At 68.7% G+C, this 57,523-nt stretch carries 55 protein-coding genes (2 of these 55 cut by a window edge); 30 read left to right on the forward strand and 25 right to left on the reverse strand.

Features of this window, described 5'->3' with window-relative positions; all coding sequences use genetic code 11:
- From ACZ63D_RS15895 to ACZ63D_RS15905, 3 genes are all read right to left on the reverse strand, one after another.
- Nucleotides 1–2,069 carry the 5' portion of a transglycosylase domain-containing protein gene (locus ACZ63D_RS15895; RefSeq protein ID WP_465355038.1) on the reverse strand. Its footprint begins 487 nt before the window's first position, so the window shows 2,069 of its 2,556 coding nt (coding positions 1–2,069); its start codon is at nt 2,067–2,069; the stop codon falls past the left edge of the window.
- A 218-nt stretch (nt 2,070–2,287) separates the two neighbouring features.
- Nucleotides 2,288–5,185, reverse strand: coding sequence for a transglycosylase domain-containing protein (locus tag ACZ63D_RS15900; protein ID WP_465355039.1), 2,898 nt, complete (start codon nt 5,183–5,185; stop codon nt 2,288–2,290).
- A gap of 91 nt (nt 5,186–5,276) precedes the next feature.
- On the reverse strand, nt 5,277–5,678 hold the full coding sequence (locus ACZ63D_RS15905; RefSeq protein ID WP_465355040.1) for a DUF5318 domain-containing protein: 402 nt from the start codon (nt 5,676–5,678) through the stop codon (nt 5,277–5,279).
- 245 nt (nt 5,679–5,923) lie between these two features.
- On the opposite strand from ACZ63D_RS15905, the gene ACZ63D_RS15910 reads away from it, so the two are divergent.
- Complete coding sequence (locus tag ACZ63D_RS15910; RefSeq protein WP_037716279.1) at nt 5,924–6,481, forward strand: PadR family transcriptional regulator; 558 nt, start codon at nt 5,924–5,926, stop codon at nt 6,479–6,481.
- 65 nt (nt 6,482–6,546) lie between these two features.
- On the forward strand, nt 6,547–7,635 hold the full coding sequence (locus ACZ63D_RS15915; protein WP_465355041.1) for an inositol-3-phosphate synthase: 1,089 nt from the start codon (nt 6,547–6,549) through the stop codon (nt 7,633–7,635).
- 60 nt (nt 7,636–7,695) lie between these two features.
- On the opposite strand, the gene ACZ63D_RS15920 is transcribed toward ACZ63D_RS15915, so the two are convergent.
- Entirely contained in the window at nt 7,696–8,553 is an 858-nt protein-coding gene (locus ACZ63D_RS15920; RefSeq protein ID WP_465355042.1) for an SAM-dependent methyltransferase, read from the reverse strand.
- Nucleotides 8,554–8,660: 107 nt separating this feature from the next.
- Nucleotides 8,661–9,299 (reverse strand): HAD family hydrolase, encoded by a 639-nt coding sequence (locus ACZ63D_RS15925; RefSeq protein WP_465355043.1) that lies wholly within the window; start codon nt 9,297–9,299, stop codon nt 8,661–8,663.
- A gap of 85 nt (nt 9,300–9,384) precedes the next feature.
- Here ACZ63D_RS15925 and ACZ63D_RS15930 point away from each other — a divergent pair, with 85 nt between their 5' ends.
- The 6 genes from ACZ63D_RS15930 (at nt 9,385) to ACZ63D_RS15955 (ending at nt 17,267) form a co-directional block, all read left to right on the forward strand.
- Entirely contained in the window at nt 9,385–9,870 is a 486-nt protein-coding gene (locus ACZ63D_RS15930) for a MarR family winged helix-turn-helix transcriptional regulator (protein ID WP_465355044.1), read from the forward strand.
- A complete protein-coding gene (locus tag ACZ63D_RS15935; RefSeq protein ID WP_465355045.1) occupies nt 9,867–11,087 on the forward strand; it encodes an MFS transporter in 1,221 nt (406 codons plus the stop codon). The genes ACZ63D_RS15930 and ACZ63D_RS15935 overlap by 4 nt, the downstream gene beginning before the upstream one ends.
- A gap of 160 nt (nt 11,088–11,247) precedes the next feature.
- Entirely contained in the window at nt 11,248–13,329 is a 2,082-nt protein-coding gene (locus ACZ63D_RS15940) for a PhoX family protein (RefSeq protein ID WP_465355046.1), read from the forward strand.
- Between the two features lie 54 nt (nt 13,330–13,383).
- Nucleotides 13,384–14,778: a DUF7850 domain-containing protein gene (locus ACZ63D_RS15945; protein WP_465355047.1), complete on the forward strand. Its 1,395-nt coding sequence runs from the start codon at nt 13,384–13,386 to the stop codon at nt 14,776–14,778.
- Nucleotides 14,779–14,862: 84 nt separating this feature from the next.
- Entirely contained in the window at nt 14,863–16,542 is a 1,680-nt protein-coding gene (locus tag ACZ63D_RS15950; protein ID WP_465355048.1) for an arabinofuranosyltransferase AftB family protein, read from the forward strand.
- A gap of 47 nt (nt 16,543–16,589) precedes the next feature.
- On the forward strand, nt 16,590–17,267 hold the full coding sequence (locus tag ACZ63D_RS15955; RefSeq protein WP_465355049.1) for an SDR family oxidoreductase: 678 nt from the start codon (nt 16,590–16,592) through the stop codon (nt 17,265–17,267).
- A 2-nt stretch (nt 17,268–17,269) separates the two neighbouring features.
- Here ACZ63D_RS15955 and ACZ63D_RS15960 read toward each other — a convergent pair whose 3' ends face one another.
- From ACZ63D_RS15960 to ACZ63D_RS15970, 3 genes are read right to left on the reverse strand one after another with little or no spacing between them, the layout of a single operon-like run.
- Nucleotides 17,270–18,577: an amidohydrolase family protein gene (locus tag ACZ63D_RS15960; protein WP_465355050.1), complete on the reverse strand. Its 1,308-nt coding sequence runs from the start codon at nt 18,575–18,577 to the stop codon at nt 17,270–17,272.
- 30 nt (nt 18,578–18,607) lie between these two features.
- Complete coding sequence (locus tag ACZ63D_RS15965) at nt 18,608–19,261, reverse strand: response regulator (protein WP_465355051.1); 654 nt, start codon at nt 19,259–19,261, stop codon at nt 18,608–18,610.
- Nucleotides 19,258–21,060, reverse strand: coding sequence for a sensor histidine kinase (locus tag ACZ63D_RS15970; RefSeq protein WP_465355052.1), 1,803 nt, complete (start codon nt 21,058–21,060; stop codon nt 19,258–19,260). Before ACZ63D_RS15970 ends, ACZ63D_RS15965 begins: the two co-directional genes overlap by 4 nt.
- Nucleotides 21,061–21,247: 187 nt before the next feature.
- Between ACZ63D_RS15970 and ACZ63D_RS15975 the strand changes: the two genes are divergently transcribed.
- Nucleotides 21,248–21,943 carry an ABC transporter ATP-binding protein gene (locus ACZ63D_RS15975; RefSeq protein ID WP_465355053.1) on the forward strand — a complete coding sequence of 232 codons (696 nt, stop codon included), beginning with the start codon at nt 21,248–21,250 and terminating at the stop codon, nt 21,941–21,943.
- On the forward strand, nt 21,940–24,210 hold the full coding sequence (locus ACZ63D_RS15980) for an FtsX-like permease family protein (protein ID WP_465355054.1): 2,271 nt from the start codon (nt 21,940–21,942) through the stop codon (nt 24,208–24,210). The genes ACZ63D_RS15975 and ACZ63D_RS15980 overlap by 4 nt, the downstream gene beginning before the upstream one ends.
- A 105-nt stretch (nt 24,211–24,315) precedes the next feature.
- On the opposite strand, the gene trmB is transcribed toward ACZ63D_RS15980, so the two are convergent.
- From trmB to ACZ63D_RS16020, 8 genes are all read right to left on the reverse strand, one after another.
- Nucleotides 24,316–25,023, reverse strand: coding sequence for a tRNA (guanosine(46)-N7)-methyltransferase TrmB (gene trmB / locus ACZ63D_RS15985; protein WP_465355055.1), 708 nt, complete (start codon nt 25,021–25,023; stop codon nt 24,316–24,318).
- A 20-nt stretch (nt 25,024–25,043) separates the two neighbouring features.
- Complete coding sequence (locus ACZ63D_RS15990) at nt 25,044–25,538, reverse strand: hypothetical protein (protein WP_465355555.1); 495 nt, start codon at nt 25,536–25,538, stop codon at nt 25,044–25,046.
- 219 nt (nt 25,539–25,757) lie between these two features.
- Nucleotides 25,758–26,501 carry a hypothetical protein gene (locus ACZ63D_RS15995; RefSeq protein ID WP_465355056.1) on the reverse strand — a complete coding sequence of 248 codons (744 nt, stop codon included), beginning with the start codon at nt 26,499–26,501 and terminating at the stop codon, nt 25,758–25,760.
- A complete protein-coding gene (locus ACZ63D_RS16000; protein ID WP_465355057.1) occupies nt 26,498–27,406 on the reverse strand; it encodes an ABC transporter ATP-binding protein in 909 nt (302 codons plus the stop codon). The genes ACZ63D_RS15995 and ACZ63D_RS16000 overlap by 4 nt, the downstream gene beginning before the upstream one ends.
- Nucleotides 27,407–27,559: 153 nt before the next feature.
- Nucleotides 27,560–28,300: an ABC transporter permease gene (locus ACZ63D_RS16005; RefSeq protein WP_465355058.1), complete on the reverse strand. Its 741-nt coding sequence runs from the start codon at nt 28,298–28,300 to the stop codon at nt 27,560–27,562.
- 28 nt (nt 28,301–28,328) lie between these two features.
- Nucleotides 28,329–29,264 carry an ABC transporter ATP-binding protein gene (locus ACZ63D_RS16010; protein WP_465355059.1) on the reverse strand — a complete coding sequence of 312 codons (936 nt, stop codon included), beginning with the start codon at nt 29,262–29,264 and terminating at the stop codon, nt 28,329–28,331.
- 247 nt (nt 29,265–29,511) lie between these two features.
- Nucleotides 29,512–30,168: a response regulator gene (locus tag ACZ63D_RS16015; protein ID WP_009085178.1), complete on the reverse strand. Its 657-nt coding sequence runs from the start codon at nt 30,166–30,168 to the stop codon at nt 29,512–29,514.
- Complete coding sequence (locus ACZ63D_RS16020) at nt 30,165–31,385, reverse strand: sensor histidine kinase (protein WP_465355556.1); 1,221 nt, start codon at nt 31,383–31,385, stop codon at nt 30,165–30,167. The genes ACZ63D_RS16015 and ACZ63D_RS16020 overlap by 4 nt, the downstream gene beginning before the upstream one ends.
- Nucleotides 31,386–31,551: 166 nt before the next feature.
- Between ACZ63D_RS16020 and ACZ63D_RS16025 the strand changes: the two genes are divergently transcribed.
- From ACZ63D_RS16025 to ACZ63D_RS16085, 13 genes are all read left to right on the forward strand, one after another.
- On the forward strand, nt 31,552–33,096 hold the full coding sequence (locus tag ACZ63D_RS16025; RefSeq protein WP_465355060.1) for a dynamin family protein: 1,545 nt from the start codon (nt 31,552–31,554) through the stop codon (nt 33,094–33,096).
- A 32-nt stretch (nt 33,097–33,128) separates the two neighbouring features.
- Nucleotides 33,129–33,722, forward strand: a complete 594-nt coding sequence (locus ACZ63D_RS16030; RefSeq protein WP_465355061.1) for a hypothetical protein — start codon at nt 33,129–33,131, stop codon at nt 33,720–33,722.
- An 82-nt stretch (nt 33,723–33,804) separates the two neighbouring features.
- The gene (locus tag ACZ63D_RS16035; RefSeq protein ID WP_465355062.1) at nt 33,805–34,284 is read left to right on the forward strand and encodes a YqeB family protein; all 480 of its coding nucleotides are present in this window, start codon (nt 33,805–33,807) and stop codon (nt 34,282–34,284) included.
- Nucleotides 34,285–34,291: 7 nt separating this feature from the next.
- Nucleotides 34,292–34,894: a TetR/AcrR family transcriptional regulator gene (locus ACZ63D_RS16040; RefSeq protein ID WP_465355063.1), complete on the forward strand. Its 603-nt coding sequence runs from the start codon at nt 34,292–34,294 to the stop codon at nt 34,892–34,894.
- Between the two features lie 69 nt (nt 34,895–34,963).
- The gene (gene grpE / locus ACZ63D_RS16045) at nt 34,964–35,428 is read left to right on the forward strand and encodes a nucleotide exchange factor GrpE (protein ID WP_465355064.1); all 465 of its coding nucleotides are present in this window, start codon (nt 34,964–34,966) and stop codon (nt 35,426–35,428) included.
- Nucleotides 35,425–37,251, forward strand: a complete 1,827-nt coding sequence (locus tag ACZ63D_RS16050) for a dynamin family protein (protein ID WP_465355065.1) — start codon at nt 35,425–35,427, stop codon at nt 37,249–37,251. Before grpE ends, ACZ63D_RS16050 begins: the two co-directional genes overlap by 4 nt.
- A gap of 7 nt (nt 37,252–37,258) precedes the next feature.
- Nucleotides 37,259–37,813 carry a hypothetical protein gene (locus tag ACZ63D_RS16055; RefSeq protein WP_465355066.1) on the forward strand — a complete coding sequence of 185 codons (555 nt, stop codon included), beginning with the start codon at nt 37,259–37,261 and terminating at the stop codon, nt 37,811–37,813.
- 100 nt (nt 37,814–37,913) lie between these two features.
- A complete protein-coding gene (locus ACZ63D_RS16060) occupies nt 37,914–38,609 on the forward strand; it encodes a hypothetical protein (RefSeq protein WP_465355067.1) in 696 nt (231 codons plus the stop codon).
- 401 nt (nt 38,610–39,010) lie between these two features.
- Nucleotides 39,011–40,831: a phosphoenolpyruvate carboxykinase (GTP) gene (locus ACZ63D_RS16065; protein ID WP_465355068.1), complete on the forward strand. Its 1,821-nt coding sequence runs from the start codon at nt 39,011–39,013 to the stop codon at nt 40,829–40,831.
- Nucleotides 40,832–40,918: 87 nt separating this feature from the next.
- Nucleotides 40,919–41,812 (forward strand): TIGR03621 family F420-dependent LLM class oxidoreductase, encoded by an 894-nt coding sequence (locus ACZ63D_RS16070; protein ID WP_465355069.1) that lies wholly within the window; start codon nt 40,919–40,921, stop codon nt 41,810–41,812.
- Nucleotides 41,809–42,414, forward strand: coding sequence for an ABC transporter ATP-binding protein (locus ACZ63D_RS16075; RefSeq protein WP_465355557.1), 606 nt, complete (start codon nt 41,809–41,811; stop codon nt 42,412–42,414). Before ACZ63D_RS16070 ends, ACZ63D_RS16075 begins: the two co-directional genes overlap by 4 nt.
- Nucleotides 42,408–43,676 carry a DUF6297 family protein gene (locus tag ACZ63D_RS16080; protein WP_465355070.1) on the forward strand — a complete coding sequence of 423 codons (1,269 nt, stop codon included), beginning with the start codon at nt 42,408–42,410 and terminating at the stop codon, nt 43,674–43,676. Before ACZ63D_RS16075 ends, ACZ63D_RS16080 begins: the two co-directional genes overlap by 7 nt.
- A gap of 46 nt (nt 43,677–43,722) precedes the next feature.
- Nucleotides 43,723–44,298 (forward strand): EndoU domain-containing protein, encoded by a 576-nt coding sequence (locus ACZ63D_RS16085; protein WP_465355071.1) that lies wholly within the window; start codon nt 43,723–43,725, stop codon nt 44,296–44,298.
- A gap of 4 nt (nt 44,299–44,302) precedes the next feature.
- On the opposite strand, the gene ACZ63D_RS16090 is transcribed toward ACZ63D_RS16085, so the two are convergent.
- Complete coding sequence (locus ACZ63D_RS16090; RefSeq protein WP_465355072.1) at nt 44,303–44,515, reverse strand: hypothetical protein; 213 nt, start codon at nt 44,513–44,515, stop codon at nt 44,303–44,305.
- A 180-nt stretch (nt 44,516–44,695) separates the two neighbouring features.
- On the opposite strand from ACZ63D_RS16090, the gene ACZ63D_RS16095 reads away from it, so the two are divergent.
- On the forward strand, nt 44,696–45,175 hold the full coding sequence (locus tag ACZ63D_RS16095; protein ID WP_465355073.1) for a hypothetical protein: 480 nt from the start codon (nt 44,696–44,698) through the stop codon (nt 45,173–45,175).
- A gap of 741 nt (nt 45,176–45,916) precedes the next feature.
- On the opposite strand, the gene ACZ63D_RS16100 is transcribed toward ACZ63D_RS16095, so the two are convergent.
- Nucleotides 45,917–46,186 (reverse strand): helix-turn-helix domain-containing protein, encoded by a 270-nt coding sequence (locus tag ACZ63D_RS16100; RefSeq protein ID WP_465355074.1) that lies wholly within the window; start codon nt 46,184–46,186, stop codon nt 45,917–45,919.
- 304 nt (nt 46,187–46,490) lie between these two features.
- On the opposite strand from ACZ63D_RS16100, the gene ACZ63D_RS16105 reads away from it, so the two are divergent.
- Both ACZ63D_RS16105 and mctP read left to right on the forward strand, forming a co-directional pair.
- Nucleotides 46,491–46,769: a DUF3311 domain-containing protein gene (locus ACZ63D_RS16105; protein WP_465355075.1), complete on the forward strand. Its 279-nt coding sequence runs from the start codon at nt 46,491–46,493 to the stop codon at nt 46,767–46,769.
- Nucleotides 46,766–48,430 (forward strand): monocarboxylate uptake permease MctP, encoded by a 1,665-nt coding sequence (mctP, locus tag ACZ63D_RS16110; protein WP_465355076.1) that lies wholly within the window; start codon nt 46,766–46,768, stop codon nt 48,428–48,430. The genes ACZ63D_RS16105 and mctP overlap by 4 nt, the downstream gene beginning before the upstream one ends.
- A 4-nt stretch (nt 48,431–48,434) precedes the next feature.
- Here mctP and ACZ63D_RS16115 read toward each other — a convergent pair whose 3' ends face one another.
- Entirely contained in the window at nt 48,435–49,088 is a 654-nt protein-coding gene (locus tag ACZ63D_RS16115; RefSeq protein WP_465355077.1) for a hypothetical protein, read from the reverse strand.
- A gap of 82 nt (nt 49,089–49,170) precedes the next feature.
- Here ACZ63D_RS16115 and ACZ63D_RS16120 point away from each other — a divergent pair, with 82 nt between their 5' ends.
- Complete coding sequence (locus ACZ63D_RS16120; protein WP_465355078.1) at nt 49,171–49,746, forward strand: peroxidase-related enzyme; 576 nt, start codon at nt 49,171–49,173, stop codon at nt 49,744–49,746.
- Here the strand turns inward: ACZ63D_RS16120 and ACZ63D_RS16125 are convergent.
- From ACZ63D_RS16125 to ACZ63D_RS16145, 5 genes are all read right to left on the reverse strand, one after another.
- Nucleotides 49,734–50,021 (reverse strand): hypothetical protein, encoded by a 288-nt coding sequence (locus ACZ63D_RS16125; protein WP_465355079.1) that lies wholly within the window; start codon nt 50,019–50,021, stop codon nt 49,734–49,736. The genes ACZ63D_RS16120 and ACZ63D_RS16125 overlap by 13 nt on opposite strands.
- The gene (locus ACZ63D_RS16130) at nt 50,022–50,951 is read right to left on the reverse strand and encodes a bifunctional helix-turn-helix transcriptional regulator/GNAT family N-acetyltransferase (RefSeq protein ID WP_465355080.1); all 930 of its coding nucleotides are present in this window, start codon (nt 50,949–50,951) and stop codon (nt 50,022–50,024) included. It abuts the gene before it with no gap.
- A gap of 262 nt (nt 50,952–51,213) precedes the next feature.
- The gene (locus tag ACZ63D_RS16135) at nt 51,214–51,363 is read right to left on the reverse strand and encodes a hypothetical protein (RefSeq protein WP_162836041.1); all 150 of its coding nucleotides are present in this window, start codon (nt 51,361–51,363) and stop codon (nt 51,214–51,216) included.
- Between the two features lie 255 nt (nt 51,364–51,618).
- Nucleotides 51,619–52,809: an AAA family ATPase gene (locus ACZ63D_RS16140; RefSeq protein WP_465355081.1), complete on the reverse strand. Its 1,191-nt coding sequence runs from the start codon at nt 52,807–52,809 to the stop codon at nt 51,619–51,621.
- A 154-nt stretch (nt 52,810–52,963) separates the two neighbouring features.
- Nucleotides 52,964–53,722 (reverse strand): MerR family transcriptional regulator, encoded by a 759-nt coding sequence (locus ACZ63D_RS16145; protein ID WP_465355082.1) that lies wholly within the window; start codon nt 53,720–53,722, stop codon nt 52,964–52,966.
- A gap of 186 nt (nt 53,723–53,908) precedes the next feature.
- On the opposite strand from ACZ63D_RS16145, the gene ACZ63D_RS16150 reads away from it, so the two are divergent.
- On the forward strand, nt 53,909–54,415 hold the full coding sequence (locus ACZ63D_RS16150) for a DoxX family protein (RefSeq protein WP_465355083.1): 507 nt from the start codon (nt 53,909–53,911) through the stop codon (nt 54,413–54,415).
- Nucleotides 54,416–54,467: 52 nt separating this feature from the next.
- Here ACZ63D_RS16150 and ACZ63D_RS16155 read toward each other — a convergent pair whose 3' ends face one another.
- Nucleotides 54,468–55,757 (reverse strand): acetyl-CoA C-acetyltransferase, encoded by a 1,290-nt coding sequence (locus ACZ63D_RS16155; protein ID WP_465355084.1) that lies wholly within the window; start codon nt 55,755–55,757, stop codon nt 54,468–54,470.
- A 95-nt stretch (nt 55,758–55,852) separates the two neighbouring features.
- Between ACZ63D_RS16155 and ACZ63D_RS16160 the strand changes: the two genes are divergently transcribed.
- Complete coding sequence (locus ACZ63D_RS16160) at nt 55,853–57,187, forward strand: 3-oxoacyl-ACP reductase (RefSeq protein ID WP_465355085.1); 1,335 nt, start codon at nt 55,853–55,855, stop codon at nt 57,185–57,187.
- A 3-nt stretch (nt 57,188–57,190) separates the two neighbouring features.
- On the forward strand, nt 57,191–57,523 hold the beginning of the coding sequence (locus ACZ63D_RS16165) for a MaoC/PaaZ C-terminal domain-containing protein (protein WP_465355086.1). 504 nt of this gene lie beyond the right edge of the window; only the first 333 of its 837 coding nucleotides appear in the window; its start codon is at nt 57,191–57,193; its stop codon lies off the right edge, out of view.

A 57,523-nucleotide genomic window follows, 5' to 3' on the forward strand; every position in this document is an offset into this window, starting at 1 on the left:
GTGTGCTGCTGGGTGCCGGTCTTGCCGGCGCATTCGTGGCCGGACGGGCATTTCAGGTGCGAGAAGTCGACCACCGGACCCAGCGCCATGGTCACGTTGCCCGCGATCTGCTTGCTCTTGTCCGCGCTGCTGTCGAACGCTGGCTTGCCCGGGCTCGGCTGCGCCTCGTAGGCGACCTCGTTCTGCGAGTTGGTCACCTTGAGCACGAAGTGCCGGTCGCGCTGGACGCCGTTGGCGGCGAAAGTGGCATACGCGCTGGCCATGTCCGCAGGCGTGATCTGGGTGTTTCCACCGCCGAGTGCGATGTTCGCGTCCGCGGTGGAGATCAGCGACTGGCCGCCCTTGTCCTTGATCTTCACGCCCGCTTCCTGAGCGGCCTGCCCGACCGGGCCTGGATGCGTCTGGTTCAGCACCATGTCGTAGAACACCGTGTTCGCCGACCGCTTCATCGCCTCGGCGACCGTGCACTGCCCGGAGCAGCTGGAGCTGGGACCCGCGTTGCGCACCTTGCGGCCGTCGAAGACCCGGTTGTTGCTGCCGTCGAAGGTCTCGTTGATCCCCTTGCCCATTTTGAGGAACGCGGTGAGGTCGAACGCCTTCATCGACGAACCGGGGTTCTGCGGCGTGTTCGCCCAGTCGCGAGCGCCCTGCTTCTTCCCGTTGACGTCGATGGTCGCCGGTCCGCCGTAATAGGCGAGCACTCCGCCGGTCTTCGGATCGATCGCCACCAGCGAATCGAGCAGCCGGTCGTCCGACTGGTCTTTCAGCGCGTCGGTCGCCGCCTGGGTCGCGAGCTCCTGGGCGCGCTTGTCGATGGTGGTCTGGATCGTGTAGCCGCCCGAGTAGTACTTGTCGTCCCCGATGCCGTGCTGACCAAGCTCGTCGCGCACCTGTTTGGAAATGAACTTGTACGGGGCGTTCGTTTCGTCCTTCGAATCCGCCAGCGGGATGACGTCCGGGAACTTCGCCGATTGCCGCTGCTGCGCGGTGATGTATTTGTTCTCGAGCATCCGGTCGAGCGCGGTGGTCCAGCGGCCCTGGGCCACCTTCGGGTTCTCCGAACGGCCCGGCTGCTGGATCAGCCCGGCCAGCAGCGCGGCCTCCGAATAGTCGAGCTTCGAGACGTCCTTGTGGAAGAAGGCCTGCGACGCCGCGCCGACGCCGTACGCCCCGCGCCCGAAGTAAATGATGTTCAGGTACGCGGTGATGATGTCCTGCTTCTCGTACGTCTGGTTCATCTTGAAGGACTTCGCCAGCTCGGTCCATTTACGGGTGAGCGTCGGGGCGTCGTTGTCGGTGGCCTTCTTGATGTACTGCTGCGAGATCGTGGACCCGCCGCCGGTACCGCCGGTGAGGTTGTTGAAGACCGCGCGCAGCAGGCCGGTGACGTCGAAGCCGGAGTTGGTCTCGAACGTCGAGTCCTCGGTCGCGATCACCGCGTGCTTCACCACGTCTGGGATCTGCTGCGCGGTGAGGATCTGCCGGTTGCCGCCCGAGGGCACGTCCTTGCCCATGGGGCTGCCGTCGGCGTACAGGTAGGTGACGGCCTGGTTCTGACCCTGCGCGACGCTCTGCGGCGAGGGCACGTCGACCATGAAGTAGGTGATCACGAACGCGATCGCTGGGAGGACGATGAAGAGCCCGACGAACGCGTACGCGCAGCGCCGGATGATCTTCCAGCGTCTTTTCTTGCGCTGGGCGGGCGTGCGGCCCTTCTTGTCCAGGTCCTCCGACGGATAGACCTCGTCCGGATCGAGCGGACCCTCGTCGCGGTAGCCGGCGTCCCGGTAACCGGCGTTGCGATAGCCCGGATCGCGGTAGTCGTCCTCGACCATCCGGTGGGTCATCAGGTCCGGCTCTCGCTGCGGCGGCGGGATCGGGCGGCGGCCGGGCGGCGGCGGACGGCGGCCCGGCGGCGGAGAACCGGCCGGACCCGCCGGACTGCCCGGCCCGGCGGCCGGACGCTGCGGACCGCGCGCCCACGGCGGCGGCCCGGACTGGGACGGAGGTGGTTGACGCCGCGGGTCGGGATCCCGGTCGGGCCAGGAGCGGCTGCGGTCGTCGTTCACTGCGGATCCTCTTCTCGGACGCGGGCAAGCTGCGGACGCAGGAGGCCCTCTGTTCACCAGACGCGCCAACCCCGGTCGAGGTTCACTCGCCTGGCCGATCCCCTCCGCTGGGGAGGGAGACCGTCGGTGAACCTACCGCACCCCCAGTCGGTCGGTACCGGCAAAAAGAGGCTCCTCTCCGGGGTGGAGAGGAGCCTCTTTCCTGGGTCGAGCGCGGATCAGCCAGTGCGTCGCGGCGGTTCGCCGTTCACCACGGGACCGCCGCCGCTGCCGGGGTTGCCGCCTTCGGTGCCGCCGCCGAAGATGCCGCTCGGACGGGTCGGGCTGGTCGTCGAGGACGGCGGATGCGACGAGCTGGTCGGCGGAGCCGACGACGAGGACGTCGTGGACGGCGGGGGCGCTTCTTCGCTCGAGGTCTGGCGCGGCGGCGGGGCCGTGCGGCTCGGCGTGATGACCTCGTCGGCGTCCTTGCCGATCGCGGTGACCTTGTCGAACTTCTCGCCCGGCTTGTCCTGCAGGTAGTTCGTGAGGAAGTCCTGCCAGGCCGGGCCCGCGATCGTCTTACCGAAGATCGGCTTGCCGTTCTTGTCGTGCAGCGGCTTGTTGCCGTCGCCGCCGATCCAGACCGCGGCCGACACCGACGGCGTGTACCCGACCATCCAGGTCTGGGCGTTGCGGTCCTTGTACGCGCTCGGGTCGCCGTCCTGCGGGTCGTACTGCTGCGTACCGGTCTTGCCCGCGCACTCGTGGCCGCTCGGGCATTTCAGGTGCGATTCGGCGATGACCGGGCCGAGCGCCTCGGTCACGTTCCCGGCGATCTGCTTGCTCTTGTCCGCGTTGTCGTCGAACGCGGGCTTTCCCTGCCCGTTGGTGTCGTCGAAGATGACCTCGTCCTGGGAATTCGTGAGCTTCGCGACGAAGTGCTGGTCGCGCCGGACGCCGCCGGAGGCGAACGACGCGTACCCGGCGGCCATGTCCTCCGGGGTGACCACGGTGGCACCACCGCCGAGGGCGATGTTGGCGTCGCTCGTGCCGAGCTTGGCCTTGCCCTTCGGAGCGGCCTGCACGCCCGCTTCCTTCGCGGCCTCCGCGACCCTGGCCGGTTTCGTCCAGTTCAGCACCATGTCGTAGAACACGGTGTTCGCCGAGACCTCCATGGCCTTCTTGACCGTGCACTGCGGACCGCAACTGGAGCTTTCGCCCGCGTTGCGGACCACGCGGCCGCCGAGTTCCCGCCGGTCGGTGCCGTCGAAGGTTTCGCCGAGGCCCTTGCCCATTTTGAGCCAGGCGGTGAGGTCGAAGGCCTTCATGGACGAGCCGGGGTTCTGCGGCACGTTCGCCCAGTCCGTGGCGAGCTTGTCCTTGCCCGCGTCGTCCTTCACCGTGGTCGGCCCGCCGTAGTAGGCGAGCACGCCCCCGGTTCTCGGGTCGACGGCGACCAGCGCTCCCCGGATGTTCTCGTCGGTCTGGCCTTCCATGTTGTCCTGGATGGACTGGACCGCGATCTTCTGCGCGTTCGGGTCGATCGTCGTGTAGATCTTCGCGCCGGTGGAGTACAGCTTGTCCTCGTCGTAGCCCTTTGCCTCCAGTTCCTGCACGACGCGCTGCCGGATGAAGTAGTCCAGCGTTCCGGCGTCCTGCTTCTTCTGCGAGTCGCGCGGGATCATCGTGGGAAGCTGCGCGGCCTGGCGGTCGGCGGGCGAGAGCCAGTGGTTGGCCACCATCTGGTCCATCACGTAGGTCCAGCGCTTCTGGACGTACGCGGTGTCGCGGTCGCGGCTCGGACCCTGGATCATCCCGGCGAGCAGTGCCGCCTCGGACGCGTTGAGCTGCCCGACGTCCTTGCCGAAGTAGGCCTTCGACGCGGCGGCGATGCCGTTCGCGCCGCGGCCGAAGAAGACGATGTTCAGATAGCCGGTGATGATGTCCGATTTGGACGTCTCGTTGTTCAGCTTGAACGACTTCGCCAGCTCGGTCCATTTACGTGTCAGCGTGGGGGCGTCGTTCTTGGTCGCCTGCTTGATGTACTGCTGCGAAATGGTCGAACCGCCGCCGGTGCCGCCGGTCGCCTGGTTGAAGACCGACCGCAGGATCGCCATCACGTTGAAGCCGGAGTTGGTCTCGAAGGTCGCGTCCTCGGCCGCGTACACGGCGTGCTTGACGACCTCGGGCACCTGGTTGGGCTGCAGCAGCTGGCGGTCGCCGCCCTGCGGGACCACCCGGCCCATCACCGATTTGTCGCCGTAGTAGAAGGTGATCGGCTGGCTCTGCTGCGCGAGCACTTCCTGCGGCGAGGGCACGTCGACGGTGAAGTAGGTGATCACGAACGCGATCGCGGGCACCACGAAGAACAGGCCGAACATCGCGTACAGCACCCGCCGGATGATCTTCCACCGGCGTTTGCGGCGCTGCTTCGGCGTGAGGTCGGCCTTGCTCTTCTTCTTGCCGTCCTCTTCGTCTTCCGGGTCGTCCTCGAAGTCCGCGTCGTCCGAGTACTGGGCGAGTCGGGTTTCCTCGTCGTACGGGTCGTAGCGGTCGTCGTCGTACCGGTCGTCGTACGGGGCGTAGCCGTTGTGCTCGGCGTGCGTGATCAGGTCCGGCTCGCGGTCGGACTCCGGAAAGGACGGCGGCGGCGGGACCGGGCGGCGCTGCGGAGGCCGTCCGTTCGGCGGCGGCTGCCGGAAGCCCTGGGTGCCGTTGCCGTTCGGGCCGCCGTTGGGGACGGGACGTCCGCCCGGCGGCTGACGGCGCGGCGGCGGTGCGCCCTGTCCGTCGAGGATCTGCGACGCACGGGTGTTCGCGCCTCGGTCCTGCGGGCCTTGGGGGGGACGGCCTTGCGGAGCACGGTTCTGTGGCGGGCGCTGCGGACGGCGCGGCTCGTCAGCCGCGGGCCACTGCGGGCCGCCTTCGTCGCCGCTCGGCCACTCAGGACCGGCTTCGGCGCGCGGGGCGCGCGGCGGACGCGGGCCGCCCGCGGGAGGACGGCGGGGCGGCGCGGGGCGCCGGGGGGCGTCATCGGCTGGCCAGGCGGGACCGGGGTCCTCCTGCGGTCGCCGGGCACGGCGAGGTGCATCTGGCTCCTGGCTCGGCCAGGAGCGGTTGCGGTCGTCGTTCACGAATGGGCCTCCGAGGGCTGCACTGCCGGCACCGCCGTCCGGGATGAACGGCGGCGCGCCGCCCCGCGTTCTGCAGCGGTTGTGGTACTCGTCACTGCCCGGCAGTCCTTCGCGGCCGGGTCGGCTGGGGCTCTCCCGTGCCGAGGACATAGGACAGAACCAGATGGTTCCAATGGCACGTCCGGCACACCTCTACGTCATAGACGGTGAACTCCCCGAAAATCCCGGACATCCGGGCCAGTTCGTCGGGGGTGCGTGCCGATCCCGAGACGTGCTTGAGCTCGTCGCCGTACACCCAGGAGACGAGGTGCAGCGGAGCCCGGCGGCACATCGGACAGGCCCGGTCCTCGGGTCTGCCGTGGAATTTCGCCGCGCGGAGCAGGTACGGGCTCGCGTCGCAGACCTCGTGGTCTCCGACGCGCCCGGAGCGGACGCCGGCCAGCAGCGCACGGCGCTGCAAGGCGTAATCCACAACCTGCCGCTGGTTTCGCACGAGGACAGAGTACGGGCTCTTTCTGTGTCCGCGGTGCCCCCTGCTTTCCCGCACCCAGGGCGACCGTTCGGACACGCCGGAAGTTAGCTAACGCTCTGGTCACGGATCAGCGGCCGCGTGCTGATCGCGGGTTACTTCCGCCACTTCGATGTATCGGCGCGATATACTCGGCGAGTAGGTTGGCTGAGCCAGTCCCGGGTGATCAACGAGACTGGCCGCGGCGTATTCCCGGAATGGGGTGTGGTGTGCTCGAACTCGCGATCCTCGGATTGCTGCACGAGGCGCCCATGCACGGGTACGTGCTGCGCAAACGTTTGCACGAGACGCTCGGGATGTTCCGGACGTTCTCGTACGGCTCGCTGTATCCGACCTTGCGCCGGTTGCTGCGGGCCGGCTACCTCGTCGAGGAGTTCGACGAGGCGGACGACCGGGCGTGGTCCCGGCGCGGCCGCCGCGTCTACAAGCTCACCGCCGAGGGCAAGGAACGCTTCGCCGAACTGCTCGGCGACGCGGGACCGCAGACGTGGGACGACGAGGGATTCGGCGTCCACCTGGCGTTCTTCTCGCGGACACCGGCCGACGTCAGGATGCGAATCCTGGAAGGCCGTCGCCGCCGCGTCGAGGAGCGGCGCGAAGGCTTGCGGGACGCGCTGGCCAGGGCCGAAGAGAAGATCGACCGCTACACCCGCGAGCTGCACCGGCTGGGGCTGGAGTCGAGCGAGCGGGAGGTGCGCTGGCTCAACGAGCTGATCGCGCACGAACAAGCCGAGCAGCGCGGCCCGGAGCAGCCGGGACCGAGTTGAGCGGCGGCCGCAACGGGGCGGCAGACCTGCAGATGCAAGTGAATGAGATTGAAGGAGAAACCGGCATGGGCTCCAACCGCCGCGTTCGGGTGGCCATCGTGGGCGTCGGCAACTGCGCCTCGTCGCTGGTCCAGGGTGTGCAGTACTACCGCGACGCGGACCCCGGTGCGCGCGTCCCCGGTTTGATGCACGTCCAGTTCGGCGACTACCACGTGCGCGACATCGAGTTCGTCGCCGCGTTCGACGTCGACGCGAAGAAGGTCGGCCGCGACCTCTCGGAGGCGATCTCCGCCAGCGAGAACAACACGATCAAGATCGCCGACGTGCCGCCGCTCGGCGTCACCGTCCAGCGCGGGCACACCTACGACGGCCTCGGCCGCTTCTACCGCGAGACCATCGAGGAGTCCGACGAGGCTCCGGTCGACGTGGTCGCCGCGCTGCGCGACGCGCAGGTCGACGTGCTCGTCTCCTATCTCCCGGTCGGGTCCGAAGAGGCCGACAAGTTCTACGCGCAGGCCGCGATCGACGCGAACGTCGCGTTCGTCAACGCGCTGCCGGTGTTCATCGCTTCCGACCCGGAGTGGGCGAAGAAGTTCACCGACGCGGGCGTCCCGATCGTCGGCGACGACATCAAGTCCCAGGTCGGCGCCACCATCACGCACCGCGTGCTGGCGAAGCTGTTCGAGGACCGCGGCGTGCAGCTCGACCGCACGATGCAGCTCAACGTGGGCGGGAACATGGACTTCCTGAACATGAAGGAGCTGGAGCGGCTCGAGTCGAAGAAGATCTCGAAGACCCAGTCGGTCACGTCGCAGGTGGACCGGGAGCTCGGCAAGGGCAATGTCCACATCGGACCGTCGGACTACGTGCAGTGGCTCGACGACCGCAAGTGGGCCTACGTCCGGCTCGAGGGCCGCGCGTTCGGCGACGTGCCGCTGAACCTGGAGTACAAGCTCGAGGTGTGGGACTCCCCCAACTCGGCGGGCATCATCATCGACGCGGTGCGCGCGGCGAAGATCGCCAAGGACCGCGGCATCGGCGGCCCGATCCTCTCCGCCTCGTCCTACTTCATGAAGTCGCCGCCGGAGCAGTACGACGACTCGACCGCCCGCGACGCGGTCGACGCCTTCATCCGCGGCGAACTGGAGCGCTGAGCCCGTCCGTGCGGGGAACCCTGGGGGCTCTGAGTCTCTGAGGGTTCCCCGCACGGCTGTTCAGGGCAGGTCGGCGGTCACCAGTTCGGTTTTGGTCATCGCGTAGCCGAACTGGTCGGGCAGGTGCTTGCCGTAGCTGGCGGCGAGGTCGCCCGCGCGGTCGACGGTCGTCCGCCAGCCCTGTCCGGCGAGCCATTCGACCGGGTTCCGGCGGGGTTCGGTCGAGAGCACGTCGTTGACGTCCAGGCCGAGCCGGGTTCCGGCGTCCGACGACCGGATGGTGTCGAGGATGTCGGTGTTGCCGAGGTCGGGGATGTGTTCGATGCCGATCCGGCTGCCCGGCGCGCTGCGGGCGTGCACGAGGTCGAACAGCAGTTCCTCCGCCGCCGCGGGCAGATACGGCAGCAGGCCCTCGGCGATCCACACCGTCGGACGGGCGGGGTCGAATCCGGCGTTTTCCAGTGCGGCGGGCCAGTCCTCGCGCAGGTCCGCTCCGATCGCGTGGCGGCGGCAGCGCGGGACCGCGCCCAAGCCGCCCAGTACTTCCTGCTTGAACGCGAGCACCCGCGGCTGGTCCACCTCGAAGACATCGCGGCCGGAGAGGTCCAGCCGGTACGCGCGGGCGTCGAGCCCCGCGGCGAGGATCACAACCTGCGGCGCGTCCGCCCCGGTGACCACCTCGTCGAAGAACCGGGACCGCACCGCGAGGTACTCGGCCATCGCCATCCAGAGCGCGTCGCCGACCGGCTCGATCGGCATCGGCCGCGGCGGATGCGCGGCACGGACGAACTCCGCCGCGTACGGGTCTTCGATCAGCGGATCCGGGGACACCGTCGCGATCGCCCGGCCCGCGGCCACTCCGAGCGCGGTGAGCCCGACGCTGCTGACGATGTCCCAATCCTGGTCTGGTGCAGCCATTTCCACCCCTGATGCCGATCTTGTTGGCCGACGTTCAGGATGGCGCCGCGCGACCGGGTGAATACCCGCTGCGACCGATATGGGGTTATTTGCCGCTGTGGGCTGCGTCACGCACTGAGCGCGGCGGGCAGCGCGGCCAGATTCGGCAGCACCGTGGCCTCCCGCAGCACTTCCGGATCTGGCGGGAAGTGCGGGTTCGGCACCGCGAAGACCGTCATGTTCGCCGCGAACGCCGCGCGCAGGCCGTTCGTCGAGTCCTCCACCGCGGCGCATCGCGAAGCCTCGACACCCAGCAGCATCGCCGCCCGCAGGTAGACGTCCGGTTCGGGCTTGCCCGCGGCTACTTCCTCGCTCGATACCGCGACCGGGACCAGCGAGGTCAGATCGCACGCGGTCAGGAACGAGTGGATCAGCACCGGCGGCGACGAGCTGGCGATCGCGACCGGCCAGTGCCGGGAGATCTCGCGCACGACCTGGTCGGTGCCGTCGATCACCGGCGGGTGGTCGGCGTAGCGGGCGGCCATCTCGTCGATCACCTTGCGCGCGATCTCGTCCGGCGTGAGCCGCGCGCCGAGGGTTTCCACGAGGTAGTGCGCCCATTCCGGGGTGCTCATGCCCTGTTGCGCGCGCGTCGCCTCCGGCCGCCAGGTCCCGCCGTGCTCGGCGACTACGGCGCGGCGCACCTCGTCCCACGTCGTCTCGGAGTCCACCAGTACGCCGTCGAGGTCGAAGATCACCGCATCCACTGCTCCAGCCTAGGGGGCTTGGACTGGACCACCTTGTGAGCCGAATTACTTCGCTACCCTAACTAATTTTTGTTAGCCTAGCTAAGTGACTTCCGCGAAGGGCGATCTGGCGCAACGGCTGCGGCCGGTGGTGTTCCGGCTGTACTACCTGGTGCGCCGCGAATCCGTCCAGCTGCTGACGCTGACCCAGGGGTCGGTCCTGTCGGAGCTGGTCGGCCGCGGGCCGAGCCGGATGAGCAGGCTCTCCCGGCTCGAACGCGTCCGGATGCCGTCGATGACCGACGTCGTGCGCAGGCTCGAACGGCTCGGCATGGTGACCCGCCGTCCCGATCCCGAGGACGGGCGCGCCGTGCTAGTGGAGGCCACCCCGGAAGGCGAGCGGTTCTACGCCGAAATGATCGCGGGCCGCGAGGCGGAGCTGCGGGCGCGGCTCGATCGCCTCGATCCGGCCGAGCGCGCCGCCATCGACGCCGCGCTTCCCGCGCTCACCAAGCTGATCGCCGACTTCCACCGTGACGACCCCGCCGCGGAACTCGCCGTTATGTCTGAAGGAGGAACTGATCCGCGATGAGCGCTGAGCACCACTCAAGCCTGCTGGACGCGGTCAAGGGCCAGCCCAAACAGGTGTGGATCACCGCGTTCGCCGCGGTGATCGCGTTCATGGGCATCGGCCTCGTCGACCCGATCCTGCTGTCCATCGCCAAGGGGCTGAACGCTTCGCCGTCCCAGGTCACGCTGCTGTTCACGTCGTATCTCGGCGTGCAGGTGATCGCGATGCTGTTCACCGGCGCGATGTCCGCCCGGTTCGGGGCCAAGCGGACCGTGCTGGTCGGGCTGACGCTGATCGTCGCCGCGACCGCGCTGTGCGCCGCCGCCGGTTCGATCGAGCAGCTCGTCGGCCTGCGCGCGGTGTGGGGACTGGGCAACGCCTTCTTCATCGCCACCGCGCTGTCGGTGATCGTCGGCGCGGCGACCGGTGGCCAATCCGGCGCGATCCTGCTTTACGAGGCCGCGTTGGGCGTCGGGCTCGCCGTCGGTCCGCTGCTCGGCGCGCTGCTGGGCACGATCTCGTGGCGCGGTCCGTTCCTCGGCACCGCGGTCCTGATGGTCGCCGCGCTGGTGCTGTGCTCGATCTTCCTGCAGAGCGATTCGCACGAGAAGCGGGAGCCGATCAAGCTGCTCGACCCGATCCGCGCGCTGAAACACCCTGGCCTGCTGCGCACGTCGCTCGCTTCGGCGCTGTACACCGCCGCGTTCTTCGCGGTGCTCGCCTGGTCCCCGTTCGTGCTTGGCTGGAGCGCCATCGCGGTCGGGCTGATCTTCTGCGGCTGGGGTCTGTGCGTGGCGATCGCCGGCGTGGTGCTCGCCCCGAAGATGGCCGCCCGCTTCGGCGAACGGCACGCGGCGGCGCTGGCCGTGGTCGGTTACACCGTGCTGATGCTGGTGCTGGCCATCCCGAGCAAGCCGGTGGTGGTCGTCGGGATCATCCTGTCCGGTCTGGTTTCCGGGCTGCTGAACACGCTGTTCACCGGCACCGCGATGTCGATCAGCGACGCGCCGCGGCCGGTCGCGAGCGCCGGGTACAACTTCTGCCGCTGGTTCGGCGGCGCGATCGCGGCCACGCTCGTCGGGCACGTCGCCGAGTGGATGGGCTGGGAGCAGGGTCCGTTCCTGATCGCCGCGGTGCTCTGCCTGATCGCCGCCGTGCTGCTTTCGCAGCGGGAGAAGAAGGCCGACCCGCACACCGTGCCGAAGGAGGCCGCGCTCGTCGGTGACGAGGAGTTCTGAGCCTCGCCACCACCCTCGGCGATCGCCCCTGGACTGTCTGTTCGGGGGTGATCGCCGTCTTTGCGTGAATACACCCGCTGTTCACCTTTTAGTCCGGTTCAGGGGGTTTTCGCCGCATACGGTCGCTGCGTTCCCACCGAGAAGCGACCCTGGAGGCCCCGTGTCCCTGGAGCCCGGACGACTGCTGCCCTTGTTCACCGCGCATTCCGGCGGCCGGTCACCGATCACCTGCGAATACCGCTGCGGCAACGCGTGTGCGCACGAGGCCCCGAACCCGACCGGCAACGAGTACTTCGGCGACATCGCCAAGGGCGTCTCGCGCCGCGGCGTGTTCAAGGCGGGCGCGGTGATGGCCGCGGCGGCGGGCGGGTTCGCCGCGCTGTCCGGCACCGCTGCCGCGGCCACGCCCACCCAGGCTCCGGTGCCGCTGGCGAAGGGCCGTGCGGTGCCCGGCACCGACTTCACTCCGGTGCCGCCGAACAAACTCGACGTCGTCAGCATCCCCGACGGTTACGCCCAGCACGTGGTGATCCGCTGGGGCGACCCGGTGGTCCCCGGCGCGCCGAAGTTCGATTTCCGCAAGCAGACCGCGGCCGCGCAGGCCAAGCAGTTCGGCTACAACAACGACTTCGTCGGCCTGATCCCGCAGGATCCGCTCGGTCTGCGCAATCTGCTGGTCGTCAACCACGAGTACACCACCGAGGTGCACCTCTTCCCGGCCGATCAGTACGACCCGGCCAACCCCACCGAAGAGCAGGTGAAGATCGCCTGGGCGGCCCACGGGCTGTCGGTGCTGCAAACGCTGCGCGACCCGATCGGCGGCGCGCTGCGCACCGTGCCGAGCCCGCTGAACCGGCGGATCACCCTCGACACGATTTTCGAGGTGCGTGGTCCGGCGGCCGGTTCGAAGTACCTCAAGACGTCGGCCGACCCGTCCGGCAAGCGCGTGCGCGGGACCCAGAACAACTGCTCCGGCGGCGTCACGCCGTGGGGCACCGTGCTGTCCGGCGAGGAGAACTTCCACCAGTACTTCGCGCACGCGGACAAGGTGACCGACCCGGCGCAGGCCGCGCGGCTCAAGCGGTACGCGATCGGCACCGGCGAGAGCACGCGCAAATGGGAGCGGTTCGACCAGCGCTGGGACGTCTCCCGAGAGCCCAACGAGCCCAACCGGTTCGGCTGGGTCGTGGAAATCGACCCGAATGACCCGAATTCCACGCCGGTGAAGCACACCGCGCTCGGCCGGTTCAAGCACGAGGCGGCGAACGTCAAGATCACCGCGGACGGCCGGGTCGCGGTGTACTCCGGCGACGACGAGCGGTTCGAGTACATCTACAAGTTCGTCTCGAAGGGCAAGTACAAGAAGGGGAATTCCGCGCTCGCCCGGCGGCACAATTCGGCGCTGCTGGACGACGGAACCCTGTACGTCGCCAAATTCTCCGGCAACAGCCCGGGCGAGATCGACGGTTCCGGCAAGTTGCCCGCCGACGGCGAGTTCGACGGCACCGGCGAGTGGATTCCGCTCGCCAGCGGCGACAAGTCCTTTGTGGACGGATTCACCGCGGAGGAGGTCTACGTGTTCACCCGCCAGGCCGCTGACCGTGCCGGGGCGACCAAAATGGACCGTCCGGAGGACATCGAGCCGAACCCGGTCAACGGCCGGATCTACGCCGCGCTCACCAACAACTCCGACCGCGGCGCGGCGGGCAAGGCGGCCCCGGACGAGGCGAACCCGCGCACCCGCAACAAGAACGGGCACATCCTCGAATGGGACGAGGAGCGAGGCGACAGTGCCTCGACCCGGTTCTCCTGGCGGCTGCTGCTCGTCTGCGGCGACCCGGCGACAGCCGACACCTACTTCGGCGGGTTCCCGAAGAACCAGGTCAGCCCGATCTCGTGCCCGGACAACGTGGCCTTCGACCCGCACGGCAACCTGTGGATCTCCACCGACGGGAACACCCTCGGCGCGAACGACGGCTTGTTCTCGGTGCCGGTGACCGGGCCCGAGCGCGGGCACGTGAAGCAGTTCCTGTCCGTGCCGGTCGGGGCCGAGACGTGCGGTCCGGTCGTCACCGAAAACCTCGTGCTCGTCGCGGTGCAGCACCCCGGCGAGGACGCGGCCAGTTCGGCGAACCCGACCTCGCACTGGCCGGACGGCGGCAACTCCCAGCCGCGGCCGGCGATCGTGTCGGTGTGGAAGAAGGGCGCCTTCGGATTGCCCGGCCGGATCGGCCACCGGTAACACTTTGGGGTGTTTCTTACCGCCGCACGCCCATCCTGGGTCTAGCTTCACCGCGTGAGGCGGGCAAGGAAAGTCGCGATCGGACGTACGGCGGGCGCGGCGGCCAGTACAGCGATGCTGGTCGGCGCGCTCGCCGTCGTTTCACCCGGATCCGCTCCCGCCGAGGGGGCTCCGGACTGCGGCGGCATCGCGGCCAACCCGAGCGTGGAGGACGCCGGTTCGCCCGGCGGACCGCCGAGGGAGTACCTGTTCACCCCCGCCGCGCCGGTTCCGCGCAGCACTCCGGCCGACCGGGTGCCGAAGCTGCTCACCAGCACCGCGCACGCGGTCGACGGGCACGTCAACGCGCAGATCCAGACGCCGGACGGCCGGGTCAGCTCGGCCAGCCAGCAGGTGAAGGCGGTGCCCGGCGGGCAATACGCGCTGACAGTGTGGGCGGGCACCACGCAGTCCGGCCTCGGTTCGCGCGCGAGCGCGACCACCGGCCTGCGCTTCGCCGACCGCACCGGCCGGGTGCTGGTGGAGAAACCGCTCGCGGTGACGCACGACGTCGCGTCCGACGGCAAGCTCGCCCAGCAGGAGCTGGCGCCGGTCACCGCGCCGGACGACACCGCGGCGGTCTCGTTTTTCGCCCGCACCAACCACAACTGGGTGCTGTGGGACTGCGTGCACGTGGCTCTCGCCGCGTTCACGGTGAAGATGGAGGTGCGGAATCCGGCGGACGGAACGTGGGGCCCGTCGGCTGCCATCCCGGCCGGCGACGCCGCGCACTTCCGTATCTCCGTCGCCAACACCGGCACTCAGCCGATTACCGGGCTGCTGGTGAAGGACCCGTGGTGCTCCGGGCTTCCCGGCGCCTTCGACCTCGCCGGCGGTGCGTCGCGGGAACTCGCCTGCGACCACCCGAACCTCACCGAGGACGACAACGGGCACGTCAACACCGCGAAGGTCACCGGCACCGGTCCGGGCGGGCCGCTCGCCGAGCAGAAGGCGACCGCGACGGTCACCGTCATTCCGCAGCCGGCGGTCGGCAAGATCGGCGACCGCGCGTGGAAAGACCTGAACCGCAACGGCATGCAGGACGACGACGAACCCGGCTACCCGGATCTTCCGGTGACGCTCAAGGACGGCGCGGGCGGCACCGTCGCCACCACGCGCACGAACGCCGACGGCAGCTATCTGTTCGACCAGCGCAAGGACGGCACCTATCAGGTGTGCTTCGACGTGTCGAAGCTGCCGGACGGGCTCACCGTCACTCAGCGCGGCGCGGGTGCCCCCGGCCTGGACTCGGCCGCGGACCCGGCGACCGGCTGCACCTCGCCGTTCACCCTTGGCGGCAAGGACCGCGAACGGATGGACCTGGACATCGGCCTCGCCCCGCCCGCCCCCGCACCGCCGACCGTTCCGCCCTCCCCGACCGCCTCCGCCGCGGCATCCGCCGTGAAGTAGCCGACTCCCGACCACTGAGCGTCACGGGTGGCCGGATGCGAGACTGTGGCTGCACACCACGTCTCGGGGAGGTCTGGACCAATCATGACCGCGGCCGCTGGCGCGCAGCTGGACGACCCGCCTCCGTGGTACCGCCGCCCGATGACCTGCACGTGGGCCGCCACCGGGGCGGTCCTCGTGCTGTACACGGTGCTCGCCTGGCAGCGCCGGTGGATGAGCGACGACGGACTGCTCGTGCTCCGCACCGTCCGGCAAATCCTCGCCGGGAACGGACCGGTGTTCAACGTCGGCGAGCGCGTCGAGGCGAGCACGAGTCCGTTGTGGACCTGGCTGCTCGCCGGCGTCGGCACGATCCCCGGACCGCCGCTGGAATGGATCGCGGTGCTCACCGGCCTGCTGTGCGCGGTCGGCGGCCTGTTCTTCGGCCTCGACGGCGCCCGCCGGCTCTACGCCGGACCAGTGGCTCCCGCCGGTGCGCTGGTCGTGTGCGCGCTCCCGCCGTTCCGCGACTTCGCGACCTCCGGGCTGGAAACCGGCCTGGTGCTGCTGTGGCTGGGCCTGAGCTGGTGGTTGCTGGTGCGCGGCAAAGCGCCGATCGCCACCGCGGTCGTGCTTGGCCTAGGCCCGCTGGTGCGGCCGGACCTGGCGTTGTTCAGCGTGGTCGGCTTCGTCGCACTCGTGCTGCTGCGCCGTCCTCGATGGCTTGCCGTGCTTGGCTGGTTAGGCGCAGGCGTCACGATGCCGGTGGCATATCAGGTGTTTCGGATGGGCTACTACGGTTTGCTCACCCCAAACACCGCGCTCGCTAAGGAAGCAGCCAACAGCGATTGGCCGCGCGGCTTCGCGTATCTAGCCGACCTGATCAACCCCTACGTGCTGTGGATTCCGTTGCTGCTCCTAGTAATCGCAGCGATCATGGTGCGCCGATCCCTAGTTCTGCTGCTGACTTCACTGGCAGGCGCGCTTTTGCTCGCCCTGTACGTCGTGCGAGTCGGCGGAGATTTCATGCACGGCCGGATGTTGCTGCCCGCGTTGTTCGTGCTTCTGCTTCCAGTCATGGCGATTCCGGTGACCCGCAAGACAATCGCGCTGGCCGCCGGAGTCGCCGCGTGGTCGGTGATCGCGGGCGGCTGGCTGCGCGTGCCCTACGAGAACACCCATCTAGCGGTCAGCGTCACCGACGAACGCGGATACTGGTCATGGGCGACCGGACACGAACATCCGGTACTGGCCACGGACTATCTGGGCCAGGACGTCATCCGCCACGCCGTCGACGCGGTGCAAGCGACGAAGCAGCCAGCGGTGCTCGTCTACAGCTACGGCGACGTGAAACAGTGGTTCCGCTTTCCGACCGACCGCCCGTACGTGACCATGGCGGCCGACAGCATGGGCGCGATCAGCAACATCGTGTCGCTAGACGTGCGCATCCACGACGGCTACGGCCTGGCAAGCGACCTCGCCGCACATTCGACGTCGATCCTCCACGGCCGCCCCGGCCACTCGAAGTGGCTGGTAGCAGCATGGGAGATCGCCGAAGCCGGACGCGGCGACTACGCCACCGACGGCGAGATCCGGATGTTCCAGCCCGTCGAGATCGACGCCGCCCGCCAAGCACTGCGCTGCCCCGACGTGCGGGAAGTGCTCGCCTCGACCCGCGAACCCCTCACCTGGAGCCGATTTATCGACAATTTCACCGGCTCGATACACCGAACGGAGATCCGCTACCCACGCGACCCGCAGGCCGCGGCTCACTGCGGGACGTGACCTCCCCCTGACTGGCGCGCGTCCCGCAGACGCCTACCGTTGGCGGTATGACCGATCTGCCGCTCGCCTTGATCACCGGCGCCTCCCGAGGCATCGGCGCAGCTATCGCGCACCAGCTCTCCCCAACGCACCGCCTGCTCCTAGGCGGCCGCGACACCGACGCCCTGGCGAAGGTGGCCGAGGAACTGCCCAGCGCCGAGCCATGGCCGGTCGACCTCACCGACACCGCGTCACTCGAAGCCGCAGCGAGCAAGATCGACCGCCTTGATGTTCTCGTCCACTCCGCAGGCGCCGGCAAAATCGGCACCGTCGCCGACTCGCCATCGTCGGTATGGCGCACGAACCTCGAAGTGAACGTCATCGCAGTAGCCGAACTGACCCGCCTCCTGCTGCCCGCGCTCCGTGCCGCGAACGGCCACGTCGTCGTGATCAACTCCGGAGCCGGGTACACCGCTCGACCGGGCTGGGGTCCTTACGCGGCAAGCAAATTCGCCGTCCGCGCGTTCACCGACTCACTTCGCGCCGAAGAACCTGACCTGCGCGTGACGTCGATCTTCCCCGGCCGCACCGACACCGACATGCAGCGGAATGTCCGCACCCAAGAAGGCGGGAGCTACGAGGCCGACAAGTACCTGCGCCCGGATTCCGTGGCGACGGCCGTCCTCACCGCCGTGACCGCCACCCCGGAAGCCCACTTCACCGAAATCCAGGTACGTCCTCGCTGAGGTCAGGCGCGCAGCCGGGCGGCGGTGTCGGCCACCGTCGCCTGGATCTCGCGGCGGTCGACCCGGGTCGGCTCGGCGTCGGTGACGACCTGCTCGCCCGCGACCCACACGTCGCGCACCCGCCGGGAACCGGCCGCCCACACGAGGTTCGCCAGCAACTGCTCGTCCGGTACGTCCAGCCCCGCGGCGAACGCCGGGTCGTCGAGGTCGACGTGCACCAGGTCCGCCCAGCGGCCCGGCTCCAGCACGCCAAGGTCATGCCGCCCCAGCGCCTCAGCCCCACCCCGGGTCGCCATCAGGAAAACATCCTTAGCCGTAACCACAGTCGAATCATCGTTCGCCAACCGAGCCAACATCGCCGTCAGTTGCAGCTCTTCCCACAGATCGATGTCATCGTTCGACGCCGGACCATCCGTCCCGAGACCGATCGCCACCCCAGCCGCCCGCAAATCCTTGATCCGCGCGATCCCCGAAGCCAGCTTCGCGTTAGACCCAGGACAATGCGCCATCCCCACCCCACGCGCAGCGAAGATCGCGATGTCCTCATCCGACAAATGAATCGAATGCGCGGCCAGCACCCGCCCGTCGAACACCCCCAGCGAATCCAGCAGCCGAGGCACCGACCCGTACTCCTTGCGCTGCTCCACATCCTCCGCCGCGGCCTCAGCGACGTGGATCTGCACCAACGCCCCGCGCGCCGCCGCGGATTCCGCCGTCGCCCGCAGCCCATCCGGGTTCAGCATGTACGCCGAATGCGGCCCGTAACCCAGCTCGATCCGTTCCCCCGGACCGAACCGCAGGCCGTCGGCGTCGATCCAGCGGTCGATCGCCGCCAGCGTGGAGCGCCAGTCCATTCCGGGCAGCTCGATCACCGGCGGCGCGACGAGCACCCGGCCGCCGGTGGTGAGCACCGCGTCCACGAGCTGTTCGCCCTCGAAATACATTTCCGCGCTGGTCGTCACGCCGTGCCGGAGCATTTCGACCGACCCGAGCAGCATGCCGGTGCGCACGTCGGCGGGCTTCAGTTTCGCCTCGGTCGGCCAGATGATCTCGCGCAGCCAGCGCAGCAGCGGAAGGTCGCCGCCCATGCCGCGCAGCAGCGTCATCGGGCTGTGCGCGTGCGAGTTCACCAGGCCGGGCAACAGGATTCCGGTCAGCCGGGTCGTCTCGCCGGAGAACTCCGGCGCGCTCGAGGCCGGTCCGACGAAGGAAATCCGGCCCTCGTCGTCGACGTCCACTACGGCGTCGCGCAGCAGCGAGCAGGACAGGTCGGCGGGCAGGACTACCGGGGCATGGAAGCGACGCGACATAACGAGATAGTACGGGCGTCCCAGTAGCGGTTAATCCACTACGCCGCTACGCCAGGCCCAAGCTGCGATTTCCACTCGGTTACGTGCGCCGACCTTGCCCTGCACCGAAGCCAGATGCGTCTTGACCGTCGACAGCGACAGGAACAGCTCAGCGCCGATTTCGGTGTTGGTGAGCCCGCGCGCGGCGGCTTTCACCACGTCCAGTTCGCGCGCGGTCAGCGGCTCCGACGGTGCGGGAGCCTCTTTCTTGGCGGTGGTCCCGCCGTCGAAGTGCTTGAGCAGCCGCACGGTGATCTGCGGCGACACCAGCGCGTCGCCGCGGTCGGCCGCGCGCACCGCCTCGATCAGCAGCGCGGGCCCGGCGTCCTTGAGCAGGAAGCCGCTCGCGCCGTTGCGCAGCGCGGTGTGCACGTACTCGTCGAGGTCGAAGGTGGTCACCACGACGACTTTCAGCGGGTCGGCGACGTCCGGCCCGGCCAGCTGCCGGGTGACCTCCAGCCCGTCCAGGCCCGGCATGCGGATGTCGAGCAGGCAGACGTCCGGACGCAGTTCACGCGCCTTGGCGACCGCGGAGACGCCGTCGGGCACGTCCGCGACCACCTCGATGTCGTCCTGAGCGTCCAGGATCATGCGGAAACCCATCCGCACCATTTCCTGGTCGTCCGCGATCAGTACCCGGATCACCCGTCTGTCTCCCCGTTCGCCTCGAGCGGCAGCCACGCCTCGACCCGCCAGCCGCCGTTCGGCTCGCGGCCTGCCGAAAGCCTGCCGTGCAGCAGCGCGACGCGTTCGCGCATGCCGACCAGACCGTATCCGCCCGACCCGCCGGCCGGGCGATGAGTCTGCCCGCTGCCGTTGTCGGTCACCCGCAAGTGCAGTTCGCCTTCGACGACCTCGGCCAGCACGAGCGCCTCGGTGGCGTCCGAGGCGTGCTTGCCGACGTTGGTGAGCGACTCCTGGATCAATCGCAGCGCGGACCGGCCGACCTCGTGCGGCAAGTTCGCCGGAAGGTCGAGCCGCAGTTTCGTCGGGATGCCGTGGTTGTTCGCCTCGACGAGTTTGCGCAAGTCAGCGGCTAGGTCCGTGGTTGCCTGCTCGTTGAACTCGCCGGAGCCGGCCTGAGCGTCGCCGCGCATGCTGCGGACCAGACGGCGCATCGCGGCGAGCGCTTCGACCCCCGCGTTCTCGATCCGGCCCATCGCCTCCAGCGCGAGTTCCGGGTTCTTCTCCCCCATCATGCGCGCGGCCTGCGCCTGCACGACGATGCCGGTCACGTGGTGCGCGACCACGTCGTGCAGCTCCCTGGCCAGCGCCATCCGCTCGGCCGTCTGCGCGTCGGTGACCGCCGATTTCACCACCTGCGCGCGTTCGGAATCGCGCGAACGCAGGTAGAGGCCGATCGCGATGGCGATGCCAAGCAGCAGGACCGCGACGGTGGCGAGGGTGCCGAGCGTCGCCGGGTCGGTGAGCAGCCGGCCAGTGCGGTACGGGCCGAAGTTCAGCACCGTGCCGATCGCGACCACGCCGGACAGCACCACGATCCGCGGCCAGGCCCGGGCGAGCGGCACCGCTCGCACGACATTCACGACCACGCCGAAGCCGGCCACGATCTGGGTCGGCGGGATGCCGCCGAGCAGCTGGTAGCCGTAGCTGGGATGCAGGAACGGCGTCGCGAGCGCGGACAGCAGCAGGAGCCCGGCCACGACCAGGATCGCGTCCCGCGGGCGGCGCGGCGAGAGCGCGGTCACCGCGGCGGCACCGATCGAGCAGGCCAGCAGCGGGAAACCGCGGCTGCCGCTTTCGTAGGTGTAGCCGAATTCGATCAGCACGCTGATGCTGAGCATGCCTATCAACGGCCACTGGCCGCGCACCAGTTCGGTGAACCGCTGCATGTTCCGCAGCCGTTCCACCGTCGCCGGGTCGCGTTCGCGGCGCGGGCGGCCGATCGCGCCGGTGATCACGGCCACGACGAGGAGCGCGAACCCGAACAGCAACGACTGCGCGATGTTGCTGGAGTAGAGCCTGCTGTCGTACTGACGGCCGAATACCGCCGTGAGCGCGCCCATGATCAGCGCGCTGGTCACCGCGAACGCGACCCCGGGGCGAGCCCGGCGGGCGAGGAAGTAGACCATCTCGACCCCGGCCACCACCTCGGTGATGGACAGATTCGCCAGCACGCTCGAGTAGGTCGGGATGGAGAGGTAGCGGATCGCGAAGGTGCAGAACATCAGCGTCAGCGCACCGAATACGCCCGCCACCGCCGCGCGTTTGCGAGCCCACAACGCGCACGCCGCCATCGCGAAAATGCCCGGGAAGAGACCGAGGTCGACGAAACGCGGGCCGACGTTGTCGAGTGCCGCGTCGGTTACGAATACGACGTCGAACGCCAGTGCCGCGAGCAAAACGAGCACGGACATGTCGAGGCGGCGGGCGAGTTCGCCCGCCCGCGCGGCAAGCGATTGCGACGGCGGGGTGTGCGGCACACCGTGACGGTAGATGATCCGCGCCCGCGCGCACCTTGGCCACGTGGTCCGCGGCCATCGGCCGATCGGCCGATGAAGGCCGGTCAGGTACCGGCCGTCTGCCCGAAGTGGACACCCGCCCGAATCCGCGAGGCTGCCTTCCGTCGCAGTCGAAGACGCATGACGGAAACAGGGAGAGAGCTGGCGGATGACGAATCCACACCTGAGCGCCGGACCGGTGTTGTCGGGGCGCGGGCTGGTGAAGCGCTACGGGCAGCAGCACGCACTGGCCGGAATCGACATCGACGTCCAGCCGGGCGAGGCGATTGCCATCGTCGGCCCCTCCGGCTCCGGCAAAACGTCGCTGCTGCACGTGCTCGCCGGGATCCTGCGCGCGGACAGCGGCGAGATCTGGTTGCAGGGACAGCGGATCGACCAGTTCGGCGAAAAACGGCGCAGCGAACTGCGGCGGACCGAATTCGGTTTTGTCTTCCAGTCCGGAATGCTCGTGTCCGAACTGACCGCCGAAGAGAATGTCGCACTGCCTTCGCTGCTGGCCGGCGGAACTCGTGGCGAATCGATTGCCGCGGCGCGGGAATGGCTCGGCAAACTCGGCCTGGCGGGCAAGGAGGGCCGCCGTCCCGGCGAACTTTCCGGCGGCGAGGCGCAGCGGGTGGCGATCGCCCGCGCGCTCACCCACCGGCCGAAGGTGATCTTCGCCGACGAGCCGACCGGCGCGCTCGACACCCGCACCGGCCGCGAGACGATGGACGCGTTGCTGGCCGCCGCGCAGGAGTCCGGCGCCGCGGTGCTCGTGGTGACCCACGACCGGGAACTCGCCGAATCGATGCCGCGCACCGTGGCGATCCGCGACGGCCTGATCGCGACGAGGCTCGCGGCATGAACCCGTTCCAGCTCGCCTTGCGGGTGCTGCGCGGCGACCGGCGCACCCGCACTTCGGCGATCCTCACCGCGGTCGGCGTCGCCGTCGCGACCGGGCTCGTGCTGCTGCTGGCGACCCTGCCGTACGCCACTCAGGCACGCGAGCAGCGGGCGCTGTGGCAAAGCAGCGGCCGCTACGACTCCGGCCAGCAGAACACCCTGCTCGTCAATTCCTCCAAGGACTATTTCGACGGCAAGCAGGTCGCCCGCGTCGACCTCGCGGTCACCGGCCCGGCCGATTCGCTGCGCCTGCCGCCGGGCATCCCGCGGCTGCCCGGCCCCGGCGAGACGATCGTGTCGCCCGCGCTCGGGAAACTGCTCAACGCCACCCCGGCCGACCAGCTCGGGAACCGCTTCGGCAAGCCGGTCGCCGCGTTCGGCGACGAGGCGCTGCGGTATCCGGAACAGCTCGTCGCGCTCGTCGGGCACAGCCCGCAGGAGATGCGTCCCTACGGGCACAAGGACCAGCCCGGCCAGGACGCCTTCCCAGCCTCGTCGTTCCCGGCCGGGAAGGGACATCCGGACGGCCTGCTCACGGTGTTGTCCTGGGTCGGCATCATCGTGCTGGTCGTGCCGAGCCTGGTGCTCGTCGCGTCGTCGGCCCGGCTCACCGCCGCCCGCCGCGAACAACGGCTCGCCGCGATCCGGCTGGCCGGGGCGACTCCCGGTCAGGTGACCGCGATGGTCGCCGCCGAAACCGGCCTGTCGGCAGGGGTCGGCGCGCTGCTCGGACTGCTGCTGAGCCCGGCGCTGAGGGGGATGGCCACGTTCGTGCCGTGGGACGGCGGGACCTGGCTGGCGTCGGACTTCGCGCTTCCGGTGGGACTGACCGTGCTCGCGGTGCTGCTGGTTCCGTTGCTCGTGGTGCTCGCCGGGGTGCTGGGCCTGCGCCGGGTGGTGAGCACCCCGCTGTTCGCGACCGGCGGCCACACCGTGAAGCCGTTGCGCTGGTGGCGGCTGCTCGCGTTGCCCGCGGCCGGATTGTTCTTCTTCTACACCGTTTTCGGCGCCCGCAGCGGCGGCAACGGCAACCTGGTGCTGTTCGGCCTGTTGCTGGTGGTCGCTTCGGCGATGGTGGTCGGGCCGTGGGTCACCTCGGCGGTCGGCGGAACGTTCGTGCGGATCTGGCGGCGGCCGTCGTCACTGCTGGCCGGACGTCGGCTCCGCAACGACCCGAAGGGCTCGTACCGGGCTTCGGCCGGGATCGTGCTCGCGGTGTTCACCGGCTCGATGGCGCTCACCCTGCTGCCGTCGATCGAATCCCTCGCCGGCGGCGGACGCCAGTACGTGGACTCGGCGCTGTACGTCGACGTCACCGCGGACCGGGCTCCCGAAGCGGCCGAGCGGACCAACACCACGCTCGCGAAAGCCGGACTGTCCGAACGCGTCGTTTCGGTGGCCAGCGTCTACGTGATGCAGGGCGAGGGGAACTACCGGTCGATGCAGCGGGCGTACGTGATGACCTGCTCGGACGCCGCCAAACTGACCCGGCTCGGGATCACCCAGCAGGACTGCAAGCCCGGCGTCGGGCTGTACACGCCTTATCAGCTGGACACGAGCAACCTGCGGGTCGCGCGGTACGGCGGCGAGGACAGCACGGGCACTCCGCTCGGCGCGGTCACCACGGGCACCTACCACCCGGAAAAGCACAACAACTACGGCGAGTACGTGATCGACCCGTCCGCGGTGCCCGCCGGCGTCAAACCGAGCACGGTCACCCTGGTCGTGCCGACCGCTGAAGCCAACCGCGAGACCGTGCGGACCGCTCTGGTGCCCAACGCGGTCGGACAGGAGATCGGCAGCCGCGAGCAGTACCTCTACGGACAGCAAGTGCAGCTCAGCGACCTGCGCCGGGTCACCGTGATCGGCCTCATCGCGGCGGGCATCCTGGCCGGCTGCAGTGCCGCGGTCGCGACGGCGGGCTCGGTGATGGACCGGCGGCGGACGTTCGGCGCGCTGATGGCGGCGGGCACGCCGGTGCGGGTGCTGTCCCGGGCGTTGCGGATGGAGGCCGCACTGCCCGCGCTGGTGGCGACCATCGGCGCTGGCGTGACCGGCGTCGTGGTCGGGCTCGGACTGTTCATGGCGACGATGGAACGGGGGTCGGTCGTGTTCAGCCCGTGGATCGCCGCGCCGGTGGTGCTGGGAATCGGGGTCGCGCTGCTCGGTGCTTCGGTCTGCACGCCCGCGCTGAAACGGGTACAGGCGGAACCGCTGGCCGACGAATAGCTGGCCGCCGCCCCTCGTCGGGGGAGGGGCGGCACCGGGGGTGAAGGAAGCGAAGGGCCGTTGCCGGGGATGGGAACCCGGCAACGGCCCTTCGTCAGTTTCGGTTCAGCGCTTCTCGAAGATCAGATCGTGCGAAACCCGCCCCTCGCGGTCCGCCCGCTGTTCGAACTTCGTCACCGGCCGCCACTCCGGCCGGGGCGCCCAGCCGCCGGGCTCGTCGGCGTACCGGTTCCGCAGCGCGGGTTCCGCCGAGCACACCTCGAGCATCTGCTCGGCGTAGTGCTCCCAGTCGGTCGCCATGTGGAACGTCCCGCCGGGCGCGAGCCGCGAAGCGATCAGCGCCACGAACTCCGGCTGCACGATCCGCCGCTTGTGGTGGCGCTTCTTCGGCCACGGGTCCGGGAAGAACAGCCGCACGCCGGACAGCGTGCCGGGTTCGACGTGGCCGGTCAGCAGGACCACCGCGTCGCCGTGCATGAGCCGGAGGTTCGTCACGCCCAGCTTTTCCGCGCGCAGCATCAGCTGCCCGAGCCCGGGGTCGTACACCTCGACGGCCACGTAGTTCAGCTCCGGCGCGGCGGCGGCCAGCTGCGAGGTCGTCTCGCCCATGCCGGAGCCGATCTCCAGCATGACCGGCGCTTCCCGGCCGAACCACTCGGTGAAGTCGACCGGGCCCTCGGGCAGGTCGGACACCGTCCGGCCGAGCCGCGGCCAGTGTTCTTCCCAGGCCCGCTGCTGGCCGACGGTCATCCGCCCGCCGCGTTTGACGTAACTGACCACGCTGCGCAGCCGTGGCTGGTCCTCGTTTTCCACCCGGACAACATACGGGCGCGTCAGCGGACCGCTTCGAACTCCCCGAGCCGCGACCGCAGTCCGGCGAGCCCGGCGACCGCGACCGGCTCCGGCGCTCGGGCGGAATGCGCGGGCAGAACGTCGATCCAGCCGTCGTGGCGGTCGGTGTTCAGCACCGTCGTCGGGATGGAATGGCCGGACTTGCCGCGTTCGGACGGCATGAACTCCCAATACCCGGATTCGCCGTCGGCCGCCCAGGGCACGAATTCCCAGCCCATCCGCTTGCCGAGCAGCTGCGCCACCCGGTCCTCGATGCGGAAGCCGAGTTCGCGCGATTCGAGCCGCCCGCTCGCGACCGCGCGCAGCCACCACGGCGCGGGGAGCGTGTCGTCGGTTCCGCACGCCCGCCGGTACAGCCCGAGCACCGCGTCCTCGGGGGCGCGATGCACCCACGCCTGGCGCAGTTCCGCGGGCCGGGTCGCGGGCAGCGCGAACCGGGGCAGCTCGATCGCCTGGGACCATTCGAGGTCGAGCATCGGCTCGAGGCGAGGGGTCGGTACCGCAGCGTCGCGGGAAACGAGATTCTGATCAACGTCCACCGTCACGGTTCACCTCCGGAGAGCTGAGACGGGGCTCTAGCGTTGAATATCCGTGGGTTTCTGACAGTATGTCCGCTCGCTGTGAGAGAAGCCACACCGGTTTACGTGAATTTAATCCGAATGCTCGCCGCGCAATCGGGAATGTGCACGTGCAGGTCAGGCGTCCCGCCGATTCGCGGTCGCCACGCCCGCGGCGAACAACACCACGCTGATCGCGGCGAAATACGCGAGATATCCCCACGGCCCGAAAGGCGCCGACAGTTTCAGGGTCGTCCTGGTGAAATCGCCACCGGCGAACTGCGACGCCGCGTAGAACGGCATCCACTGGTAGAGGTCGCTGCCGATCTTGGGGATCAGCAGCACCAGGCCCTCGACCAGCTGGGTCCACACGAGCGTGATCGCCAGCGCCAGCGCGGAACTGCGCAGCAGCAGGCCGACGCCGACGCCGAGCAGGCCGGTCAGCGCGAAGGTCAGGGTCTGCCCGAACACGATCCGCCAGTCCGCCCCGGAATGCAGGCTGAGGTCGGCGTCCGGGCGCACGAGATGCGCCAGCCCCCACGAGCCGACGCCGGCGAGCAGGCCGAGCACCGCGCAGACCACGAGCACCACCGCGCCCTTGGCGAGCAGGACAGGCGTCCGCGTCGGCACGGCCTGGAAGGTGAGCCGCAGCGTGCCCCAGGTGAAGTCGGCCGTCGCGGCGAGCACCGCCAGCACCAGCGCGACCGTGCGGCCGGTGCTCGTGGCGAGCTGAGTATTGCTCACGTCCGCGGTGATTTCGGCCCCGGAAAGCCCGAGGAACAACGCGGTGAACGCGATCGGCGCGGCCACCGCGATCAGCGCGCACCACCACGGCGCGCGCGTGCTGAAAAGCTTGATCCGTTCCGCCCGCAGCAGATTCACCGCGCACCTCCACTGGTGAATTCGGCCGCCTGGCCGGTCAATTCGAGGTAGGCGTGCTCGAGCGATCCGGCCAGCGGGCTCAGCTCGTGCAGCGTGGCGCGCGCGGCGAAAGCGAGCTCGCCGATCGCGTCACTGTCCATTTCGGACACCAGGAACGCACCGGATTCCTCGGTGAAAACCGCGCGTCGTTCGGTGAGCGCGGTGCGCAGCGCGTCGGCGTGCGGCGTGCGCACCCGGACTCCGCGCGAACCGGCGCGGGCCACGAAATCGGCCATGGTGCCCTGGTAGATGAGCTGGCCGCGGCCGATCACCACGAGGTCCTGCGCGGTCTGCTCCATCTCCGGCAGCAGGTGGCTCGACACGAAGACCGTGCGGCCTTCCGCGGCGAGCCCGTGCAACAGCTGGCGCACCCAGTGCACGCCCTCGGGATCGAGGCCGTTCACCGGTTCGTCGAACAGCAGCACGCGCGGATCGCCGAGCAGCGCGCTCGCGATGCCGAGCCGCTGCAGCATGCCGAGCGAGAAGGCGCCCGCCCGTTTGCCGGCCACCGCGGAAAGCCCGACGAGTTCGAGCACCTCGTCCGCGCGCCGGTCCGGCAGCCCGTTCGTCGCGGCGAGAAACCGCAAATGCTGGCGAGCGGAGCGGCCTGGATGCCGCCAGGTCGCGTCGAGCAGCGCACCGACCGTGCGCAGCGGATCGGACAGCTGCCGGTACGGCTTGCCCTCGATGTGCGCGGTGCCCGCGGTCGGCGCGTCCAGCCCGAGCAGCAGCCGCATCGTGGTGGATTTCCCCGCCCCGTTCGGGCCGAGGAATCCGGTGACGCGACCGGCCCGCGCGGTGAACGTCAGGTCCCGGACCGCGACGGTGTCGCCGTAGGACTTGGTGAGTCCAGTCGCTTCGAGCACGCTGTCCCCCTTCTCGTGGGCCGAACTCTACCGAAACGAAAAGATCCGGGCCGCCCCCCGAATGGCGACCCGGATCTTGTTCCCCTTTTCCCCTTTTTCCCCTGTTCGGCTCCGCCGGCCCCCGCCTGACTCGCCCGAACTCCCTGTGGGTCTTTACGCGTCGCGCTTCTTCGCGACGCCGATCGCGATGGCCAGCAGCACCACGGCCACGCCGGCGAAGTAGGCCAGCGAACCCCACTGCGACAGCGGCGCTTCCGACGCGCCCGGCCCGTGCTGGGTGCCGCCCAGGAACCGCTCGGCGACCGTGAACGGCATCCAGTCGTGGATCTTGGGGCCGACGGTCGGGATCAGCTGCACGAGGTTTTCCACTGCCAGCACGTAGATCAGCAGCAGCGAAAGCGCGCCCGCGCTGTGCCGGATCAGCGTGCCGACCGCGACCGCGATGACCGCAGCGAAGGCGAACACCACGCCGATGCCGGCGACGTTGATCCAGTCCGCGGAGGTGTGCAGCGCGGCCGAGTCCGACGGGCGGATCGCGTAGCCGAGGCCCCACGAGGCGAAGGCGGCGATCTCGCCGATCACGAACGACAGCAGCGCGACGACGGTGGCCTTCGCGACGAGCACGCTGCCGCGGTGCGGCACCGCCTGGAATGTGGTGCGGATCGTGCCGAAGCGGTACTCGGTGGTGACCGCCAGCGCCGCCAGCACCATGATCACCGCGATGCCGAACTGGTGCCCGACCTGGGTGTCGGCGACCGAGATCGTCTCCCCGCTCGGCAGCGCGCTGGCCATGAGCCCGGCGAATCCGATGGTGAGTGCGAGCGCGATGACGGCGCACCACCACGGCGACCGGGTGGTGAAGAGCTTGATGCGTTCGACCGCGAGCAAAGTCATGATTTTTCTCTTCCCAACGAGAGTGTGGTCAGCGGATGGCCGCGGCCTGCTGCGCCTCAGCTTCGAGTCCGGTGTGGTACTCGACGGAGTCGCCGGTGATCTGCATGAAGGCTTGTTCGAGCGAGCCGGTCTGCGGGCTCAGCTCGTGCAGTACGACGTTCGCCGAGGCGGCGATCTCGCCGATCTTCGCACTGTCCATTCCGGACACAATGAGCGCCTCGCCGGCATCGGTGACCTGTGCGCTCGCGGAGATCAACTGCTGACGCAGCGCCGGAAGCTGCGGCGAGCGCACCTTCACGGTGTTCTCCGCGGCCCGCGCCACGAATTCCTCAGTGGTGGACTGCGCGATCAGCTGGCCCTTGCCGATGACCACGAGATCGGTCGCGGTGAGCGCCATCTCGGAAAGCAGGTGGCTCGACACGAAGACGGTCCGGCCCTCGGCGGCGAGCCGCTGCATGAACTTGCGGATCCAGAGGATGCCCTCCGGGTCGAGGCCGTTCACCGGCTCGTCGAACAGCAGCACCTCCGGGTCGCCGAGCAGCGCGGCGGCGATCCCCAGCCGCTGCGACATGCCGAGCGAGAACCCGCCCGCCCGCTTGCCCGCGACGCTGGTGAGCCCGACCGTGTCGAGCACCTCCTCCACCCGCGCCGCCGGGATCCGGTTGGACCGGGCCATCCACTGCAGGTGCGCCCGCGCCGAGCGGTTGGGATGCACCCATTTCGCGTCGAGCAGCGCGCCGACCGTGCGCAGCGGGTCTTTCAGTTCGTGATAGAGCTTCCCGCCGATCCGGACCTGGCCCGCGGTCGGGTTGTCCAGTCCGAGGATCATGCGCATGGTGGTGGACTTGCCGGCGCCGTTCGGGCCGAGGAACCCGGTGACCTTCCCCGCTGCCACGCTGAACGACAGGTTGTTCACCGCGAGCGTGCTCCCGTAACGCTTGGTGAGACCTGTTGCCTCGATCATCCCCTGCTCCCTCTACGGCGGTGCTGACGGAATTCATCCTGTCCCAGCGCGCGCGTTTTCGCGTCATCCTGTGGACCGAACCGGCTACCCGACCTGAGTAGTACTCAATCGTGTCGCGAGGCGGAGCGCGATGGGGGATGCCCCTGAGGCGACCCTGAACTTTGCCGGACGGCCGCGGTCCCCGCTGCGAAATCCGCTGCGAATTCCGCCGCGGGGTCCGGTGTGGACAGTGTCCGAATGGGACGGTTCAGCCGATCCCCGGCCGGGCGAGGCCGGTTTCGTAGGCGAGGACGACCGCCTGCACGCGGTCGCGCAGGTCGAGCTTGGACAGGATCCGCCCGACGTGCGTTTTCACCGTGGCCTCGGAAAGGAATAACGTCTCGGCGATCTCGACGTTCGACATGCCTTTCGCGATCAGCACGAGCACCTCGCGTTCGCGGTCGGTCAGCACGTCGAGTTCGGCCGGATCGCGCATTTCCGAACCGCCGGAGCCGACGAACCGGTCGAGCAGCCTGCGCGTGACCGAGGGCGACATCACCGCGTCGCCGTCGGCCACCGAACGCAGCGCGGACACCAGGTAGTCCGGCTGGGTGTCCTTGAGCAGGAAGCCGGACGCGCCGCCCTGCAGGGCGGCGTAGACGTACTCGTCGAGGTCGAAGGTGGTCATCACGAGCACCCGCGCGGTGCCCGCCGCGACGATCTGTTTCGTCGCCTCGACGCCGTCGAGGACCGGCATCCGCACGTCCATCAGCACGACGTCCGGCCGCAGTTCGGCGGCCATCCGCACGGCCTGCGCGCCGTCGCCCGCCTCGCCGACCACGTCGATGTCGGCCTGCGCGCCCAGCACCATCCGGAACCCGACGCGCATCAGTTCCTGGTCGTCGACGACCACCACTCGGATCACGAGTTCAACCTAACCGGCAGCACCGCTCGCACCTGCCAGCCACCGCCCTCGGCGGGGCCGACCTCCAATGTTCCGCCGTACACGTTCGCCCGCTCCCGCATCCCGATCAGCCCGTTCCCGCCCGCGACCGACAGCCGCGGCGCTGGTTGCCGAGCCGTCCCGGCCGTCCCGGAAGATCCAGCCATGCTGGAACTTCCGCCCGCGCCGACCTGTTCGAGCCGCCGGGCCCGGCCCGCGCCGTCGTCGCGCACGAGCACCTCGACCTGGTCGCCGATCCGCTGCACCCGCACCGCGGCGTGTGCTCCGGCCCCGGCGTGCTTGAGCGTGTTGGTGAGCGATTCCTGGACGATCCGGTAGATCCCGAGCGACACGCCGGCGGGCAACTGGTCCAGCCCGTCGCCGAGGGAGAGGTCCACCGGTACGCCCGCGGTGCGCATCCGTTCGGCGAGATCGCCCAGCGCGGTCGCGTCCGGCTGCGGCACCCGAGGTTCGTCGTCGCCGCGGTCGTTGCGCAGCACGTCCAGCAGGCGGCGCAGTTCGCCGAGCGCGCCGCGGCCGGTTTCGGAGATCGTCCCCAGCGCACGTCCGGCGAGTTCCGGATTGGATTTGAGGGCGAGCGCCGCGCCGTCGGCCTGCACGACCATCACGCTCACCGAATGCGCCACCACGTCGTGCAGTTCCCGGGCGATCCGGCCGCGCTCCTCGGCCACCGCGATGCGCGCGGCCTGGTCGCGTTCGGTCTCCAGCAGGTGCAACCGGGCCTCCAGTTCGCGCTGGTAGGCGCGGCGGGCGTACATGAATTCGCCGAGCAGCCAGCAGAAGGCGATGGTGAAGGCGCTGAACAGCAGCTGGGCCGCCATCGACGGCTCGGGATTGACGATCGCGGTGACGACCATGGCCACCACGAACGCGCCGCCGTAGATCAGCCCCTGTTTGCGACCGACGTAGACCTGGACCGAGTAAAGGCTGATCGCGAGCGCGGCCAGGCCGGATACTCCCAGGTTCAGCGTGCTGTGCGCGTAGGAGATGACATAGGCGGTGTACGCGGCGAGCAGCGGCCGTTTGCGGCGGAACACGAGCGGGGCGACCACGGCGAGGTCGATCGGGATCGCGACGTACCACTCGGGGCCGGGCACATCGAGATCGACGCCGCCGCTGGCGAACACCAGGATGTCGAAGGCCGCGAGGAACAGCGCGAGCAGCGAGTCCCCCACCATCGGGTGGGCACGCATCCACAGGCTGAGCCGTCGCACCTTTCCACAGTAGGTCGCGGCGCGGGCGGCCGCGTCGGTCGCGGGTAGCACCTTCGGTGCGACCGAAGGATGACCGGCATGCGACGATTCCCGCACGGGTGAGTGCACGAGCCGGAAGGGGGCCGGGGCGGTGACGGCAGCGGCGGAACGGGGAAGGCTCGCCGGCCCACTGTCCGCGTCGGTGGCGGAGCTGTGCCACCGGCTGCGGTCCCAGGTGTCCCCGCGCACCGCCGCCGGGTTCGCCGAGGTGCTCCGCAGGCTCGGCGCGCCGCTGCAGGTGGCGGTCGCCGGCCGGATCAAATCGGGTAAGTCGACGCTGGTCAACGCGCTGATCGGGCGGCTCGTCGCGCCCACCGACGTCGGCGAGTGCACCCGGTTGGTCACGCGGTTCCAGTACGGCACCGTCGACCGGGTCGAGGTGGTATTCCTCGACGGCCGCAAGCAGGTGCTGCCCTTCGCCGCGGACGGGTCGATCCCGGCCGAGCTGGGGGTCGACATCTCCGAGGTCTCGCACCTTGAGGCGTACCTGACCAACGCGGTGCTGCAGGACATGACGGTGATCGACACTCCCGGCCTCGGTTCGCTGGACGCGGCGTCGGTTTCGCGGACCGAGCAACTGCTGGGCGCGGCCGAGCAGGACGAGGGCTCCGACGACCTCGACGACACCTCGCGCAACGCCGTCGCGGGTGCGGAGGCCGTGCTGTACGTGGTGACGCAGGGCGTGCGCGCGGACGACCAGCAGGCGCTAGCCGCGTTCACTGCTGCGACCGCGAGCCGCGAAGCCGGGCCGGTCAACGCGATCGCAGTGTTGAACAAGGCGGACACGATCGTCGCGGAATCTGTCGAAGGCTCCGGTGGGGACGTCTGGAAAGCCGCTCAACTGCTCGCGGAGAAGCAGGCCGCGACGTTGAAACCACGGGTCGCGGACGTGCTGCCGGTGATCGGCCTGATCGCCGAATCGGCCGAGTCCGGCGGGTTCACCTCGGCCGACGCCGAAGCGCTCGGCCAGCTCGCCGCCCTCGACGACGACATCCTCGAAACGATGCTCATCGCGGCCGACATCTTCACCAGCTGGGAATGCGAAGTCCCGGCCGGGATTCGGTTGCGGCTGCTGGAGAAGCTCGATCTCTTCGGAATCCGCTGCGCGGTCGACGCGATCCGCGCGGAACCGGAGATCACCGCGGGAGCGTTGCGCCGCAAGCTTCTCGACATCTCCGGCCTCGACGCGGTCCGCCGCAGGCTGTCGATCGTCTTCGCCGCGCGCGCGGACGGAATCAAGGCCGCGGCCGCGCTGGCGTCGGTGACCGCGCTGGCGCACGCGTCCGGCGACCCGGGCGAACGGCAGCGCGTGCACGACGCGATCGAGGTGTTGCTGGCCCGCCCGGAAGCGCATCAGCTGCGGTTGCTGGAAGCGTTGACGCTCGTCGCGTCCGGTGCCGTCGAAATGCCGGAAGACCTGGCCGAAGAGGTGCTGCGGGTCGGAAGCAACGCCGATATCGGCGCGCAGCTCGGCCTTCCCGGAGCCTCGCGACCGGAGCTGGCGGCGCACGCGCTGGAACGCGCCGGCTGGTGGCGTTCCTTCGCGTCTTTCGGCGCGACTCCAGCGCAAAGCCGCGTGGCCCACGTCGTGCACCGCGCCTATTTCCTGATCTGGCAACAGATTCGCGAACAGTAAACAACTCGCCCGCGACGCGTAGGCTGAATGTCGTGCGGCTGGAGGACACCACCTCGTGGCGGGTTTACTGGGGGAGCGACCACGACGTCGACGTGGCGTTGTTCCTCCGGGACGTGCTCGCGCTCTCGGTCGCCGACGGCCAGCTGCTGCCACCCGTCGAACCCGCCGTGCCCGTGCACGTCCCGCCCGCCCTCGACCGCGCGGCGGTGCAAGCGCAGTGGGAACCGTGGTGGAACGGCCTGCTGACCTTCCTGCGCGAACGCGGCTCCGGGCGCACCCGCCGGACAAGCCCAGCTCCCGGCGACGGTTCGGCGATCGACCTCGCGGCCCAGCATTTCGCCCCGGCCGCCGCCGAACACTTCGCGGTGGCCCGCCGCCCGGTCTCGTCCGGCTTCCACCGCCGCCAGATCCTCGCCGGGGAACGGTTGGGCAGGCTGGTCCGCGAAACCGAGGTGGAGCTGGGCCGCCGCGCCCGGCCGTTCCGGCTGTCGGTGCTGGAGATCCCGGTCGCGGGCCGGGTGTGGCTGCGGACGGCGGAACACCAGCTGCTGGTGTCGTCCCGGCTGGCCGCGGACGTGCCCGCGCTGGACGAGGCGATGCGCTCGCTGATCCGCGAACTCGCCTGAAACTCCCGCGCAAACGTTTGCGAACAGGGTTTAGCGCACCCCGAGATTGATAAACCGAGTGCTCGGTCTAATAATGATCGGCATGGAGACAGTGGTCGACGAACCGGCGTGGCTGCGCCGCGGATCCTGGCTGGCCTGCCCCGTCGGCGGGGCGTTGCTGGGCTGGGGCGCACAGGCGCTCGCCGATTGGATCGTGTCGCTGCCGTGGTTCCCGGTGCAGGGTCCGTTCCGGCTGCTGCACGCGCTGCCGCAGCCGTGGCGGCTGATCGGCGCGGTAGTCGTCGGCCTGCTGCTCGGGGTCGCGTTCGCCTGGTTCTGGGCGTGGGACCGGCTGATCGTCACGGTGTCCGCCACGCGCGTCACGCTCGAACGACGCGAGCGGCGCCGGCGCATCGACACTCCCCTCACCGCCGCGTTCTTCGACGACGGCAAGCTCGTGCTGCTCGGCGAGAACGACCGGGAAATCGCCAGGGAGAAGACGGACCTGCCCCGCAAGCAGCTGGCCGAAGCGTTCACCGCACACGGCCGCCCGTGGCTCGACGAACCGCCGCCTGAGCGATGATGTCCCCGTGGTGAGGACGGTCGACCCGGAGAAGCACGCGGCGAAACGACGCGCGATTCTCGACGCGGCAGCGGGGTGCTTCGCCCGGGACGGCTTCGAAAAAACCTCCACCGCCGACATCTGCCGCGCCGCCGGGATCAGCTCCGGCAGCCTGTTCCACTACTTCCCTAGCAAACGTGCGGTCTTCGTCGGCATTTTCGAGGCGGACACCACCGAAAACGAGGAACTGCTCGCCGCCGCGGCGGAAATGGCCGACCCGTGGGAAGCCGTGCTCGCCGTGGTCGAGCGGATGTCGGCGGCGATCGTGCTGCCCGGCGTCGTGCGGCTGATCCTCGAAGCGGCCGCGCAGGCCGCGCGCGATCCGGAGTTCAATGAGCTGATCCGCGGCAGCGACGACCGGATGCGGATCGGTCTCGCGGGCTTGATCGAGCGCGGCGTCCGGACCGGCCGGTTGTCCCCCATGCTGTCCCCGGCCGACGCGGGCAACTGGGTCGTCGCGCTGGTCGACGCCCTGCTTTCCCGCGCGAGCCTCGATCCCGACCTGGACGTCGAGCACGAGCAGGCGGTGCTGCGGCAGCTGCTGACGCGGATTCTCGGCCCGTCTGAGTGATCGGCCCCCGCCGCGCGGCGCGGTGCCGCAAACTGGTGAAATCACCCGGACGGCCAGGGGAGGGTCCAGATGGCGTGGTTCGGCCACGAGGAAGCCGGCGACGCGGCGGAAGCGCCGACCGGCGAGATCAGCGCGGACGCCCTCGCGCGGATCATCGCCGAGGCGGACGGAACCGCCGCCGCGGCGGATGCGTCGGATCCCGATGTGGACCTCGTAGCTGCCCCGGGTGACCTCGAACGCGCGCTTTCCGACCGGCAGGCGCTCATCCAGCTCTGCCTGTACGCGCTGGACCGCGCCCGCAGCAGCGGCGTCGTGGAACGGCTCGAACACGGGCTCGCCGCCATCGGCGTCACCGCGTTGCGCGCCGAAGGCGAGCGGTTCGACCCGGCGCGCCACGAAGCGGGCGGGGCCGTGCCCACCGACGATCCAGAGCTGGAAGGCATCGTCGCGGAGACCGAGGTGGTCGGGTTCGCCGATCAGGAACGGCTGTTGCGCGCGCCGATCGTCACCGTCTACGCGAAGCGGGCGCAGTGACCGCACCGACGCTCCCCGCTCAGGTCCAGGCCGCTCGCGAACAGCTGCTCAGCGTTGTCCGCGAGGCTGATCCGCAGGCCGCCAAATGGGTCGAGGACCAGCGCAAGGCCCGTTCGGAGAAACCGTCCGTGGTGGTCGTCGGCGAGACGAACCGCGGGAAGAGTTCGCTGGTCAACGCCCTGCTCGCGACCCCGGGACTGTCCCCTGTGGACGCTGACGTGGCCACCGCGACCTATCTCGTGTTCGAGCACGCGCCGCAGTGGGGCGCGCAGGCCTGCTACCCCGGTCAGCTGGCGTCGGTGCCGTTCGACCTGGCACAGCTGGTCGACTGGGTGTCCGCCGCGCACGAGCTGCCGCCAGGACAGCTGCCGCCGCGCTACGTCGAGGTCTCCGGCCCGGTCCCGCTGCTGGAACGGCTGACCCTGGTCGACACTCCGGGTGTCGGCGGGCTCGATTCGCTGCACGGCGAACTGGCGAAGGAAGCCGCCGCGGGCGCGACCGCGCTGGTGTTCGTGGTCGACGCGTCGGCCCCGTTCACCTCCACTGAACTGCAATTCCTGCGCGAGGTCGCGGACCGCGTCGAGACGGTTGTCTTCGTGCTGGCCAAAACCGACGCGTTCCGCGGCTGGCGCGAAATCCTGGAAGCCAACCGGCAACTGCTCGCCGAACACGCGCCGCGCTTCGCTGACGCGGTCTTCCATCCGGTGTCGGCGCGCGTGTTCGAGAGCGCGGCGAAGGCACCGAACGAGCAGGTCGCCGCCATGCTGCGGGAGAAGTCCGGCATCGCCGCGGTGCAGGTCGCGCTGCAGGAATTGCTGGTCGGCCGGTCGATCATGCTCGCCGAAGCCAACACCCTCCGCTCGCTGTCGAGCGCGCTGGCCGGGATCAAGGCGAAGCTGCAAGCCGAAAGCCGTGCCCTGTCCGCCGGGGAAGCCGAAGCCGAACAACTCCGCGCCCGCCGCGACGATCTCCAGTCGCAACGCCGCACGTCCACCCGGGGCTGGCAGCTGCGCTTGCGCGGCGAAATCCAGCGCACGCGGGTCGAGGTCGGCCACGAGAGCAGCCGCGAAATGCGCGAAGCGCAGGCGCATTTTCGCCAGCGCATCGACGCGGCCAAGCGCGACGAACTGGCCGCGCTGCCGCAGGAAGTCGACATCGCGCTGCAGACCGCGTCGCAGCGAGTGTCGATGCAGCTGTCGCAACGGCTGAACCAGGTCACGAACACCGCGCTCTCGGAACTGTTCTCCGCCGAGGAACTCGACGTGATCCGCGCGCAGTTCGCGCGCGCCGGCGGCCCACCGGTCGTGCTGCGCCCACCGGACAAGAAACCGCCGACCGCCGAAGACAAACTGCTGGTGTTCATGGGTATTTCCGGCGGCGTCGGCGCGGGGAAGATCGCCGCGCTGCCGCTGGCCGGGGTCGCGATCCTCAACCCGGTCGTGCTCCCGGCGACGATCGTGATCGGCCTCGGCGCGGGCTGGTGGATGGCCCGCACCCGCAAACACGCCGCCGACAAGCAGCACCTCAAGCAATGGCTGGTCGAAGCCATCGCCGACGCCCGCTCGACGCTCGACCAGCTGATCGCCGAACAGCTCATCGAGGCCGAACAGCAGCTGTCGCTCGCCCTCGACGAGGCATTGGGCCGCCGCATCGAGGCGATCGAGGCGGAGCTCAAGGAGGTGGACCAGACGATCAAGATGAGCGCGCAGGAGCGGGCGAAGAAGATCGCGATCGTCTCGAAACGCCTCAAGGACGTGACCGAGGGCCATACGCGGGCCGAAACGCTGCTTTCCCGCATCCGCACGGTGCGCGACCGGGCATGATCAGCCGGTGACGTACGGACCTGGATCTCCGCCTGGGCCGCAACCTCCGCAGTGGGGCGTGCCGCCAAACCCGCAGTGGGGCGGTCCGCCGCCGCAGCAGTGGCAACCGCCCGCGCCGCCGAAGAAACGCCGGGTCGGGCTCATCATCGGGATCTGTCTCGGCGCCGTGGTGCTGCTCGGCGGCGGCGGTTTCGCGATCTTCGCCGTCACGACCGACCACAGTGTCGAGGTGCATCGTCCGGCAGGCGGTCCCGACGCGGTCGTCCAGGTTTACGTCGACGCGGTCAACAACCGAGACCCGATCGGCCTGCAGAACGTCAACTGCCACCCCTCCACTGAGTTCCCGGCGACGGAGGCAGCAGACGGTTTCGCCGAGGACGACGTCCGGATCCAGCTCGGCAAGAAACTCGACACGCCGTACAACTGGGCGTACTACGAGGTCCAGGTCAGCAGGGCGGGGCACGGTCCGGCGACGGTCCGGCTGGGATTGACCCACGACGACGCGGGCAGGTGGTGCGTCTTCGTCACCGGCCGCGGCCTTCCCGCCGACCTGCCGCCGTGAGCGGGAGATCGGCTTGTGGACGGGAACCGAACCGGCCTAACGTGAGTCATACCGAGCGAGAAACCAGCGGCAGACCCGGTGCACTAAGGGGGACCAACCCATGTGGGTCGACGAAAGCGGCGGCACTGACGCGACGGGCCACGAGGCCTTGACCGTCCACGTCGACGGCCAGGAGTACCAGGCCGAGGTCAACTACGACAGCGACCACGACGGGGTCGCCGACACCGCGGTCGTCGAGCACGACGACGGCACCGCGCAGGCGTTCGCCGACACCAACCACGACGGCGTGGCCGACCACTACGCGGTGCTCGACTCGACCGGCCACGTCGTGGACCAGGCGGTTTACGACGAGCAGAGCGGCAGCTGGGTCGAATCCGGCCATGGCCAGTCCGACGGCACGGACACGCATTCGCAGGACACCTCGACCGCCGGGCACATCCACGCCGACCTTCCGGACGGCGACGTCGACGCCGGGGTCGCCACCATCGACACCGACCACGACGGGCACAACGACACCGCGGTGGTCGAGACGAAGTCCGGCGGCACGATCGCCTTCACCGACACCAACGGCGACGGCCAGGCCGACGTCGCGGTGCAGGTCGGCGCGGACGGCTCCACCCACACCTTCGAGCACACCGGCCACGGCCAGTGGACCGAGACCGACGGCGGAAGCGGGAACCACGCGGCCGCGGCCGACCCCGGGAGCGACTCGGCCTGGGGCGGCGAGGGCGCCCAGCTGCTCAGCGGCGTCGCGAGGATCGACAGCGGAACCGGGCAGTGGATCAGCCCCAACTGAGCGCTCGGTAACTGACGACACCCGAACGGGCCCGGCCACGCGCCGGGCCCGTTCGGCGTTTCCGGGACCCCGGGTGACCGGCGGCACTGGATCAAGATCAGGACTGCTCAGCCCGGCTCCCGGCATCCGGCACGAATGCGACGCGGGCCACGCGGAAAGATTTTCGGCGCTGGCCCGTTCCGGTGAAACTGAATCGATTCCCTTATCGTTCTTGTGAGAGAACCGACAGGTCAGCTCTCGGTTACCTGCCGTCCATCCGGCTACAGTCGGGGAATCCCAAAACCCGCACACCGGTCTTCCGCCGGTGTGCGAAGCCATTCGGTCGCCGGCAACGAAGCCCGCACCAAGAACACTGTCGTTCGCGGTGTGGGCTCTTTTGTCGTCGGAAGTCAGGAGTAGAGATGACCGCAGTCGCCATCCCCGGACTGGACACAGCGCCGACGACGCACAGTGGCGTGCTGTCCTGGGTCCGGGAGGTCGCCGAGCTGACCACCCCGGACCGCGTGGTGTGGGTCGACGGGTCTGACGAGGAAGCCGCCCGGATCAACCAGGAGCTGGTCGACGCCGGCACCTTCGTGAAGCTGGACGCGAAGCCGAACTCCTACTGGGCCACCTCGGACCCCGGCGACGTCGCACGGGTCGAGGACCGCACCTTCATCTGCTCCAAAGAGGAGAAGGACGCGGGCCCGACGAACAACTGGGTCGACCCGGCCGAGATGAAGGCCACCATGACGGAGCTGTACCGCGGCTGCATGGCCGGCCGCACGATGTACGTCATCCCGTTCTGCATGGGCCCGCTCGGCGACGAAAACCCCAAGCTGGGCATCGAAATCACCGACTTCGCCTACGTCGTCGCGTCGATGCGCGTGATGACCCGCGCCGGAAAGGCCGCGCTGGACAAGTTCATCGCGCCGGACGGTTCGGAGCGCGAATTCGTGCCCGCGCTGCACTCGGTCGGCAAGCCGCTGGCCCCGGGCGAGAAGGACGTCGCCTGGCCGTGCAACGAAACCAAGTACATCTCGCACTTCCCGGAGGAGCGGCTGATCTGGAGCTACGGCTCTGGCTACGGCGGCAACTCCTTGCTGGGCAAGAAGTGCTACTCGCTGCGCATCGGCTCGGTCATCGCCCGGGACGAGGGCTGGCTCGCCGAGCACATGCTGATCCTCAAGCTGATCTCGCCCGAGGACAAGGTCCACTATGTCGCGGCGGCGTTCCCGAGCGCCTGCGGCAAGACCAACCTCGCCATGCTGCAGCCGACCATCCCCGGTTGGCGCGCGGAGACCCTCGGCGACGACATCGCGTGGATGCGCTTCGGCGAGGACGGCCGGCTGTACGCGGTGAACCCGGAGTTCGGCTTCTTCGGCGTCGCCCCGGGCACCGACAACCACACCAACCCGAACGCCATGCGCACCATCGAGAAGGGCAACACGGTCTTCACGAACGTGGCGCTCACCGACGACGGCGACGTGTGGTGGGAGGGCATGGAGAACACGCCCGCGCACGCCACCTCGTGGAAGCACCAGGACTGGACGCCCGACTCGGAAGAGAAGGCCGCCCACCCGAACTCGCGCTACTGCGTGCCGATGTCGCAGTGCCCGATCCTCGCGCCGGAGTGGGACGACCCGAAGGGCGTGCCGATCTCGGCGATCCTGTTCGGCGGTCGGCGCAAGACCACGGTGCCGCTGGTGAACCAGGCCCGCGACTGGCAGCACGGCGTGTTCATGGGCGCGACCATGTCGTCGGAGACCACCGCCGCGGCGGTCGGCGCGGTCGGCAACGTGCGCCGCGACCCGATGGCGATGCTGCCGTTCCTCGGCTACCACGCCGGCGACTACTTCAAGCACTGGCTGGACCTGGGCAAGAACGCCGACGCGAACAAGCTGCCGAAGATCTTCTACGTCAACTGGTTCCGTCGCGGCGACGACGGCCGCTTCCTGTGGCCGGGCTTCAGCGAGAACTCGCGCGTGCTCAAGTGGGTGCTCGAGCGCGTCGAGGGCAAAGCCAACGCGGTCGAGACGCCGATCGGGTTCGTGCCCAAGGCCGAGGATCTCGACCTCGAGGGCCTGTCCGAGCCGGTCGAGGACATCCAGGCCGCGCTGGAGGTGCGCAACGAGGAGTGGCGCGAGGAGCTGCCGCTCATCGAGGAGTGGTTCGCGAAGATCGGCGAGGTGCCGTCCTCGCTGCGCGACGAGCTTGACGCGCTGGCGCAGCGGCTCGGCTGACGCCGCCGCATTGCCGTAGGAAGGGGACGTTCGCGCCGGGCGCGGGCGTCCCCTTCTTGGTGTGCGGGAAACGGTAGCGTGGACCGCATGGTCTCTGATGGGGAGAAGACTTTCCGATTCGGCGTGAACCTGGTGCGGCCAGGTTCGCGCGACGAATGGGTCGAGAAGTGCCGCCGGGTCGAGGAACTCGGCTACGACGTGCTGAGCGTGGCCGACCATCTCGGCATCGCCGCGCCGTTTCCCGCGCTCGTGCTGGCCGGTGCGGTCACCGAACGGGTGCGGCTCAACACTTTCGTGCTCAACGCGCCGTTCTACAATCCGGTGCTGCTCGCGCGCGAGGTCGCGAGCACGGACCAATTCGTGTCCGGACGGCTCGAACTCGGCCTCGGCGCCGGATACGTGAAAGAGGAATTCGAAGCGGCCGGAATGCCGTTTCCCAGCGCGGGCGCGCGGGTCGATCACCTCGAATTCACGATCAAGGAACTCGCGCGGCTGTACGCGGATCCGGAATACGCGCCGAAACCGGTGCGGCCGGGCGGTCCGCCACTGATGATCGGCGGCCGCGGCGACCGGCTGCTGTCGCTCGCCGCTGAACACGCGGCGACGATCGCGTTCAGCGGCATGGCAAAGGTGCGCGATGGTTCGCCACTGGCGCTGGCGACGGCGGACGCGGTGGAGGAACGCACGCGGTTTGTCATCGAGCGGCTCGCTGGCCGGGCCGCTGAATTCAATCTGCTCGTGCAATTAGTCCAGATCACTGATGATCGCGAAGGCGCCTTGCGGGAAATTCATGCCCGCCTGAGCGATACGCTCACCTTCGACGAACTGGCCGAAGTCCCCACCGTGCTGGTCGGCACGGTCGAGGAAATCGCTGAGCAGCTGATCGCCCACCGCGCCCGGTTCGGGTTCAGCTATTTCACGGTTCTGGAGCCGAATCTCGAAACGCTGGCCCCGGTTGTGGAGTTGCTGTGTCGCCGATAGTCGACGCGCGCGGGCTCGGTGTGAAGGCCGGTGACCTGTGGCTGTTGGAGGATCTCGATTTTTCGGTCGACCCGGGCGAATGCGCGGTGCTCGTCGGTCCTAACGGCGTCGGCAAATCGACGCTGCTGCGGTGTCTGTACGGAATGCAGGAACCGCAGCGGGGCCGGGTGCTCATCGATGGCGCGAAGCCGGACGAGCGCAGCGTTTCCTTCCGGCGCAAGGTGTCCGTGCTCTTCGACGATTCCGATTTCTTCGCCGAGCTCACGCCGATGCAGCATCTGGAATTGCTCTCCGGCTCGTTCGGCGAGGATCTCGGCGATTACGAACACCTGCTCGCGGACGCGGGCCTCGCCGAACGCGCTCACGTCACGGCCGGGCATTTCTCGGCCGGACAGCGTCGCCGGTTGCTGTTGCTGGGCGTCACCGCGCGGCCGCATCGCGTGCTGTTGCTGGACGAACCTGAACGCGCGCTCGACACCGCGGGCAAGGAATGGCTGGTCGAATTGATCGGCCGTTCCACCGCGGCCGGTGCGGCAGTGGTCGTTGCCACGCACCACCAACCGTTGCTGGACACGGCAGACAGCGTGCTCGAACTGTGGTGACCCGATTGCGTGTGCCCGGCCGCAAGCGGTTCGGCGGCATTTTCAGCGGTGACAGCCCCACGTTCGTGCTGATCTTCGGGGTCGGCTTCCTGTTCACCGCCTTCTTCCGCACCGACGCCTGGCACAGAGTCCTCTTTGGACCGTCCGCAGTGGACTACTCGGCGGTGCTCGGCCTCGTCGCGTTGTGCGCCGCGGTGGGCTGGCGAAGCCTGCTGCGACGCGGTTTCGTCTGGGCCGAACCAGCCGAGCTGACCTGGATGGACTTCGCCCAGGTCGACCGCCGTCGCGTCGTCGCGACCCGGCTGGCAGGCGTACTCACCGGAATCGCGGTGGTGCTCGGGTATCTCGCCGCGCTGATGCTGGCCGTCGGCGGCAGCCCGGTCGACTGGTGGCGTGCCGCGGCGGCCCTCGTCGCGGGCAGCACGGTTCTCGCGTTCACCACCGCACGGCGCGCTGCGTTGCCTTTCGAAGCCGCCGGACCGCTTCTCCTCGCAGCGGCCGGTGTGGCCATCGCCGCGGCGCAGCTGGATGCGACGGCGGTGCAGTACGTCGGCGCGGCGCTCGCGTTATGCGGTCTGCTGCTGGCTTTTGGCGGCAAACCAGTCAGCGGTGCCGGGCGCGCGGTGTTGCTCGACGGCTGGAACGCGCGAGTCCTGCGCGCGATGGCAGTGACGTTCCTCGACCCGATGATGATGCTTCCGGAGTCCGCGCCCGCGGGCTCGTGGTCGCTGCGCCCACCCACCGCGTTCCGGCTCGCGTGGGTCGGGATCGTCGGGCGTTCCCGGTACGCGGGCGCGGTGTTGTTAGTGGCTTTCGCGGTAGCCGTCGGTCATGTCGCGGTTCCCACTCTGCCGGGCCCCGTGCTCGTCGGGATCGGCGCGTACGTCGCGCTTACTCCTTTCGGGGCCGGTCTTGGCGTGCTGTGGCGGAATCCGGGCCGACGAAGGTGGCTAGGTTCGTCGTCGCCGGAGCTGGTCCTCGCCCACGGCGTCGCGCTGACCGTGGTCGGCCTTGTCTGGTGCGGTCTGCTCTCCGTGGCGCTTTTTGCTTTGGGCACCGCGTTTTCGCCGCTCTCGTGGGTGACCGTTGCCCTGGCAGTGCTCTCGGTATTGCGCACCGTCACCCGACAGCCGGTCGACTACAGCAGCGCGGGTTTCGTCGACACCCCCGCTGGCCCGATGCCAGCAAACCTTATGCGGCAACTGTTCCGCGGTCCGGACCTGCTGGCAGTCGGCATTCTGGTGCTCGCATTACTCGGCTGAACGGCGGAGTCCGGGTTAGGCTCCGTGCCGACGAGAGGAGCCGAAGGTGGGCGGTGGACACGCTTCCGGCATCGGACGCAGGGGGACGTGCGAGTTTCCGCCCGGATGGAGCGACGAACAGATCATCGCGGTGGTCAAGGACGTCGCCAACGATCCGGGCGAACCCCGGCGGCAGCAGTACAACGGACGCTGGCGCTGCGTCGGCGAACGGTACGGCGTGCGCGTGGTCGTCCTGGTCAACGGCGACGGCCACGTGCACACCAGCTACCCGCTGCCCGGCCCCGGCGTGGTCCGGAACGCCGACGCCGCGCGGGACCCTGCCAACCCGACCGTCGACGACCGCGCGGGCAACCGGATCAGCTACTTCGTCGACAGCGTCCTGCGCCTGCTCGGCGACCGGATGCCGCCGGAAGACCTGGAGCACTACCGCGACCTGCAGTGGTCCGGCGAATGGGAGGAACTGGCCGACACCCTCGCCGCGCACTTCGAGGTGACCGGCATCCAGCTCAACCCGGACGAATACGCGGATTTCGAGAAGCTGCTGAACTCGTTCGAACTGCCGGTCCGCGACTGCCACTACCTCAACGACCGCGAACGGGTCCTCGCCGACCTGCGCCGCTGATGCCTCACCAGGGCACGACCCCGCCGTCGTCGAAGAACCCGCCGCGCGGCCCGTCGTCCGGCAGGGTCGCGAGCTTGACCGCGATCGCCGCACCCTGTTCGGGCGTCCGCGTTCCGGCGATGAAATCCGTTGCCACGTAACCGGGGCAGGCGGCGTTGATGATCACGCTCGTGTCGGCGGGCACCCGGGCGTACTGCACAGTGCTGCTGTTGAGCATCGTCTCCGCGGTTACGGAACTGAGGAAAGAGTGGGACAAACCAGATTTCACTATGAAGATGAAACAGGCTGCGATAGCGAAAAGCCTGGTTGCCGTGGTCATTGAACCGGCGGGCAAGGGAGCCCCGGTTCGGCCCGGACAAAATCAAGCCGATCTGGCGGGAAGTCGAGGAGACCGGACTTGCCACTGGTCGGCCACCTGCAATTTTGCGCAGCTTGTAGCCAATGGATAGCCGAGCATGACAGAATGCTCAAACCAGCGGTGCATCCAAAAAGGGGGGATTACATGCGCAAGCTTATAATCGGGTTGACCTGCTTATTCGTCGCGGGTTGCGGAGCCAACAGCACTACAGACATCAGCACGACTACTGTCGCAACTACATCAGCTAAACCTACGGCTGCAGATTTCGATTACATCATCAGCATTGCCACCGGCAATACGCTTGAGGTGACTACCAAAAAGGGCTTGCCTGCCACTCAGCTCGATACCATTTATGACTATAGGTTTAAACTCGAAGTCTCTAGGTGGGGCATCAACGGCAAACCCAGCGTGCATGTCACTGGCACTCCCGCTTTTTGTACCATTTCCAACACGGAGGGTGCGATAGTCGCTGAGGTCAAGGAGGAAAACGCAAGCGATATTACTTGCTACGTCCCCTGACCTCCTATCACTCGCCGGAGTACAGCTATGCACCCGCATGTCAGTCAGTTCGCGGAGACGTAAGATTTGGCGATACTAAAATGTCGGTGTCATTACCAACATCAGCAACACCCCGCCCGGGCCGCTCGGGCGCGTTGGCCAACTGCTGCTGTGCCCACTGCTCGGGCGCGGGTATCGCGTGCGTGCCGCGGCGGGAGCGTCGCGCGGGGGCGGTATGCCGCCGGTTTCGGCGTTCGTTCGTCGGACACCCGCGCCGTGCGTTGCGCGCATCCTCTCCCGCAGAGCCGCTGTCGCTGTCTCTGACCGAGGTCAGCGACGTGCCGGACCTGCCGATGGCCCGCTGGCCCCGCCTCGACCAGCTACCCGGACGGTCCCGGCCCGGAACTGCGCGCCCAGTCGAAACTCGCCCAATTGGTCGCGCTCGGCCGGACGCTGCTGGTGATCCCGGTGTCCAGTCGGGCCTGGCAGTGGCCGGAACACGTCGCGGTCCGGGTCGTCGACGCCCCGGACGTCACCACGGTGACCGGCTGGCCGCCGAACAGCCGTTCCCTGGCGGGTGGCCGCGCTAGTCCGCGCCGCGGTCGAGTCGGTTGCAGGCTGAACATCCGACTTATCCACACCTGCCCACCGGCGCATCGCCAGCCGGTAGCTGCCCGATCTACTCGCCAGCCTTGCCCCCAGCGGCCGGATTGGGACACTCTGCCCCTCCGCGTACCGGACTGCCCGATCGCCCGCGAACCCTCAGCTGGCCTGGGAAAACGCCGCCGGATCACCCTCGCAGGCGACCCGCAGCCGTTCCAGCGGCATGCCCACCGCGTCGGCGATCGCCGCGACGGTGAAGAACGCGGGCGTCGGGATCCGGCCGGTCTCGATCTTGCGCAGGGTTTCGACCGAAATGCCCGCTTCCGCGGCCACGTCGACCATGCTGCGGCTGGCCCGGGCGGCGCGCAGCACCAAGCCGAGCCGCTCGCCGCGGGAGCGTTCTTCGTCGGTGAGGGGCACGCGGACCATGCCGTTCAGTTTAGCCACAGAGTTGTCCACTGCCTGTGGATAACTCTGTGCACAAGCTGTCGATCCCCGTGGACAACCGCCGGTCAGCACAAGTTCTTGGGTCATTCGGGCTGGCCCAGTCCCGCCGATAGGGGTAGCGAACGGCCCGCCGGACCCGCGCGGAAGCGGGTTGTCCCCGAGGTTGTCCACACCCTGGAACGTGTTCGTAGTGCTGATCGAATCGATATCGAAGTCGTATGACGGCGGGATGAGGGCGGTCTAGGGTCAGGCGGTCGCGTGTCACGTGAGTGTTAGGTGAGGTTCGATGTCCACTGCCAAACCGGGCGGTCGGGTGCGCGGGTTCCAGTTCAGTGCCTGGAACCTGCTGTTGCTGATCCCGTTGCTGATCCTGGTCACGCCGCTGTTCAACTTCGACGGGCCGCGGCTGTTCGGCCTTCCGTTCTTCTACTGGTTCCAGCTGGCGTTCGTCGTGCTGGGCGTGCTGTGCACCGGCATCGTCTACCTGGCCACCAAGGACAAGCCGCGCAACCAGGGCCGGGACGAGCTGAGCGTTGACGACTTGGACGAGGGGGACGCCCGATGAGCAACATTCAGTGGGTCGAACTGATCGTCTTCGCGTTCCTCTTCGTCGTCGTCACCGTGCTCGGCTTCGTCGCGTCGAAGTGGAAGGCCGGCGGCAGCCTGGACCACCTCGACGAATGGGGCCTCGGCGGCCGCAAGTTCGGCTCGTGGATCACCTGGTTCCTGCTCGGCGGTGACCTCTACACCGCCTACACGTTCGTCGCCGTGCCCGCGCTCGTGTTCAGCGCTGGGGCGCTCGGCCTGTACGCGCTGCCTTACACGATCGTCGTCTACCCGATCGTGCTGCTGCCCGCGCTGCGCATGTGGTCGGTCAGCCGTTCGCGCGGTTACGTGACCCCCGCCGATTTCGTCCGCGGACGCTTCGGTTCGCCGACGCTGGCGTTGCTGGTCGCGATCACCGGCATCGTCGCGACCATGCCCTACATCGCGTTGCAGCTGGTCGGCCTCGAAGCCGTGCTGCGCACGATGGGCATCAACGGCTCCGGCATCGTCGGGCACCTGCCGCTGCTGGTCGCGTTCATCATCCTGGCGCTCTACACGTATCAGTCCGGCCTCCGCGCGCCCGCGCTGATCGCGTTCGTCAAGGACATCCTGATCTACATCGTGATCATCGTGGCGGTCCTCTACCTGCCGTCGAAACTCGGCGGCTGGGACCACATTTTCAACACCGCCAAGGAAACGCTCGCCAAGCCGAACCCGAACACCGGCAAGCCCGCCGGGTCGATCCTGCTGACCTCGAGCAACCAGCTGCAATACGCGACGCTGGCGCTGGGTTCGGCGCTCGCGCTGTTCCTGTACCCGCACTCGCTCACGAGCGTCCTCGCCTCGCGCGGCCGCAACGTGATCAAGCGGAACATGGTCGCCCTGCCCGCCTACTCGTTCGTCCTGGGCCTGCTGGCGCTGCTGGGTTACGTCGCGATCTCGGCCGGTGTCAAGCCGCTCAAGAACGCCGCCACCGGAAAGCCGGACGGCAACACGATCGTCCCGCTGCTGTTCGACTCGCAGTTCGCGAACTGGTTCGCGGGCATCGCCTTCGCCGCGATCGGCATCGGCGCGCTGGTTCCCGCCGCGATCATGTCGATCGCCGCGGCGAACCTGTGGACCCGCAATATCTACAAGGAGTACATCCGCAAGGACGCGACGCCGAAGCAGGAGGCGAAGCAGGCGAAACTGGCGTCCCTGGTGGTCAAACTCGGTGCGGTGCTGGTGATCATCCTGATCGACCCGCAGTTCTCCATCGATTTGCAGCTCATCGGCGGCGTGCTGATCCTGCAAACCCTGCCCGCGGTCGCGATCGCTTTGTACACCCGCTGGTTCCACAAGGCGGGCCTGATCGCAGGCTGGATCGTCGGCATGGGCTGGGGCCTGATCATGCTGTACGGAATCCCCAACCCCGCCAACGGAAAACTCCACTTCGGCGGTTCGGCGCTGGCCATGGGCAACCTGTCGATCTTCGGCTGGCACCCCTTCCGCGGCACCGGCCTGGCGGTGGTCCAGATCTACCCCGGTTTCGTGGCACTGATCGCGAACATCGTGGTGGCCGCGGTGGTCTCGGTCATCGCCCGTGCGTTGAAGTGGAACGCGGGCAACGACGAAACCGAGCCCGAGGACTACCACGCCGACGAACACGACAAGGACCTGCGGCCGATCGGCGCACACTAAGTCCTTAGTGGACAGAGGCTCCCGCGTCGTTTTCCGGCGCGGGGGCCTCTTCTGTTTTGCCGATCATCGCGTTCGCGACGAGGTAGAGCACGACTGCGTTGAGCAGATGCCAGAGGAAATGCGTGCCCGCTGGGAAGTCTCCGCAGATCACTCCGTCGATGCTCCGGAACGCCAACGACAACCCGAATATCGCGGCGGCCATGGTGAAATGGAGCCAGTAGGAGTCGCGCTTTACGCCCAACGCGACAGCGAACCCCGCGAGCCCGGCGATGGCGGGGAGGTACAACCCGCCGCCGAGCGCTGCCGACGCGGCGGTGATTGCCAGGAATGCTGGTGCCCCTAGCCATGCCCACTTGGGTTTCACGTGAAAGAACACTCGGGGAAAGGCCGCGGCGTAGAACAAGGTGAAGATGAGGATGGCCGCGGAGTCGGCGACCGCACCCCAGCGCGTGGCGACGAGGTGAAAGACGCTGCTGGCAACGAAGATCAACCCGATGAGGACGGCGAGGATCCGCCCGGTGCGTTGCCCGTCGGCCCGCCACCAAACCACCCCGGCGGCGACGAGAAAGGCCAGGTTGGCCAGGTCGTTGAGCGGCTCTCCCCAGAGTCCGGGCGCGGTGCGCTCGCAGTAACCGTCCACGTACGCGGTCCAGTTCACGGAGGTAAGCAAACTCCTTCCGGGTGAACGGGGTGCATCCGGCCCCTCCCCTACGCGAACCGCGCAGGTTAGCGTGGGCCACATGACCACCCCCGTGAGCCGGTTCCCCGTGACGGAACTCGAAGACCTTCCCGACGATCTCCGCGAGCGCATCGGTGCCATCGCCGAGAAATCCGGCTTCACGCCGAACATCTTCCGCGCCCTCGGCCACCGCCCAGCGGAACTTCGGGCGTTCCTCGACTACCACGACGCCCTCATGGAACGCGAAGGCGGACTCACCAAAGCCGAACGCGAACTCGTCGTAGTAGCGACCTCCGGCGCGAATCACTGCACCTACTGCGTCGTCGCGCACGGGGCGATCCTGCGAATCCGCGCGAAGGATCCCGAACTCTCCGACCAGGTCGCGACGAACCCCTGGCAGGTCGAACTCGACGAGCGCGGCCGGGCGATCGTCGATCTCGCGCTGGCGTTGTCCCACGAGTCCGCGTTGTTCGGCGAAGGCGACCTCACGATGGCGCGCGAGGCCGGTCTGACCGACGACGAGATCTGGGACGTCGGCGCGATCACCGCGTTGTTCGCGATGTCCAATCGGCTCGCGCATCTGACCGCGCTCAAGCCGAATCCGGAGTTTTACCTGATGGGGCGTCAGAAACGATAGAACGGCCCGGGCAGGTCGCGGCTCATTTCGAACCGCGTGCGCAGCCAGTCGCGCAGGCGGTGTACCGGTTTCGTCCACGCTCGCGGCGCGGGCCCGAAATACCTCGGGTCCGCGTGCGGGGTGAACGCGTCGCCGGTCAGGATCACTGCGTCGTGGCCCAGCGGGCAGTGACCGGACACCGAGATCACGCCGCGCGTCAGGTTCTCCACCCAGTCGATCTCGTCGACGCCCAGCAGCGTCCGGCGATCGCACACGGCGCAGTACAGGACGAACATCTATAACTCCCGCCGCCAGGTTTCGCCGGTCACGCGAGGACCGAACGCGTCCGTCTCTTCCTCGCTGACCAGCTCGAACCCGGCGCTGCGGTAAATACCGCGTGCGGCGGCGAGCTGCGACAGCGTCCACAGCTCCATCGACCGATATCCCCGTGCGCGACCGAATTCGACGCATTCGCGCACCAACCGCTTGCCGACGCCGTGTCCGCGCGCGGCCGGTTCCAGCAGGAGCAGGCGGAGTTTCGCGGTCTCGTCCTCGTCGCCGGGTGTGCAGAAGATGCTGCCGACTCGTTCGCCGTCGAGTTCGGCGATCCAGCCGGCTTGGCGGGGGTCGTCGCGGCGTTCGGCGAAATCGGCGACCACGCGCGCGACCATCGCTTCGAAGCGTTCGTCGAGACCGTATTCCTCGGCGTACAGCGCACCGTGCCGGTGCACCACCCAGCCGAGGTCGCCCGGTCGTAGAGCGCGCAGGGTGACTGTCCGTTCCGGTGCCGGTTCGCCGACGAGTGCGGTGATGGTCCCCATCGCGCCGAGCAGACGGCGCTGGTCGGCGTCGGCGAACTGGTCGAGGAGGCTGCCGATCTGGCTCGCCGAGCGGTGGTCGAGGTCGGCGAAAGCCGCGTGCCCTTCGGCGGTGAGGGTGACGAGTTGGCGGCGCGCGTCGTCCGCGCAGCGTTCGCGGGTGATCAGGCCGCGGGTTTCCAGCCTGCTGAGCAGCCTGCTCGCGTAGCCGCCGTCCAGCGACAAGCGTTTGCGCAGATCGCTGACCTGCAGCCGGTCCTGTTGGGCGAGTTCGAACAGCACTCGCGCTTCGCTCAGCGAGTACTCGGCGTCGGCGGGTCCCTCGTCGAGGACGCCGATCACTCCGGTGTAGAGCCGGTTGAACGCGCGAACCGTGGCGACGCGTTCGGCAAGGACGGAATCCGGCATGAGAACCACCTTGACTCGATCGTTGACTGAGTCAAGCATCGCTCGCCGGTGCGCTCAGGGCAAGGGAATTACCCCGGCGGCGCGGTCGCGGCGGAAAGTGGTCCAGACATATGGAAACCCCGTGATGCTGCCAGGTCGGGGGTCCGCCAGCATCACGGGGTCGTAGGGGGTATCGACGCGGCTCTCCGCGGTGTTACACCCTGGGTTCGGTGTGGTCTAGATCACTCTTGTGAGTGACACACCAACAGGTTGGTTGTGCAGGTCAGCGCATGAACGGCTGACGCGCCTGGGCGAGGGCGATGAGCTCCTGCCGGACCGTGGAGGTGGCCGCGGTGTCGATCGCCCGGTTCAGCGCCCGGCGAGTGCGAGCCTCGGCGCGACGGGCACGGAGCTTGGCGGCGATGTTGCTCATTGTCTTCTGCATCCCCTTCGGAGGTCTTCGGTGGCTGTGTCTCTAGTATGCACCTTTTTCACAAGGAAGCCAACGAATCTGCGGTGACATGGGGCACTTGCCGAATAATCATCGGCCCAATGGGGAAGATCGCCGGACAGATCGCGTGTTGGCGGTCACAAACTGCTAACGCGCTACTGTCCTCTACAGATATCTAGCAAAATCACTAGAGAGAATTAGGCAGCCGCATAGACCGGTAGTGAGGGGAAGATCCGCTCAGTCGCGGCCGAGCAGGTAGTGCCCGAAGTGCGGCACGGTGAAGGCGATCTGCCCGCGTTCGGCGGAGTAGACCAGGCCCTTCTTCATCAGGCTGTCGCGGGCCGGCGACAGCGAGGACGGCTTGCGCCCCAGGTAGACGGCCACATCGGCGGTGCCCGCGGCCTCGTCTCGACCCTGGGTCAGCTCGGCCATCGCGAGCAGGTACTCGCGTTCGGCGGGCGTCGCGCGTTCGTAGCGCGACCCGAAAAACCCGACCGCCAGCTCGGACTCCGCCTCCGGTGCGGCGACCTGCACGTCCTTGGCGGTGATCGGGTCGGCGGGTGCGGCGTCCCAGGCGGCCTTGCCGTAGGCCTGGATGAAATACGGGTAGCCACCGGACGCGTCGAAGAGCGCGTCGAGCGCCTCCGGTTCGATCCCGGCGTCCTCGCGTTCGATCGGAGCCAGCACCGCGTAGTCGGCGTCCTCCCGGCTGAGCCGGTCGATGCGCGAGTAGCGGAAGAGCCGTTCGGAGTACGACTTCGACGCCGACAGCACCGCCGGCACATGCGGCAGCCCAGCCCCGACCACGACCAGCGGCGCGCCGGACTGCGACAGTTCATGGCAAGCCGCGCACAGCGCCGAGACATCGTCCGGCTGCAGGTCTTGGATCTCGTCGATCAGCAGCGCAACACCAGTGCCGACGTCCGCGGCCAGCTCGGCGACGTCGGTGAACAGCTCGACCAGGTCGATTTCGATGTCGCCGGAATCCGCCCGGCCCTGCGCGGCGGGCACGTCGATGCCCGGTTGCCAGCGGTCGCGCAGTTTCGCGTCCGGCTTGTTCGCCTTGAGCGCGAACGCTTTCAGCACCCCGAGCACTTCCTCGACCCGGTCTGGCGCGCGATGCCGCACGGCGAGGTCGCGGATCGCCCGATGCAACGCCGCCGACAGCGGACGCCGCAGCTCCGCGTCTGGTCGTGCCTCGATCTTGCCCGCACCCCAGCGCCGCCGGACGGCCATCGACCGCAACTCCCCCAGCAGCACCGTCTTGCCGACGCCGCGCAGGCCGGTCAGCACAAGGCTGCGTTCCGGGCGTCCGCGGGCGACGCGTTCAAGGACGACCTCGAACGCTTTCAGCTCCCTTTCCCGGCCAGCCAGCTCGGGCGGCCGCTGCCCGGCACCGGGCGCGAAGGGGTTGCGGATGGGGTCCACTCTGTCACCGTATCGAGGTATCTAGAGCTAGCCCGATATTTGGCCATAGATACCTAGCGCGTGTTGCTCGGCGGACTAGCGCGGGTTGTGTCGAAGGATGGCCGGGTCTGCAGCCCCGTCCATCCTTACCCCCAGCGCACCCTCTGACGGCCCATTAGTCCGTCAGGTTCCGTTCCGCGTAGATCTTCATCGCGTCGCGGATGTACTCGGCCGTGCCGGGGCCGTGCTTCTCGTCGTACGAGCCGTACCGCGGGTCGTCGACATACAGCTGCCCGAGACCGGCGAAGTAGCTCTTCGAGACGGTCCCCGCGGCCGGGCGCAACCAGTTGTGCAGCCGCGCGGTGACCGCTTGCGTCTCGTCCGAACCAGCGTTATAGCCGTCCTTGCGGGCAGCTCCGAACGCCGCTGAGATGTCCAGCTGTTCCTGCTGGAATGCCTTCTTCTCGTCGTCGGACAGCGACCGCCACCACTGGTCGCCCTTGCGATAGGCGTCGGCGCCCCAGCGCTGGGTGACCTCTTCCTGGTACTGGGTGTGGTCGAAGCCGTCGAACATTTCCTCTGCCATCAGTCGTTCACCTCCCTTCAGTTTCGCCACCGTGGTCCGCACGGACTCGATCTGCCGCCCGATCCGCTGCTGTTCCCGCCGCAGCAGAGCCAGATGCGTTTCGAGCGCCGCGACCCCGTCGCGCTGGTCGTCGAGCACCTCGGCGATCGCGGGCAGGCCGAGGCCCAGCTCGCGCAGCAGCAGGATCCGCTGTAACCGGACGAGGGATTTCTCGTCGTAATAGCGGTAGCCGTTGCTGCCGATCCGCGTCGGCGGCAGGAGCCCGACGGCGTCGTAATGCCGCAGGGTCCGGCTCGTCGTGCCCGCGGATCGGGCGATGTCCTGGATCGACCATTCCGTCCTGACCACGGCTTCGACGGTAGAGGTTGACGCTGCGTCAAGGTCAAGCTCGAAAGCCGCTAGAGTTTTCTAGAGAAATCTAAGATTAACCCAATATTGGGCTAGGTATCGCTAGCCCGGTTCGGCGGGGCGCGGGGCGGGCAATCCCGGTTGTAGGTTCTTCTGCAGGGATTCCAGACCAGAGAGGGCGAGACCGTGATACTGCGCCGGGTGGCACGTCCACTGCTCGCGTCGATCTTCGTGTTCGGCGGCATCGGTGCCCTGCGTGACACCCAGGGCCACGCGAAGGCGGCCGAGCCGTTCCTCACCGAAACCTTCGACAAGGTCGAGGGCTTGGTCCCGGACCAGGTCCCGCGCGATCCGGCCACGCTGGTGCGGATCGACGCGGCGGTCAAGATCGGGGCCGGGCTCGCGCTGGCGAGCGGCAAGGCCCCGCGGCTGGCGGCGGTGGCGCTGCTCGGCTCGCTGGTGCCGACCACGCTCTCCGCGCACCGGTTCTGGCAGCTGACCGATCCGGGCGAGAAGCAGGCTCAGCAGATTCAATTCATCAAGAACGCGTCGCTGGCCGGCGGGTTGCTGCTGGCCGCGAGCGACACGGCGGGCAAGCCGTCGCTGGGCTGGCGAGCCCGGCGCGCGGCGAAGAAGGCGGGCAAGCGCGCCGACAAACTGGCCAAGCGCGCGGAGAAATCGCTCACCGACTGAACGCACGAAAAAGGCCGCCACCCGAGTGCTCGGGCGGCGGCCTTTCGCGCGTCTACTTCTCCAGGATCGCGGTGACGCCCTGGCCGCCAGCCGCGCAAATGGAGATCAGGCCACGTCCGGAGCCCTTTTCGTTGAGCAGTTTCGCGAGCGTCGCGACGATCCGGCCGCCGGTCGCCGCGAACGGGTGCCCGGCCGCCAGCGAGGAACCGTTGACGTTGAGCTTGCTGCGGTCGATCGAGCCGAGCGGCGCGTCGAGGCCGAGCTTCTCCTTGGCGAACGCCGGGTCCTCCCACGCCTTGAGCGTGGCGAGCACCTGGGACGCGAACGCCTCGTGGATCTCGTAGAAGTCGAAGTCCTGCAACGTCAATCCGGCGCGCTCAAGCATCCGCGGCACCGCGTACGCCGGAGCCATCAGCAGTCCCTCGTCGCCGTGCACGTAGTCCACCGCGGCGGTCTGGCTGAACGTCAGGTACGCCAGCACCGGCAGCTTGTGCGCCTTCGCCCACTGGTCGGTCGCGAGCAGGACGGTCGACGCGCCGTCGGTGAGCGGCGTCGAGTTGCCCGCGGTCATGGTGCCGTCCGGGCCGCCGTAGACCGGCTTGAGCTTGGCGAGCTTCTCGACCGAGGAATCCGGGCGGAGATTCTGGTCGCGGGCGAGCTTGAGGTACGGCGTGACCAGGTCGTCGAAGAAGCCGCGGTCGTAGGCGGCGGCGAGGTTGCGGTGGCTGGTCGCGGCCAGTTCGTCCTGCGCCTCGCGCGTGATGTCCCAGACCTTCGCGGTGAGCGCGGCGTGCTCGCCCATCGACAGCCCGGTGCGCGGTTCGGCGTTGCGCGGGATTTCCGGGACGATGTAGCCGGGCCGGATCTTCGCGACCAGCTTGAGCCGGTCGGCGAGCGTCTTCGCCGCGTTGAGCTGCACGAGGATCTGCCGCAGGTGGGGGTTCACCGCGAGCGGGGCGTCACTCGTGGTGTCCACGCCGCCCGCGATCGCCGAATCGATTTCCCCGAGTGCGATCTTGTGTGCGACGTTGATGACTGCCTGCAAACCGGTGCCGCACGCCATCTGGACGTCCGCCGCCGGGGTCGCGGGCGAGAGCTTGCTGCCCAGCACGCTTTCCCGGGCGAGGTTGAAGTCCTTGGAGTGCTTGAGCACCGCGCCCGCGGCGACCTCGCCGATCACCTCGCCCTGCAGCGAAAACCGGCTGACCAGACCGTCCAGCGCGGCGGTGAACATGTCCTGGTTCGATGCCCGCGAGTACGGGCCGTTCGACCGGGCGAAGGGGATCCGGTTCCCGCCGACGATCGCGACCTTGCGCACCGCTGGGGATTTCCTGGTCGCCATGGGCGTCCACCTCTCTGAGTCGTCCCTTTCACACTGTAACCTACTAGCGAGTAGGTTAGACTGCGACGTGACGCAGACTGCACGGGAGGCACGTGATGGCGGACAGGTACCAGCAGTTCACGAAAACCCCGCTGGGGAAGTTCGTGGTGCCGAAGCTCGGCCTGCCCAACCCCGCGACGTTGCGCCGGTACCGTCCCGGCCAACCCGCTCTCGAGGGTCCCGCACTTCTCGGGGCCGCGCCCGGCGGACGGCTGGAGAAAACCGTCCGGGCGCAGCTCACCGAGGCCGGCATCGAGGTGCTCAGCGCGCCGGCCGACCGGCACGCGGCGCTCGTTTTCGACGCCACCGGCGTGAAGGACCCGGGACAGCTGCGTGAGGTCTACCGGTTCTTCCACCCGGTGATCCGCAAGGTGGGACCGTCGGGCCGGGTGGTCGTGCTCGGCACGCCGCCGGAACTGGCCGAGGGCCGCGAGCGGATCGCGCAGCGCGCGCTGGAAGGGTTCGTCCGCTCGGTCGGCAAGGAACTCAAGCGCGGCGCGACCGCCCAGCTGGTGTACGTCGCCGAAGGGGCCGAGGAAGCGGCCGAGTCGACGCTGCGGTTCCTGCTGTCGGCGAAGTCGGCGTTCGTGGACGGCCAGGTCATCCGCGTCGGCACGCACGCGAAGACCGCGCCCACGCCGGAGAACTGGGAAAAGCCGCTGGACGGCAAGGTCGCGCTGGTCACCGGTGCGTCGCGCGGCATCGGCGAGGCGATCGCCGAAACGCTCGCCCGCGACGGTGCGCACGTGGTCGCGCTGGACATCCCCGCGCAAGGCGGCGATCTGTCCACTGTGGCCAATCGAATCGGCGGTTCGGCGCTGCAGCTGGACATTACCGCCGTCGACGCCCCGGCCAAGCTCGCCGAGTACCTCACTGAACGGCACGGCGGCGTGGACATCGTGGTGCACAACGCTGGCATCACCCGCGACAAGACGCTCGGCAATCTGACCGAGGGCGGCTGGGATTCGGTGATCGCGGTGAACCTCGCGTCGCAGCTCGCGGTGAACGACAAGCTTCTCGGCGACAAAATCCTGCGCGAAAACGGCCGCATCATCGGGGTTTCCTCGATCGCGGGCATCGCGGGCAACGTCGGCCAGACGAACTACGCGACGTCGAAGGCGGGCGTGATCGGGATGGTGAACGTCGGCGCGCCGCAGCTCGCGGAGTACGGCGGCACGATCAACGCGGTCGCACCCGGGTTCATCGAGACCAAGATGACCGCCGCGGTACCGCTGTTCATCCGCGAAGCCGGACGGCGGCTGTCCAGCCTCGGCCAGGGCGGGCTGCCGGTGGACGTCGCGGAAACCATTGCCTGGTATGCCAATCCGGCGTCGGCCGCGGTCAACGGGAACCTGGTCCGCGTGTGCGGCCAGGCGTTGCTGGGGGCGTGAGGGATGGCCGTCCGTGAAGTGACGAGCGCGCCAAGCCTGGCGACGCTGTACCCGAAAGCCCTGCTGCGCCGAGGCGGCGGCTCAACGCTGCCGACCACTGAACTGGTGCGTCCGGAGGTCGTCGTAGACCCGGCGCATGTCGCGGCCTACAACGAAGTCTGCGGATTCCGCTACTCGGACGAGCTGCCGGTGACGTATCCGCACATGCTGGTGTTCGGACTGCAGATGGCGTTGATGACCGAGCCGGGTTTCCCGTTCCCGCTGCTGGGTTTGGTGCACGTCGAGAACCGGATCACGCAGCACCGTCCGCTGCTGCTGGGCGAGACGTTCCGGGTG

It is taken from the genome of Amycolatopsis sp. NPDC104775 (genome assembly GCF_055583325.1).

Coding starts and splice junctions, on each gene's coding strand:
- ACZ63D_RS15935 (WP_465355045.1), top strand. CDS start 9,867: ATGAGCGCTGAGCACCACTCAAGCCTGCTGGACGCGGTCAAGGGCCAG.
- ACZ63D_RS15915 (WP_465355041.1), top strand. CDS start 6,547: ATGGGCTCCAACCGCCGCGTTCGGGTGGCCATCGTGGGCGTCGGCAAC.
- ACZ63D_RS16005 (WP_465355058.1), bottom strand. CDS start 28,300: ATGACTTTGCTCGCGGTCGAACGCATCAAGCTCTTCACCACCCGGTCG.
- ACZ63D_RS16070 (WP_465355069.1), top strand. CDS start 40,919: ATGGTCTCTGATGGGGAGAAGACTTTCCGATTCGGCGTGAACCTGGTG.
- ACZ63D_RS16010 (WP_465355059.1), bottom strand. CDS start 29,264: ATGATCGAGGCAACAGGTCTCACCAAGCGTTACGGGAGCACGCTCGCG.
- ACZ63D_RS16100 (WP_465355074.1), bottom strand. CDS start 46,186: ATGGTCCGCGTGCCCCTCACCGACGAAGAACGCTCCCGCGGCGAGCGG.
- ACZ63D_RS16060 (WP_465355067.1), top strand. CDS start 37,914: ATGTGGGTCGACGAAAGCGGCGGCACTGACGCGACGGGCCACGAGGCC.
- grpE (WP_465355064.1), top strand. CDS start 34,964: ATGGCGTGGTTCGGCCACGAGGAAGCCGGCGACGCGGCGGAAGCGCCG.
- ACZ63D_RS15920 (WP_465355042.1), bottom strand. CDS start 8,553: ATGGCTGCACCAGACCAGGATTGGGACATCGTCAGCAGCGTCGGGCTC.
- ACZ63D_RS15990 (WP_465355555.1), bottom strand. CDS start 25,538: ATGCTCGACCTCGAATGGTCCCAGGCGATCGAGCTGCCCCGGTTCGCG.
- ACZ63D_RS16155 (WP_465355084.1), bottom strand. CDS start 55,757: ATGGCGACCAGGAAATCCCCAGCGGTGCGCAAGGTCGCGATCGTCGGC.
- ACZ63D_RS16065 (WP_465355068.1), top strand. CDS start 39,011: ATGACCGCAGTCGCCATCCCCGGACTGGACACAGCGCCGACGACGCAC.
- ACZ63D_RS15980 (WP_465355054.1), top strand. CDS start 21,940: ATGAACCCGTTCCAGCTCGCCTTGCGGGTGCTGCGCGGCGACCGGCGC.
- ACZ63D_RS15960 (WP_465355050.1), bottom strand. CDS start 18,577: ATGTCGCGTCGCTTCCATGCCCCGGTAGTCCTGCCCGCCGACCTGTCC.
- ACZ63D_RS16090 (WP_465355072.1), bottom strand. CDS start 44,515: ATGCTCAACAGCAGCACTGTGCAGTACGCCCGGGTGCCCGCCGACACG.
- ACZ63D_RS16035 (WP_465355062.1), top strand. CDS start 33,805: ATGGAGACAGTGGTCGACGAACCGGCGTGGCTGCGCCGCGGATCCTGG.
- ACZ63D_RS16135 (WP_162836041.1), bottom strand. CDS start 51,363: ATGAGCAACATCGCCGCCAAGCTCCGTGCCCGTCGCGCCGAGGCTCGC.
- ACZ63D_RS15955 (WP_465355049.1), top strand. CDS start 16,590: ATGACCGATCTGCCGCTCGCCTTGATCACCGGCGCCTCCCGAGGCATC.
- ACZ63D_RS15975 (WP_465355053.1), top strand. CDS start 21,248: ATGACGAATCCACACCTGAGCGCCGGACCGGTGTTGTCGGGGCGCGGG.
- ACZ63D_RS16125 (WP_465355079.1), bottom strand. CDS start 50,021: ATGTTCGTCCTGTACTGCGCCGTGTGCGATCGCCGGACGCTGCTGGGC.
- ACZ63D_RS16160 (WP_465355085.1), top strand. CDS start 55,853: ATGGCGGACAGGTACCAGCAGTTCACGAAAACCCCGCTGGGGAAGTTC.
- ACZ63D_RS16120 (WP_465355078.1), top strand. CDS start 49,171: ATGACCACCCCCGTGAGCCGGTTCCCCGTGACGGAACTCGAAGACCTT.
- ACZ63D_RS16105 (WP_465355075.1), top strand. CDS start 46,491: ATGTCCACTGCCAAACCGGGCGGTCGGGTGCGCGGGTTCCAGTTCAGT.
- ACZ63D_RS15950 (WP_465355048.1), top strand. CDS start 14,863: ATGACCGCGGCCGCTGGCGCGCAGCTGGACGACCCGCCTCCGTGGTAC.
- ACZ63D_RS16020 (WP_465355556.1), bottom strand. CDS start 31,385: ATGGTGGGGGACTCGCTGCTCGCGCTGTTCCTCGCGGCCTTCGACATC.
- mctP (WP_465355076.1), top strand. CDS start 46,766: ATGAGCAACATTCAGTGGGTCGAACTGATCGTCTTCGCGTTCCTCTTC.
- ACZ63D_RS16130 (WP_465355080.1), bottom strand. CDS start 50,951: ATGCCGGATTCCGTCCTTGCCGAACGCGTCGCCACGGTTCGCGCGTTC.